The sequence below is a fragment of the Sporosarcina sp. P17b genome, from assembly GCF_002743115.1.
Taxonomy (GTDB): domain Bacteria; phylum Bacillota; class Bacilli; order Bacillales_A; family Planococcaceae; genus Sporosarcina; species Sporosarcina ureae_C.
This window is the reverse complement of sequence record NZ_PDYP01000003.1, coordinates 286,914-344,584: the sequence shown is the minus strand read 5'-3', so window position 1 is coordinate 344,584 and position 57,671 is coordinate 286,914. Positions and strand designations below refer to the sequence as shown.

57 protein-coding genes (1 of these 57 only partly in view) are annotated in these 57,671 nt (G+C 40.4%); 45 read left to right on the top strand and 12 right to left on the bottom strand.

The genetic code is table 11. From position 1 onward, the window contains the following. From yidC to CSV76_RS05680, 9 genes are all read left to right on the top strand, one after another. A protein-coding gene (gene yidC / locus CSV76_RS05720; protein WP_199170428.1) for a membrane protein insertase YidC crosses the window boundary here: on the top strand, positions 1–39 show its final stretch. The gene continues 738 nt to the left of window position 1, outside the view; 39 of the gene's 777 nt are visible here — the last part of the coding sequence; the start codon falls outside the window, past its left edge; it ends in the stop codon at positions 37–39. After that, positions 36–848, top strand: a complete 813-nt coding sequence (jag, locus tag CSV76_RS05715) for an RNA-binding cell elongation regulator Jag/EloR (protein WP_085427698.1) — start codon at positions 36–38, stop codon at positions 846–848. The genes yidC and jag overlap by 4 nt, the downstream gene beginning before the upstream one ends. Positions 849–1,273: 425 nt before the next feature. Beyond that, the gene (gene mnmE, locus CSV76_RS05710; protein ID WP_085427697.1) at positions 1,274–2,659 is read left to right on the top strand and encodes a tRNA uridine-5-carboxymethylaminomethyl(34) synthesis GTPase MnmE; all 1,386 of its coding nucleotides are present in this window, start codon (positions 1,274–1,276) and stop codon (positions 2,657–2,659) included. Positions 2,660–2,689: 30 nt separating this feature from the next. Further along, on the top strand, positions 2,690–4,579 hold the full coding sequence (gene mnmG / locus CSV76_RS05705) for a tRNA uridine-5-carboxymethylaminomethyl(34) synthesis enzyme MnmG (protein WP_099624942.1): 1,890 nt from the start codon (positions 2,690–2,692) through the stop codon (positions 4,577–4,579). 51 nt (positions 4,580–4,630) lie between these two features. Beyond that, entirely contained in the window at positions 4,631–5,353 is a 723-nt protein-coding gene (gene rsmG, locus CSV76_RS05700) for a 16S rRNA (guanine(527)-N(7))-methyltransferase RsmG (RefSeq protein ID WP_085427695.1), read from the top strand. A gap of 76 nt (positions 5,354–5,429) precedes the next feature. Then, complete coding sequence (noc, locus tag CSV76_RS05695) at positions 5,430–6,302, top strand: nucleoid occlusion protein (RefSeq protein ID WP_085427694.1); 873 nt, start codon at positions 5,430–5,432, stop codon at positions 6,300–6,302. A gap of 194 nt (positions 6,303–6,496) precedes the next feature. Next, positions 6,497–7,258: a ParA family protein gene (locus CSV76_RS05690; RefSeq protein WP_085427693.1), complete on the top strand. Its 762-nt coding sequence runs from the start codon at positions 6,497–6,499 to the stop codon at positions 7,256–7,258. After that, entirely contained in the window at positions 7,251–8,087 is an 837-nt protein-coding gene (locus CSV76_RS05685; RefSeq protein WP_099624941.1) for a ParB/RepB/Spo0J family partition protein, read from the top strand. Before CSV76_RS05690 ends, CSV76_RS05685 begins: the two co-directional genes overlap by 8 nt. Before the next feature lie 68 nt (positions 8,088–8,155). Beyond that, the gene (locus CSV76_RS05680) at positions 8,156–8,860 is read left to right on the top strand and encodes a DUF554 domain-containing protein (RefSeq protein WP_099624940.1); all 705 of its coding nucleotides are present in this window, start codon (positions 8,156–8,158) and stop codon (positions 8,858–8,860) included. Here the strand turns inward: CSV76_RS05680 and yyaC are convergent. Then, the gene (gene yyaC / locus CSV76_RS05675; RefSeq protein ID WP_085427690.1) at positions 8,771–9,412 is read right to left on the bottom strand and encodes a spore protease YyaC; all 642 of its coding nucleotides are present in this window, start codon (positions 9,410–9,412) and stop codon (positions 8,771–8,773) included. The genes CSV76_RS05680 and yyaC overlap by 90 nt on opposite strands. A gap of 112 nt (positions 9,413–9,524) precedes the next feature. Between yyaC and CSV76_RS05670 the strand changes: the two genes are divergently transcribed. The 3 genes from CSV76_RS05670 (at position 9,525) to ychF (ending at position 11,833) form a co-directional block, all read left to right on the top strand. Beyond that, a complete protein-coding gene (locus CSV76_RS05670) occupies positions 9,525–10,460 on the top strand; it encodes a mechanosensitive ion channel family protein (protein WP_099624939.1) in 936 nt (311 codons plus the stop codon). Continuing rightward, positions 10,441–10,638, top strand: coding sequence for a DUF951 domain-containing protein (locus CSV76_RS05665; RefSeq protein ID WP_083034454.1), 198 nt, complete (start codon positions 10,441–10,443; stop codon positions 10,636–10,638). The genes CSV76_RS05670 and CSV76_RS05665 overlap by 20 nt, the downstream gene beginning before the upstream one ends. Before the next feature lie 94 nt (positions 10,639–10,732). After that, complete coding sequence (gene ychF, locus CSV76_RS05660) at positions 10,733–11,833, top strand: redox-regulated ATPase YchF (RefSeq protein ID WP_085427688.1); 1,101 nt, start codon at positions 10,733–10,735, stop codon at positions 11,831–11,833. Positions 11,834–12,023: 190 nt separating this feature from the next. Here the strand turns inward: ychF and CSV76_RS05655 are convergent, their stop codons facing one another. Continuing rightward, the gene (locus CSV76_RS05655) at positions 12,024–12,566 is read right to left on the bottom strand and encodes a DUF3267 domain-containing protein (RefSeq protein WP_099624938.1); all 543 of its coding nucleotides are present in this window, start codon (positions 12,564–12,566) and stop codon (positions 12,024–12,026) included. Positions 12,567–12,721: 155 nt separating this feature from the next. On the opposite strand from CSV76_RS05655, the gene rpsF reads away from it, so the two are divergent. The 15 genes from rpsF to CSV76_RS05580 all read left to right on the top strand — a co-directional run bounded on the left by rpsF (position 12,722) and on the right by CSV76_RS05580 (position 28,532). After that, positions 12,722–13,009 (top strand): 30S ribosomal protein S6, encoded by a 288-nt coding sequence (rpsF, locus tag CSV76_RS05650; RefSeq protein WP_085132250.1) that lies wholly within the window; start codon positions 12,722–12,724, stop codon positions 13,007–13,009. A 47-nt stretch (positions 13,010–13,056) separates the two neighbouring features. Then, entirely contained in the window at positions 13,057–13,578 is a 522-nt protein-coding gene (gene ssb / locus CSV76_RS05645; protein WP_085427687.1) for a single-stranded DNA-binding protein, read from the top strand. Between the two features lie 46 nt (positions 13,579–13,624). Beyond that, entirely contained in the window at positions 13,625–13,861 is a 237-nt protein-coding gene (gene rpsR / locus CSV76_RS05640; RefSeq protein WP_029054370.1) for a 30S ribosomal protein S18, read from the top strand. Between the two features lie 250 nt (positions 13,862–14,111). Next, on the top strand, positions 14,112–15,050 hold the full coding sequence (locus CSV76_RS05635) for a DUF2232 domain-containing protein (RefSeq protein WP_085427686.1): 939 nt from the start codon (positions 14,112–14,114) through the stop codon (positions 15,048–15,050). Positions 15,051–15,061: 11 nt separating this feature from the next. Then, the gene (locus CSV76_RS05630; RefSeq protein WP_085427685.1) at positions 15,062–17,035 is read left to right on the top strand and encodes a DHH family phosphoesterase; all 1,974 of its coding nucleotides are present in this window, start codon (positions 15,062–15,064) and stop codon (positions 17,033–17,035) included. Further along, positions 17,035–17,481 (top strand): 50S ribosomal protein L9, encoded by a 447-nt coding sequence (gene rplI, locus CSV76_RS05625; RefSeq protein ID WP_085132246.1) that lies wholly within the window; start codon positions 17,035–17,037, stop codon positions 17,479–17,481. The genes CSV76_RS05630 and rplI overlap by 1 nt, the downstream gene beginning before the upstream one ends. A 24-nt stretch (positions 17,482–17,505) precedes the next feature. After that, positions 17,506–18,855, top strand: coding sequence for a replicative DNA helicase (dnaB, locus tag CSV76_RS05620; protein ID WP_369823290.1), 1,350 nt, complete (start codon positions 17,506–17,508; stop codon positions 18,853–18,855). A 247-nt stretch (positions 18,856–19,102) separates the two neighbouring features. After that, positions 19,103–19,813: a response regulator YycF gene (yycF, locus tag CSV76_RS05615; RefSeq protein ID WP_085427683.1), complete on the top strand. Its 711-nt coding sequence runs from the start codon at positions 19,103–19,105 to the stop codon at positions 19,811–19,813. A gap of 6 nt (positions 19,814–19,819) precedes the next feature. Next, a complete protein-coding gene (gene walK / locus CSV76_RS05610) occupies positions 19,820–21,643 on the top strand; it encodes a cell wall metabolism sensor histidine kinase WalK (protein ID WP_085427682.1) in 1,824 nt (607 codons plus the stop codon). Further along, positions 21,634–22,965, top strand: a complete 1,332-nt coding sequence (locus tag CSV76_RS05605; RefSeq protein ID WP_099624937.1) for a YycH family regulatory protein — start codon at positions 21,634–21,636, stop codon at positions 22,963–22,965. Before walK ends, CSV76_RS05605 begins: the two co-directional genes overlap by 10 nt. Further along, entirely contained in the window at positions 22,952–23,764 is an 813-nt protein-coding gene (locus tag CSV76_RS05600; protein WP_099624936.1) for a two-component system regulatory protein YycI, read from the top strand. Before CSV76_RS05605 ends, CSV76_RS05600 begins: the two co-directional genes overlap by 14 nt. Positions 23,765–23,775: 11 nt before the next feature. Further along, positions 23,776–24,564 carry an MBL fold metallo-hydrolase gene (locus CSV76_RS05595; protein WP_085427679.1) on the top strand — a complete coding sequence of 263 codons (789 nt, stop codon included), beginning with the start codon at positions 23,776–23,778 and terminating at the stop codon, positions 24,562–24,564. 106 nt (positions 24,565–24,670) lie between these two features. Next, positions 24,671–25,915, top strand: coding sequence for a S1C family serine protease (locus tag CSV76_RS05590; RefSeq protein WP_085427678.1), 1,245 nt, complete (start codon positions 24,671–24,673; stop codon positions 25,913–25,915). Positions 25,916–26,326: 411 nt separating this feature from the next. Next, positions 26,327–26,806: a 23S rRNA (pseudouridine(1915)-N(3))-methyltransferase RlmH gene (gene rlmH / locus CSV76_RS05585; protein WP_085427677.1), complete on the top strand. Its 480-nt coding sequence runs from the start codon at positions 26,327–26,329 to the stop codon at positions 26,804–26,806. Positions 26,807–26,894: 88 nt separating this feature from the next. After that, the gene (locus CSV76_RS05580; protein ID WP_099624935.1) at positions 26,895–28,532 is read left to right on the top strand and encodes an RNA-binding domain-containing protein; all 1,638 of its coding nucleotides are present in this window, start codon (positions 26,895–26,897) and stop codon (positions 28,530–28,532) included. Positions 28,533–28,995: 463 nt separating this feature from the next. Here the strand turns inward: CSV76_RS05580 and CSV76_RS05575 are convergent, their stop codons facing one another. Both CSV76_RS05575 and CSV76_RS05570 read right to left on the bottom strand, forming a co-directional pair. Next, positions 28,996–29,895 (bottom strand): diacylglycerol/lipid kinase family protein, encoded by a 900-nt coding sequence (locus tag CSV76_RS05575; RefSeq protein ID WP_158232739.1) that lies wholly within the window; start codon positions 29,893–29,895, stop codon positions 28,996–28,998. A gap of 280 nt (positions 29,896–30,175) precedes the next feature. Beyond that, positions 30,176–31,051 (bottom strand): 5'-methylthioadenosine/S-adenosylhomocysteine nucleosidase, encoded by an 876-nt coding sequence (locus CSV76_RS05570; RefSeq protein ID WP_099624947.1) that lies wholly within the window; start codon positions 31,049–31,051, stop codon positions 30,176–30,178. 544 nt (positions 31,052–31,595) lie between these two features. Here CSV76_RS05570 and CSV76_RS05565 point away from each other — a divergent pair. Both CSV76_RS05565 and CSV76_RS05560 read left to right on the top strand, forming a co-directional pair. Continuing rightward, on the top strand, positions 31,596–32,480 hold the full coding sequence (locus CSV76_RS05565; protein ID WP_099624933.1) for a DMT family transporter: 885 nt from the start codon (positions 31,596–31,598) through the stop codon (positions 32,478–32,480). 85 nt (positions 32,481–32,565) lie between these two features. Next, a complete protein-coding gene (locus CSV76_RS05560) occupies positions 32,566–32,712 on the top strand; it encodes a hypothetical protein (RefSeq protein ID WP_232319505.1) in 147 nt (48 codons plus the stop codon). Positions 32,713–32,792: 80 nt separating this feature from the next. Here the strand turns inward: CSV76_RS05560 and CSV76_RS05555 are convergent, their stop codons facing one another. The 4 genes from CSV76_RS05555 to CSV76_RS05540 all read right to left on the bottom strand — a co-directional run bounded on the left by CSV76_RS05555 (position 32,793) and on the right by CSV76_RS05540 (position 39,162). Continuing rightward, the gene (locus CSV76_RS05555) at positions 32,793–34,517 is read right to left on the bottom strand and encodes an N-acetylglucosaminidase (protein WP_099624932.1); all 1,725 of its coding nucleotides are present in this window, start codon (positions 34,515–34,517) and stop codon (positions 32,793–32,795) included. A 201-nt stretch (positions 34,518–34,718) separates the two neighbouring features. Further along, positions 34,719–36,980, bottom strand: a complete 2,262-nt coding sequence (gene gshAB / locus CSV76_RS05550; RefSeq protein WP_099624931.1) for a bifunctional glutamate--cysteine ligase GshA/glutathione synthetase GshB — start codon at positions 36,978–36,980, stop codon at positions 34,719–34,721. 225 nt (positions 36,981–37,205) lie between these two features. Further along, positions 37,206–38,039, bottom strand: a complete 834-nt coding sequence (gene fghA / locus CSV76_RS05545) for an S-formylglutathione hydrolase (protein ID WP_099624930.1) — start codon at positions 38,037–38,039, stop codon at positions 37,206–37,208. Positions 38,040–38,043: 4 nt separating this feature from the next. Continuing rightward, complete coding sequence (locus CSV76_RS05540; protein ID WP_085427671.1) at positions 38,044–39,162, bottom strand: S-(hydroxymethyl)glutathione dehydrogenase/class III alcohol dehydrogenase; 1,119 nt, start codon at positions 39,160–39,162, stop codon at positions 38,044–38,046. A 125-nt stretch (positions 39,163–39,287) separates the two neighbouring features. Here CSV76_RS05540 and CSV76_RS05535 point away from each other — a divergent pair, with 125 nt between their 5' ends. The 3 genes from CSV76_RS05535 to CSV76_RS05525 all read left to right on the top strand — a co-directional run bounded on the left by CSV76_RS05535 (position 39,288) and on the right by CSV76_RS05525 (position 40,969). Further along, positions 39,288–39,644: a winged helix-turn-helix transcriptional regulator gene (locus tag CSV76_RS05535; protein WP_085427670.1), complete on the top strand. Its 357-nt coding sequence runs from the start codon at positions 39,288–39,290 to the stop codon at positions 39,642–39,644. A gap of 74 nt (positions 39,645–39,718) precedes the next feature. Next, positions 39,719–40,243 (top strand): YehS family protein, encoded by a 525-nt coding sequence (locus CSV76_RS05530; RefSeq protein WP_085427669.1) that lies wholly within the window; start codon positions 39,719–39,721, stop codon positions 40,241–40,243. Between the two features lie 42 nt (positions 40,244–40,285). Then, complete coding sequence (locus CSV76_RS05525; RefSeq protein ID WP_085427668.1) at positions 40,286–40,969, top strand: peptidylprolyl isomerase; 684 nt, start codon at positions 40,286–40,288, stop codon at positions 40,967–40,969. A gap of 117 nt (positions 40,970–41,086) precedes the next feature. On the opposite strand, the gene CSV76_RS05520 is transcribed toward CSV76_RS05525, so the two are convergent. After that, a complete protein-coding gene (locus tag CSV76_RS05520; RefSeq protein WP_085427667.1) occupies positions 41,087–41,875 on the bottom strand; it encodes a DUF817 domain-containing protein in 789 nt (262 codons plus the stop codon). Positions 41,876–41,996: 121 nt separating this feature from the next. Here CSV76_RS05520 and CSV76_RS05515 point away from each other — a divergent pair, with 121 nt between their 5' ends. Then, positions 41,997–42,773 carry a TatD family hydrolase gene (locus CSV76_RS05515; RefSeq protein ID WP_099624929.1) on the top strand — a complete coding sequence of 259 codons (777 nt, stop codon included), beginning with the start codon at positions 41,997–41,999 and terminating at the stop codon, positions 42,771–42,773. A gap of 51 nt (positions 42,774–42,824) precedes the next feature. Here the strand turns inward: CSV76_RS05515 and CSV76_RS05510 are convergent, their stop codons facing one another. Next, positions 42,825–43,313: a hypothetical protein gene (locus CSV76_RS05510; RefSeq protein ID WP_085427666.1), complete on the bottom strand. Its 489-nt coding sequence runs from the start codon at positions 43,311–43,313 to the stop codon at positions 42,825–42,827. A gap of 338 nt (positions 43,314–43,651) precedes the next feature. Here CSV76_RS05510 and isdC point away from each other — a divergent pair, with 338 nt between their 5' ends. The 9 genes from isdC (at position 43,652) to CSV76_RS05465 (ending at position 52,028) form a co-directional block, all read left to right on the top strand. Beyond that, entirely contained in the window at positions 43,652–44,305 is a 654-nt protein-coding gene (gene isdC / locus CSV76_RS05505) for a heme uptake protein IsdC (RefSeq protein ID WP_233204407.1), read from the top strand. Positions 44,306–44,307: 2 nt separating this feature from the next. After that, positions 44,308–45,738, top strand: a complete 1,431-nt coding sequence (locus CSV76_RS05500) for an NEAT domain-containing protein (RefSeq protein ID WP_099624926.1) — start codon at positions 44,308–44,310, stop codon at positions 45,736–45,738. Between the two features lie 90 nt (positions 45,739–45,828). Continuing rightward, entirely contained in the window at positions 45,829–47,040 is a 1,212-nt protein-coding gene (locus CSV76_RS05495; RefSeq protein ID WP_099624925.1) for an NEAT domain-containing protein, read from the top strand. A 48-nt stretch (positions 47,041–47,088) separates the two neighbouring features. Further along, positions 47,089–47,967 carry a heme ABC transporter substrate-binding protein IsdE gene (gene isdE, locus CSV76_RS05490; protein WP_085429039.1) on the top strand — a complete coding sequence of 293 codons (879 nt, stop codon included), beginning with the start codon at positions 47,089–47,091 and terminating at the stop codon, positions 47,965–47,967. A gap of 33 nt (positions 47,968–48,000) precedes the next feature. After that, positions 48,001–48,966: a FecCD family ABC transporter permease gene (locus CSV76_RS05485; RefSeq protein ID WP_099624923.1), complete on the top strand. Its 966-nt coding sequence runs from the start codon at positions 48,001–48,003 to the stop codon at positions 48,964–48,966. A gap of 6 nt (positions 48,967–48,972) precedes the next feature. Then, complete coding sequence (locus CSV76_RS05480) at positions 48,973–49,743, top strand: ABC transporter ATP-binding protein (protein WP_085427661.1); 771 nt, start codon at positions 48,973–48,975, stop codon at positions 49,741–49,743. Positions 49,744–49,754: 11 nt separating this feature from the next. Next, positions 49,755–50,531: a class B sortase gene (gene srtB / locus CSV76_RS05475; protein ID WP_085427660.1), complete on the top strand. Its 777-nt coding sequence runs from the start codon at positions 49,755–49,757 to the stop codon at positions 50,529–50,531. Positions 50,532–50,641: 110 nt separating this feature from the next. After that, positions 50,642–51,262 (top strand): NUDIX hydrolase, encoded by a 621-nt coding sequence (locus CSV76_RS05470; protein ID WP_099624922.1) that lies wholly within the window; start codon positions 50,642–50,644, stop codon positions 51,260–51,262. 19 nt (positions 51,263–51,281) lie between these two features. Continuing rightward, positions 51,282–52,028 (top strand): alpha/beta hydrolase, encoded by a 747-nt coding sequence (locus CSV76_RS05465; RefSeq protein ID WP_099624921.1) that lies wholly within the window; start codon positions 51,282–51,284, stop codon positions 52,026–52,028. 322 nt (positions 52,029–52,350) lie between these two features. On the opposite strand, the gene CSV76_RS05460 is transcribed toward CSV76_RS05465, so the two are convergent. Continuing rightward, positions 52,351–52,773, bottom strand: coding sequence for an organic hydroperoxide resistance protein (locus tag CSV76_RS05460; protein WP_085427657.1), 423 nt, complete (start codon positions 52,771–52,773; stop codon positions 52,351–52,353). Between the two features lie 162 nt (positions 52,774–52,935). Here CSV76_RS05460 and CSV76_RS05455 point away from each other — a divergent pair, with 162 nt between their 5' ends. Both CSV76_RS05455 and CSV76_RS05450 read left to right on the top strand, forming a co-directional pair. Further along, entirely contained in the window at positions 52,936–54,129 is a 1,194-nt protein-coding gene (locus tag CSV76_RS05455; protein WP_085427656.1) for a DUF4317 domain-containing protein, read from the top strand. Positions 54,130–54,377: 248 nt separating this feature from the next. Continuing rightward, positions 54,378–55,889 (top strand): malate:quinone oxidoreductase, encoded by a 1,512-nt coding sequence (locus CSV76_RS05450; RefSeq protein WP_099624920.1) that lies wholly within the window; start codon positions 54,378–54,380, stop codon positions 55,887–55,889. Between the two features lie 150 nt (positions 55,890–56,039). On the opposite strand, the gene CSV76_RS05445 is transcribed toward CSV76_RS05450, so the two are convergent. Then, complete coding sequence (locus tag CSV76_RS05445) at positions 56,040–56,576, bottom strand: ECF transporter S component (RefSeq protein WP_085427654.1); 537 nt, start codon at positions 56,574–56,576, stop codon at positions 56,040–56,042. A 175-nt stretch (positions 56,577–56,751) separates the two neighbouring features. Here CSV76_RS05445 and CSV76_RS05440 point away from each other — a divergent pair, with 175 nt between their 5' ends. Next, positions 56,752–57,462, top strand: coding sequence for a polysaccharide deacetylase family protein (locus CSV76_RS05440; protein WP_099624919.1), 711 nt, complete (start codon positions 56,752–56,754; stop codon positions 57,460–57,462). The last annotated feature ends 209 nt before the right edge of the window (positions 57,463–57,671 follow it).

Below are 57,671 nucleotides of genomic sequence, written 5' to 3'. Positions count from 1 at the left end.
AACGTCGAAGTAGAGAAAGCGGGAGGGAAAAAGAAATGAAACAACTTACACAAAGGGCAGCAACAGTTGAGCTAGCAATTGAATCAGCGTTACAAGACCTGGGTGTAACAAGAGATGAAGTAGAGGTACAGGTAGTGGAAAAGGGTAGAAAAGGATTTCTTGGTTTTGGCTCAAAACAAGCCGAAGTGCATGTAACTGTATTGAAGAAATCAAAGCCTGACCCTAAACCTGTAGTCACTCCGGTCACTGAACCGGCACAGACGCTAACGGATGACAGTAAAGAGCCATCACCTGTGACTGAGGCTCAAGAAGTTGTTCAACAGCCTGAGGTCAAAGCAGAGCCTGTGATGGATGAAGAAGCCAAACCAGCACAAGAAACTAAGACTTATAATGAAAAAGAAGCAATTGAAGAAACTAAGCGATACATCGAAGAGATGGCTGAAGGAATGGGTATTGAAGATTTAGTCATCACATATCAAACAAAAGGGAAGTACATTAACTTCCAGCTAGAGAGTGAAAAGGCAGCGTTCTTAATAGGCAAAAGAGGGCAAACGCTTAATGCAATCCAGCAATTAGCGCAGCTCGTCGCCAATAAAGTAACGAAGCAATTCAAGATTGTAAGAATTGATGTAGCGGATTACCGTGAGCGCCGTGAGCAGTCACTAGAACAGCTGGCGGATCGCATGGCAGACCGCGCAGTGCGCACTAAACGTCAAGTGGCACTGGAGCCAATGCCGTCCTACGAGAGAAAGGTCATCCATAACGCATTATCACTTAGACTCGATATCGAGACATTCTCTGAAGGAAAAGATCCATACCGACACATCGTCATCAAAGGAATCGAATAAAACGAACCCCGTGGAAGCTTCTACGGGGTTTTTTAGTGCGTATAAGTAGAGAATGACCTTTTGTGCGCTAGGAACTTTCACTTCTAGCCGGCGATCGTGTCCTGTCTGGAGCGTAAATTCCCTTCTCAATACACATGTAAGTCACTCAAATACTCTTTAGATTTCTTGCATACTTTCTTGCTCCTATATTATCTTTTCAGAAAGTTTCTACATGAGAAATCTTGAAACGACAGTGTTCTTTGTCGACTGCTAGCACATGATAAATTAACATGACGCTTGGTTCAAAATTCCTGAATTTATCCACACTTTTTTAAATTCGCGTGCTAGGAGATTCCGACGATTTATGATAATATAGGTTGTTAGAAAGTAGTATTCGCTATAAAAGATATGCACATGTGCACAACGAAGCCAGGAAGGTGAAAAACTTGCATTTTGATACGATAGCCGCCATTTCCACTCCCATGGGAGAAGGAGCGATTGCCATCGTTCGTCTGAGCGGCGATGACGCATGGAAGATTGCAGACCGTATATTCCAGTCACCAGCGGCGAAACCACTCTGCGAACAACCATCGCACACAATTCATTATGGACATTTGCACGATCCCGCCACTGAAGAATTAGTGGAGGAAGTCATGGTGTCGATCATGAAAGCACCAAAGACCTTCACGCGCGAAGACATTGTGGAGATCAACTGTCACGGAGGCATCACTTCAGTCAATAGAGTACTCCAATTGGTATTGACAGAGGGGGCTAGATTAGCAGAACCCGGCGAGTTTACTAAACGAGCATTTCTTAATGGCCGGATTGATTTATCCCAGGCCGAAGCAGTTATGGATTTGATCAGGGCCAAAACAGATAAAGCCATGAACGTTGCACTGAATCAGATGGAGGGGAAACTATCCCACTTGATCGGCGAATTGCGACAGGCATTACTCGAAACACTTGCACAAGTGGAAGTTAATATAGATTATCCGGAATACGATGATGTTGAAGAAGTGACAATTCCTTTGATGATTGAAAAAGGAACGTGGGTAATGAATGAGATTGATGAGTTATTGCGTACATCATCACAAGGGAAGATCTTGCGTGAAGGATTATCTACTGTAATTGTAGGACGTCCAAACGTTGGAAAATCATCGTTACTTAACAGCTTAGTGCAGGAAAACAAAGCGATTGTTACGGATGTTGCGGGCACTACCCGTGATATTATAGAAGAGTATGTCAATGTTCGTGGAGTTCCTTTGCGTCTTGTCGATACTGCAGGAATCCGGGAGACAGAGGATATTGTCGAGCGGATTGGTGTGGAACGTTCCAGGAAGGTACTGAAAGAGGCGGATCTCATTTTATTGATGGTGAATAGTTCTGAAGTGTTAACAGATGAAGATGAGCGATTATTTGAAGCTGTTGCCGGTATGGACATGCTCGTAATCGTCAATAAAACAGACTTGCCAGCAAAAATTGATCTGGATCGAGTCTATGAATTGGCAGGAAGAGACCGCGTGATTACTACTTCCATTCTGCAAGAGCAAGGTATTGATGAGTTGGAAGAAGCGATTGCTGCACTGTTCTTTGAAGGTTCATTGGAATCTAATGACTTAACGTATGTATCCAATGCCCGCCACATTTCGTTACTAAAGCAGGCGCGTAATACGATTGACGATGCAGTACAAGCAGCACAAGCAGGAGTTCCTATTGATATGATTCAAATAGACGTTACACGCACGTGGGAAATTCTCGGTGAAATCATCGGAGATACCGTTCAAGATAGTTTAATTAAAGAGTTGTTCTCAAAGTTCTGCCTCGGAAAATAATGATTTTATAAATGGGAAGGATGAACGAACATGCCACAATTTGAAGCAGGCACGTTCGATTGTATCGTCATTGGTGCTGGACACGCAGGCGCAGAAGCAGCCTACGCATCAGCCAAGATGGGCGCATCGACATTAGTTTTAACAATGAATTTAGACATGATTGCTTTCATGCCATGTAATCCCTCTTTGGGAGGGCCTGCAAAAGGGATTGTAGTGCGTGAAATAGACGCACTTGGCGGTGTGATGGCAAAAGTCATAGATAAGACGCATATTCAAATGCGTTTATTGAACACAGGGAAAGGTCCAGCAGTGCGTGCTTTACGTGCACAAGCAGACAAAGTATTGTATCAGCAAGAAATGAAGCGCATTCTGGAAGAGGAACCGAATATGACACTTCGCCAAGCAGTCGTCGAGCGATTAATCGTAGAAGATGATGAAATAAAAGGCGTTGTGACACAGATTGGCGCAATATTCCGTGCGAAGACCGTTATTATTACAACGGGTACATTTTTACGCGGGGAAGTCATCATCGGAGATCTCAAATACTCCAGTGGGCCGAATAACCAAATGCCGTCAATCAAACTGGCTGAACATTTACAGGAGCTTGGTTTGCAGACGGTTCGATTTAAAACGGGTACACCACCACGTATCAACAGCAATACAATTGATTACAGCAAGACAGAAATTCAGCCAGGAGACGATGTACCGCGTTCATTCAGCTATGAAACAACGGAATACATCATGGATCAATTGCCATGTTGGTTGACGTATACGACTCCTGAAACGCATGAAATTATCAATGATAATCTTCACTTATCCCCGATGTATTCGGGCGTAATTAAAGGAAAAGGACCAAGCTATTGTCCATCCATTGAAGATAAGATTGTGCGTTTTGCGGACAAGTCACGTCATCAGATTTTCCTCGAACCTGAAGGTCGTAATACTAGGGAAGTATATGTACAAGGATTGTCAACAAGTCTTCCCGAGCATATACAACATCGCTTGATCGCAAGTGTACCAGGACTTGAAAAGGCTGAAATGATGCGTGCAGGTTATGCAATTGAGTACGATTCCGTCATTGCTACACAATTATGGCCGACGCTAGAAACGAAAAAGATTAAAAACTTGTACACAGCTGGCCAAATCAACGGAACATCCGGATATGAGGAAGCTGCAGCACAAGGACTGATGGCGGGAATCAATGCAGCATGCAACGTACTTGGCAAGGAAGAAGTTGTGCTGGGTCGAAGTGATGCATACATTGGCGTACTCATCGACGACCTTGTCACTAAAGGTACAAGCGAACCGTATCGTCTATTGACGTCAAGGGCTGAATATCGTCTATTATTACGACATGACAATGCCGATATGCGTTTGACGGAGATAGGTTATCAAAATGGAATGATTAGTGAAGAGCGCCATACGAAGTTTTTGGCGAAGAAAGCACAAATCGATGCGGAGATTGAACATTTACGCAAGATATCAATTAAACCGACAGACGAAGTTCAAGCAATTATCGCTGAAGCAGGTGGAGCAGCACTTCGTGAACCAATGAAGGCAGCTGATTTATTAAAGCGACCTGAAATGAAGTACAGCGAATTATGCAAAGTGGTTCCGCCTCTTGAAGAAATTAGCGATGAAGTGGCAGAGCAAGTTGAGATCTTCATTAAGTATGAAGGGTACATTGAGAAGTCTATGCAACAAGTAGCAAGAATGAAGAAGATGGAGAATAAGCGGATTCCTGAAAATATTGATTATGATGCAATTTCAGGTATTGCCAAAGAAGCAAAGGCCAATCTTAAAGAAGTCCAGCCGTTGTCGATAGCACAGGCATCACGTATTTCGGGTGTCAATCCAGCAGATATCTCGATCTTACTTGTCTATATTGAACAAGGAAAGATTGCGAAAGTATCCGGGTGAGTATAGGACTGGCGCTTAGGTGCGTCAGTCTTCTTGAAAAGGAATGAGAACATGACGGAAGAACAGTTTTACGAAGCGCTACAAGAGAAAGGCTTTGAATTGTCCGATACGCAGAAACAACAGTTCAAACGTTACTTTGAAGTACTCGTTGAGTGGAATGAAAAGATGAACCTAACGGCTATTACGGATGCACCTTCTGTATATCTAAAACATTTTTATGATTCCATCACAAGTGCATTTTACGTAGACTTCACGAAGTATGAATCAATTTGTGATGTAGGAGCGGGCGCAGGTTTTCCGAGTATCCCGTTAAAGATTATCTATCCACATCTTCACGTAACGATTGTAGATTCCTTGAACAAACGTATTACATTTTTAAACCATTTAGCTAGTGAATTAAAGCTTGAAAAAGTGGCATTCGTCCATGCAAGAGCAGAGGAGTTCGGTCGTAATCCGAAGTATCGTGAACAGTTTGATGTAGTGACTGCGCGCGCAGTAGCACGTTTGTCGGTATTGTCGGAACTCTGTATTCCACTTGCCAAACAGGGGGGGCTCTTTGTTTCCATGAAAGGTGCAGACGCCTCCAACGAAATGGCAGATGCTACACGTGCTGTAAAACTACTAGGGGCAGTTTTACAGAATGAACATGCATTCCTTTTACCGGAAGAAAATAGTGAACGCCATATTTTTGTCTTTGAAAAGAAGAAGCAGACACCGAAGAAATACCCAAGAAAACCAGGTGTGCCTAATAAAACACCGATTACAGCAGACTGATTTAGGGGAATGTTTCACGTGAAACAATTGTATAGAAGAGATAAGAGGGAATAGTTCCGAAAAGGTGGTGCAGAGGTTGAAAAGTACTTTTTCGCGTTTTTTTGGTGGGGGAGAAAAGATGGCTACGATAGAAGAAGTTAGAGTTCAGCATCTGGAGAAGGTAGCACAGATAGGTATTGATACAATCATACCGAATCAATACCAGCCACGGGCAATTTTTAATGAAGAAAAGATTGAAGAACTTGCTAGAACGATTCATACACATGGCGTCATTCAACCAATTGTCATTCGTACAAAAGAGGACGGATCATACGAAATCATTGCTGGGGAACGAAGATATCGTGCGATGCGTAAGCTTGGCTGGACAGAAGTACCGGCAATTGTAAGGGACCTGGATGATAAAGAGACGGCCTCTATTGCTTTAATTGAGAACTTGCAACGCGAGGAACTGACGGCAATTGAGGAAGCACATGCTTATGAACGTTTACTGGAACTGCATGAATTGACACAGGAAGCATTGGCACAAAGACTTGGTAAGGGGCAGTCTACCATTGCGAATAAGATGCGCTTGTTGAAGTTGCCTGAACCAGTTCAAACAGCAATCTTGAAAAAAGAAATATCTGAACGTCATGCACGTGCATTATTACCTTTAAAGGAATCCGCACTTCAGATGGAAGTGTTGGAAGAGATCAAAACGAATCAATATAACGTTAAAGATCTGGAAGCTAGGATTAAAGAGATCTTGTACCCAACTGAATCAGTTGAGAAAGTGCAACCTGCAAGAAAGCGCGGACCTCGACAGAAAGCTGTTAGTAAGGATGTTCGTATCGCAGTAAATACGTTGCGCGAATCACTGGCACTAATGGCCAAGAGTGGGATTGAAGTAGAATCCGAAGAAGTAGATTCCGAAGAATACTACACAATCACGGTAAAGATATGTAAAAAGTGACGTATGAAAACTCTTGCTGACATACTAGCAAGAGTTTTCTTATATATCAATAGAGTTCGCACAGTGAAGATGATAAACTGAAATAGACCACATAGAACACATTTTTTGTCAGGTATTTTAAACATAAGAAGCAACTAGTAAAATTTTGGTGTACTATTAAGATAAATGAATTAGGAAAGAAAGCAGGTGCAAGAGTGGGTAAGATTATTGCTATAGCAAATCAAAAAGGAGGAGTCGGCAAAACGACGACTTCTGTAAACTTAAGCGCATGCCTTGCCCATTTAGGCAAAAAAGTGCTCTTAATTGACTCTGATCCACAAGGAAATGCAACGAGTGGAGTCGGTGTAAACAAAGGCGACGTGCAAGATTGTATTTATAATATTTTAATCGACGATGTACCGGTACGAGATGTTATTTTTCCAACGGATATCGAAAATCTTGAAATTGTTCCTGCGACCATTTCACTTGCAGGAGCTGAAATTGAGTTAGTATCCACTATTTCACGTGAAGTTCGCATGAAGCACGCAATTCAAGATATTAAAGATGATTACGACTATGTCATTATTGACTGTCCGCCATCACTTGGTCTCTTGACGTTGAATGCACTGACGGCTTCTGACTCCATCATCATTCCCGTGCAGTGTGAATATTATGCGCTCGAAGGACTTAGTCAGTTACTGAGCACAGTCCGTCTCGTTCAAAAACATTTGAATGAATCGCTCTATATCGATGGGGTATTATTGACGATGTTTGATGCACGTACGAATTTAGGTATTCAAGTTATTGAAGAAGTAAAGAAATACTTCCAAGATAAAGTGTACAAAACGATCATCCCACGTAACGTTCGTTTAAGCGAAGCGCCGAGCCATGGTAAGCCCATTATATTATATGATCCACGATCCAAAGGTGCGGAAGTATATTTAGAGCTGGCAAAGGAAGTGGTGGAGAATGAGTAAAGGTCTAGGTAAAGGTCTTAATGCATTATTTCCTCGAGAGTCATTGGAAAAGGTAGAACTTTTACGCCTGAAAAGTATTAAAGTCAATCCATACCAGCCACGTAAAGAATTCAATGAAGAGTCCTTGATTGAATTGAGCGAATCCATCAAGGAACATGGCGTTCTACAACCTATTATTGTACGAAGTGTAGGGACGCAGTATGAAATAGTAGTAGGGGAAAGAAGATTCCGAGCTTCTGAATTGGCAGGTAAAAAGGAAATTCCAGCCGTTGTACGTGATCTAACAGATGAGCAATCAATGGAAATGGCTATTCTTGAAAACTTGCAGCGTGAAGATTTATCACCAATAGAAGTGGCGGAAGCCTATCAAAACTTGATGGAAAGTCTAGAGTTAACACAAGAACAACTTGCCTTTAGACTAGGCAAAAGTAGACCACATATCGCCAACCATATCCGTTTACTGGCGTTACCCGAAAAGGTCTTGAAAGACATTTCCCAAGGAATACTATCTATGGGACATGGCCGTACGCTTCTTGGTTTGCGTAAAAAAGAACAAATCTTAGCCATTGCTGAAAAGATTAAGACGGAAGGGTTAAATGTCCGTCAATTAGAGAAACTAGTACAACGTTTAAATGAAGATGTTCCACGTGAAACAAAAAAGGAAAAGAAAAAAGATATATTTATTGAAGCCCAAGAAACTACATTGCGTGAGCAATTCGGTACGAATGTTAATATCAAAAAAACCAAGAAAAAAGGTAAAATTGAAATCGAGTTTCATTCGGATGAAGACTTCGAACGTATTCTTGAATTATTGAACGCAGAGCGATGATACAAAAACCTATTTTGCTTTCATTGCAAAATAGGTTTTATTCTTGAAGAGAACTTGGACGTGACATCATGATATTGTTTGGATCGCTGTTTAATGTATTTACGATTATAGTGGGTACATTAATTGGTAGGTTTTTATACGCAATACCAGAACGAATGAAAGAAACGATCATGTATGGAATTGGTATGGCTGTCGTAGCTATTGGATTGCAAATGACATTCGAAACAACACAAATTGTCATTGTCATTCTTAGTATAGTCATAGGTGCAATTCTTGGTGAAATAATTGATCTTGATCAAAAGGTTAATCAATTGGGGCATTGGATTGAAAGAAAGTTACCTACCAAAAAGGCTGGGCCGAGAATTGCTCAAGGTTTTGTAACGGCTACGTTGTTCTTTTGCGTAGGCTCCATGGCAATCATCGGTGCTATTGATAGTGGTCTGCGTAATGATCACAATGTATTGGTAATGAAAGGAATCTTGGATGGATTTACTTCCATTATCTTTAGTTCCACTTTAGGAATAGGTGTAGCTTTTGCAGCCGTACCTCTATTCATTTATCAAGGAAGTATAACTTTCCTAGCTACATTCCTCAGTCGGTTTGTCCCTGATGAGTTAATGGAGTTATTCATCTCTGAAATGACCGCTACAGGTGGCTTAATGATTGCGGCAATCGGATTAAATTTAATCGGCTTGACGAAAATCAGGGTAGCTAATTTCATCCCAGGGATTGGTGTAGTTGCGATCATCGTAACGATTGTATACGCCTTTTGATGGCTGACGATGATGTGCTAGTTGCAAGGCTCGACCAATCATACGACTCATTTCAAACGGTAGATGTAGCCGAGTGCTTTGTAAGACGGCTTGCTCCATGAATCCACCGATATTAACGATTCCTTTGATTGATACATCGCCAACAGGTGGTAGTTCCTTACCAACCGCTTTGCCAGGTGCAATAGGTCCGCTATGAAACAATAGATCACCAACTGCGTCCTTTTTACTTAGACATGCATCAATTGCGACTACGAATGCATCGGGATACATGGATTTTGTTAACTCGATACGTTGCTGCAGGTTAAGCGCGTGCAAAGGGTCTCGTAACGTGCCGACTACCTTGTAAGGGAATAGACTTAGTTCAGACAAGTAAGAGCCGGTCAACGGACCAAGCGAGTCGCCGGTAGAGCGATCCGTTCCAATACAATAAAATATGATTGGTTGCTGTTTGAAGGGTATATGTTGCGCGAAGTAAGAACTTAATTTCCACACGACACCGGTTTCTTTACTGGAAATTCGGTAATGATAGGAAGAGGATTCAGCTCTATACATAGGATGACACCAGTCCTTTGTGATTATTTACGCTGAAGAGTATTCTGCTCAGGTATTGCTGTGCAGTATATCCTTGGGCGAACTGGTTTATACGAAAGGAGGATTTCTTTCAATGGCAACAACTTCTGCTACAGAAGAAGCGAAAGAAAGCCTAAAAGGTTTAGAAGCAGCAATGCAAGAAGTAAAAGATACGATATTCAGTGCTGACTTTTGGCTCTCTACTGGAATTTTTGCTATTCGCATTCTCTTGATTATTGTGGTGGCAGGTGTAGTAGTAAAAGTAGGGCAAGTATTAATAAGGCGATTCTTCGCTATTAAGTTGAAAAGTCCGATGCGCAAAACAGAACGACGTGAAAAGACCATGATCAAACTTTTAGAAAACGCATTGAAATACATTGTCTATTTCGCCGCTATACTAGCCGTTCTGACAGAGTTCAAGATAGACGCAAAAGGTCTACTTGCAGGTGCAGGCGTGCTTGGTCTGGCTGTCGGCTTTGGTGCTCAAAGTTTAGTAAAGGATGTCATTTCAGGGTTTTTCATCATTTTCGAAGATCAATTTGGAGTAGGGGATTATGTACGTATTAACTCAGGTGAAGGAACGGTCATGGAAATTGGTCTCCGTACAACAAAGATTGCATTGTATGGTGGAGAGTTATATACCGTCCCGAATGGACAAATAGGTGAAGTTGTCAACTACTCTGTTACCAATTCCATGGTATTGCTTGATCTTGCGTTATCCTATGAAACGGATATTGATCGCGCAGAGGAATTAATCAAGGAATTCTTGAAACGATTGCCGAAAGATCGTTATTCAGAAGTGATTGGAGTTCCGGAAGTATTGGGCGTACAAAGTATGGAACCGTCCAGAATCCTTTTGCGTATAGCTGCAGAAACGGAGCCGGTAGCCAATTTCAGCGTAGGTCGCAAACTTCGTCAAGACTTGAAGAAGTTTATGGATGAGAATGGAATTAAAATTCCTTATCCAAAAATGGTGATCCGTGATGAACAAAAGGAAGGGGATTCATATGATGGCGGACAAAGAGTTTAATTTGCATGACGTGGTGGAGATGAAAAAACAACATCCATGTGGAACGAATGCATGGAAGATTATTCGGATGGGCGCGGATATTCGGATTAAATGTGAAGGATGCGGACACAGCGTCATGATACCGCGTAATGAATTCGCCAAAAAGATGAAAAAGGTTCTGCTAAAGAACGAGTCGTGACAGCACATGGACAATCTCACGCATTGTCCTTATAATGAAATGGTTGACTAACGAATAATGTAAGCTTTGGATAGATAAGAAAGGTGTGGGAATAATGGCGTTAACAGCTGGGATTGTAGGTCTTCCGAACGTTGGGAAATCCACTTTATTTAATGCAATAACAAAGGCAGGAGCAGAGGCAGCGAACTATCCGTTCTGTACGATTGATCCGAACGTAGGAATCGTTGAGGTGCCAGATGAGCGTTTGGATAAATTGACTGAGCTTGTCACACCAAAAAAGACGGTGCCGACTGCATTCGAATTTACGGATATTGCAGGAATCGTAGAAGGTGCAAGTAAAGGTGAAGGACTCGGTAACAAGTTCCTATCACATATTCGTGAAGTAGATGCAATTTGTCAGGTTGTCCGTTGTTTCGTGGATGAAAACATCACGCACGTATCAGGAAAAGTAAGTCCAATCGATGATATCGAAGTCATTAACCTAGAATTGATTCTAGCGGATATGGAAAGCGTAGATAAGCGTTTGGCGCGTGTTTCCAAAATGGCGAAGCAAAAAGACAAAGAAGCGATGGTAGAAGAGCCAATTCTACTGAAATTACGTGATGCATTTGAAAATGCAATGGCAGCTCGTTCCGTTGAATTAACTGATGATGAGCTTCAAGTCGTTAAAGGCATGCACTTGTTGACGATCAAACCGATGTTGTATGTTGCAAACGTTTCAGAAGATGAAATTGCAGATGCAGATAATAACCCATATGTACAACAAGTTCGTGACTTTGCAGAGAAGGACAATGCAGAAGTAATCGTAGTATGTGCGAAGATCGAAGAAGAGATGGCTGAGCTTGAAGATGACGAGAAGGAAATGTTCCTTGAAGAGTTAGGTATCAAGGAATCAGGTCTTGATCAGTTGATTAAAGCGACGTATAACTTACTTGGCTTTGCAACATACTTCACGGCAGGCGTGCAGGAAGTTCGTGCATGGACATTCCGCAAAGGCATGAAAGCACCACAGTGTGCTGGCGTAATCCATACCGACTTTGAACGCGGATTTATCCGTGCAGAGACGGTAGCATACGACGACTTAGTGGAGCACGGTTCCATGACAGCGGCTAAAGAAGCCGGCAAGGTTCGTTTGGAAGGTAAAGAATACATCGTTAAAGACGGCGACGTTATGCTGTTCCGCTTTAACGTATAATACAAAAAGGCTGATTCTCCCCGTGAGAATCAGCCTTTTTATTGGTTTGGAGTTAGCAAAGTTTAAGAATTACGGAGATAAGTAGTAGAAAGTTAATTAGTGAGTACGAGGGGATTGCAACACCAGCCAGCGTACGCTTTTCGGGGGCACAATCTTGGGCTGCTTCCCTCCTACTGCCAGCTTCTTCACTTTATTGAGCTGGATAAACATATAACTTAGGCAACTCGGGATCATCCTTCACTAGTGCATCATCCGGAAACTTCTTTAACTCCTTATACATAGCAAAATCTCCGGCAGCTCCGCCGATTAGCATCGCACCTAACAGCAACAGCACGCCATCATTAAAGTACAACGCCAGAACAGCAGGCAACACACCTGTCATCCAAAATGGTAATAATAACGCTTTGCGAATACCTTTATTGTCCATCAACTGATCTGCAGTAGCGTACGCAACACCCATCTTCAAATTGACACCATACGCCATGTTCTTCCATGGCACATTACAAAAAATACGGAAACCTAGCAAATGAAAAAACTCATGTATAATAATTAATAAAATATATCCAATCAAAGCATAGACAACATACCATACTGAAAATGTCAAAGAGACTTCACCTTGTAGCAGACTGCGAATTAATACTAGTCCTATGAGCGGTAGTAAAGTGAGCCAAAGACTTTGCTTCGCTATTTTCTGTAAATCGAGCTCGACAATCACAGGCTGTTGTTCTTCCATATGAAATCACTCCTTATTCCATTCAGTATAGTATATCGGGGGTTGATATTTCAATTACGTTGTGATAACATGTACTGATGTGAGTAATATTAAATTTACTTACTCCTTGCCCACTTGTAAAAGTAGGGCCCAAGTCCATAAGGAGGTGACTATTGATGAGAAAGTACGAAATTATGTACATTATGCGCCCAACTCTTGAAGAGGACGCGAAAAAAGCGTTGATTGAACGTTTTGATACTGTCCTAACTTCAAACGGAGCGGAAATCATCGAGTCGAAAGAGTGGGGCAAGCGTCGTCTTGCTTACGAAATCGACGACTTACGTGAAGGTTACTACCAATTAGTAACTGCTAACGCTGGTGCTGAAGCAATCGATGAATTTACACGTCTAGCGAACATCAACGAAGGTATCATTCGTCATATGACAATTCGTGTAGATGCGTAATCTGATATAAAATGTAAAAATCTATGATGAGGGAGGTTTGATTCTGAATGATAAACCGTGTCGTTTTAGTTGGTCGATTAACAAAAGATCCTGAGCTGAAGTATACACAGACTGGAATCGCTGTAACTCGTTTCACACTTGCAGTGAACCGTGCGTTCGCTAACGCGCAAGGAGAGCGAGAAGCCGATTTCATCACATGTGTTGCTTGGCGTAAACAGGCTGAAAATATCGCGAATTACTTACGAAAAGGAAGTCTAGCTGGAGTGGATGGCCGTATACAGACGGGCAGCTTCGAAGGTCAAGACGGTAAGCGCGTTTACACGACAGAAGTTGTTGCGGACAGTACTCAATTCCTGGAGCCGAAGAGTTCTAATACAGAACGGCAGCAGACACCATCTTATGGTGGTGGAGCACCTTCGTATAATGCACCTTCTCAAGACCAGGGACAAGGATACAATAACCAGCAATCCTACCAACCGAATCAGCAAAATATGACACGTGTCGATAATGATCCATTCCAACCAGGCGGCGGTCCGATTGAAGTAACAGATGACGACTTGCCATTCTGATAGAACGGTTCACTTGATAACGTAAATAGGAAGGAGGACAACAATTATGGCACCACGTCGTGGAGGTCGCAAACGCCGTAAGGTTTGCTACTTTACTTCTAACCACATCACACACATCGACTATAAAGATGTAGATTTGTTGAAGAAGTTTATCTCTGAGCGCGGAAAGATGTTGCCTCGTCGAGTTACTGGTACAAGCGCTAAATACCAACGTAAATTGACGGTAGCAATCAAACGTGCACGCATTATGGCACTTCTTCCGTTCGTATCTGAAGAGCGGTAATATATAAACCACCACTGACTGAGTTACTCAGTCAGTGGTGGTTTTTTATTTATACAAAATGCAATAGTAGATTATTCACTACATATCCAATTTGCTGGAAACGACAACTGCCTGTATTTTTGATTTCACATCGAATCGTGATACAATTAGAAGGATGAATGTAGCTTTATATGAATTAAGGAATGTAACACTTTGTCTCCTAATTACTGATTGGTGGCAAAAGAAGCAATGAATGAATTGAGGCGTAAATATGCAAGATCAAGCAAGTAGAATTACGTATGGTGCGATGATGGTAGCACTCTTCGCTATATTACTGGCAATGACTTTGTACGTGCCATTACTTGGGTTATTGACAATATTGCTAGTTCCATTGCCCATTACGATTTATCGTTTGCGTTATGACCGAGTCTCCACGCTGATGGTTGCTGTGTGTACATGGCTTATCACATTATTGATTGGCGGATTACTTTCCATTCCAGCAGCAATTGTATTGAGCGCAGTTGGATTCATAATTGGAGATACTGTACGGACAGGCAAGACAAAGCTTTATGTATTTATGGCAACAGGCGTCACGTTGCTCATCTCACTAAGCTTATTGTATCTCGGTACTGTCTGGTTCATGAAAATTAATCCGATTGAACAGTTGCTACAACAATTTGAAGCTATACAGCAAGAAGCGTTTGTAATACTCTCTGGAATGGGAAGTTCAACGAAGGATATGGAACGGACTGTGGCAGAGGCGTTTACGTATTATCAAACCATTGTGCCTTCGCTGTTTATTTTATCTACCTTCGTGGTGGCCTATATGTTTATCATGCCCATCTTAGCGGTAGCGAAACGCTTACGTTTTGAAGTTCCTAAATTTGCCTCTTTCCTTAACATGCGCCTACCATTTGCAACGGTAGTAGCCTATCTAGTGTTGCTATTGGTTTCCATCTTATCGCAACCGGAACAAGGGACGACATTTTATCTAATGGAGGCAAATGCCATTCTCATCTTTAGATTCTTATTCTTCTTACAAGGTTTGGCGCTGATTTATTATGCATTGCGCAAGATGAAGCTTCCATTGATCGTCAATGTGCTAGCTACATTATTTGCCATGTTCCTCAGTCCCTTCACCGTTATGCTAGGTGTTTTGGATATCGCCATTAACATTCGTACATGGATAGATAAAGACAAGAGAGCGTAGGAGATGAGACAGTGAATATATTTTATAAAAAACGAGCGATACGGATCCCACTAGCCATCTTATCACTGCTTGGGGGAGTAGGTTCTGTACTCCTGATGCTATTGAACTTTTGGGTTGGCCTATTTTTTGCGCTCGCCTATGCGCTCGCACTTGGAGTTGCCTGGAAAGTAGAGAATGATAGCTATCTGGAAACCGAGAAGTATATAGAGACCCTATCCTATCGAATGAAAAAGGTAGGGGAAGAAGCGTTACTGGAATTACCCATTGGGATTATCTTGCTCAATGATAAGCAATTAATTGAATGGGTCAACCCATTTATAAACTCTATCTATCCAGACAAAACTTGGATTGGATCACAACTTTACGAGATGAACGAATCATTCCGTCAAGTAATTAAAGAAGACAGTGAGCAAGACGTTATCGTATTAAATGATCGCTCATATCGTGTGTACTTTAAGCCCGAAGAAAAGTTACTCTATCTATTTGACGTAACGGAGCGCGTGAAGATTCAATCCCTTTATTATGCTGATAGAACGACAATTGGAATTCTATTGGTTGATAACTATGATGAACTATCTCAGACGATGGATGATCAAACACGAAGCCAGATGAATTCCCTTGTTACGTCTTTAGTTAACCAATGGGCGGATGAGTATGGAGTATTTGTTAAACGAATATCATCTGAACGCTTTTTAGCAGTGTTTAACGAAGGGACGCTTGAACAATTAGAAAGAACCAAGTTTGCATTGCTTGATACGATTCGTGAGAACACGTCTAAACATAGCGTACCTCTTACGATGAGTATTGGGGTAGGTACAGGAACAACGTCGCTTACAGAGCTTGGTGAGCTGGCACAGTCGAGTCTTGACTTGGTTCTAGGACGTGGCGGAGACCAAGTAGCAATTAAGCACCATGACGGAAAACTGAAATTCTATGGGGGTAAAACAAACCCAGTAGAAAAACGTACGCGTGTGCGTGCACGCGTTATCTCACATGCTTTACGTGATTTAATCCAGGATAGTGACCGCGTCTTTGTTATGGGTCATAAAATGCCGGACATGGATGCCATTGGTGCATCGATTGGTGTACGTAAGATGGCGCGTATGAACGGTGTAGAAGGATACGTTGTTGTTAATTTTGACCAGCTCGATGCTAGCGTCAGTCGTCTGATGGATGAGGTACAGCAAGATGAGGAACTATATGATCATATGTTAATGCCTGAAGAAGCATTGGAATTGATGACAGAGCGTTCGTTAGTCGTTATAGTCGATACGCATAAGCCAAGCATGGTTATTGAAGAACGTGTACTGGAGAAGGCGCAGAAAGTCGTATTGATCGACCATCATCGACGCGGTGAAGAGTTTATCAATAATACTGTGCTCGTCTATATGGAGCCGTACGCGTCTTCTACGGCAGAACTTGTGACTGAATTGCTCGAGTATCAGCCGAAAAATGAAAAATTGACGATGCTGGAATCCACTGCCATGCTTGCAGGGATTGTGGTGGATACGAAAAGCTTCACACTTAGAACAGGTGCTAGGACATTCGAAGCTGCTTCCTATTTGCGAACGCATGGCGCAGACACGATACTAGTGCAACGTCTATTGAAAGAAGATATCACGACATATATTGAACGTTCAAAACTGATTGAGACTGTTGAATTTGCAGGGAATGGAGATATTGCGATTGCGAAAGGGCAAGAGGACGTTGTGCATAGTTCCGTATTGATTGCTCAAACGGCAGATATCCTCCTAACGATGCAAGGCATCTCAGCATCCTTTGTTGTCGCGAAGCGTGATGACGGGAAAATTGGTATCAGTGCCCGCTCATTAGGTGAGTTGAATGTTCAAGTCATAATGGAAGACATGGGTGGTGGCGGTCACTTAACAAACGCGGCCTGCCAATTAGGTGTAGAGACAATAGATGAAGCCATAATTCTGTTAAAGAATACACTAGATCAATACGTAGAGAGGGGAAATGAATGATGAAAGTTATTTTTTTGAAGGACGTTAAAGGAAAAGGTAAAAAAGGTGAAGTGAAAGAGGTTTCAACAGGCTACGCACAAAACTTTTTATTGAAAAATAATGTAGCGGTTGAAGCAACGCCAGGTAATTTAAGTAAGTTGCAAGGCCAGAAGGAACGTCAGAAGAAAGATGCAGCTGCAGAGTTGGCAGAAGCTAAAGAATTAAAAGAGCAAGTTGAAAAGCTGACTGTAGAGCTACAGGCAAAAACTGGCGAAGACGGTCGTCTATTTGGTTCTATTACGTCCAAACAAATTGGACAAGCGTTGGAAAAGCAAAACAAAATTAAAGTTGACCGCCGTAAGATGGAATTACCTGAGCCAATCCGTGCACTTGGCTTTACAAATGTTCCGATCAAATTGCACCCTGATGTAACAGCTACACTTAAAGTGCATGTTACAGAAGAATGATAAGGAGATAATAGCTTGAACCAGATGATCGAGCGCACACCTCCGCATAACAACGAAGCAGAGCAGTCGGTTCTTGGGGCAATATTTTTAGAGCCACAGGCACTGATTACCGCATCTGAAATATTGTTGCCGGAAGACTTTTATCGGATCGCGCATAAAAAGATTTTCGAAACCATGCTTGTATTGAACGACAGAGGTCAACCAGTCGATTTGGTGACAATCGCCGAAGAGCTCAAAGTGAAAAATGAGCTCGAAGACGTCGGGGGCATTTCATATATTACAGAGCTTGCCAACGCGGTTCCGACTGCAGCAAACATTGTCTATTATGCAAACATTGTGGAAGAAAAAGCTTTGTTGCGCAGATTGATTCGCGTTGCAACTGATATTGTGGAAGATGGCTACACCCGGGAAGACGAAGTAGAAGCCTTACTTGGTGAAGCCGAGAAGAAAATGATGGAAGTATCCAATCGAAAAAACGCAGGTGACTTCCGTCATATTAAAGATGTACTAGTAGAGACGTATGACAATATTGAATTATTGCATACACGTAAAGGTGATGTAACGGGTATTCCAACCGGATTCCGTGACTTGGATAAGATTACAGCAGGCTTCCAACGTAATGACTTGATCATCGTGGCGGCTCGTCCTTCCGTCGGTAAGACTGCGTTTGCGTTGAACGTGGCGCAAAACGTGGCAACCAAGACAGATGAAAATGTTGCGATTTTTAGTCTCGAGATGGGAGCGGAACAGCTCGTTATGCGTATGCTCTGTGCAGAAGGAAACATAGATGCGCAAGTGCTTCGTACGGGGAATCTTGAAGCCGATGACTGGCGCAAGCTGACTATGGCGATGGGATCGTTATCCAATGCAGGAATTTTCATTGATGACAGCCCAGGTATCCGTATCAATGAAATACGTTCAAAATGCAGACGACTTCAACAAGAACACGGTCTAGGTATGATCATGATCGACTACTTGCAGCTGATCATGGGAAGCGGACGTGGCAGTGATAACCGTCAGCAAGAAGTATCTGAGATCTCCCGTTCACTGAAAGCCTTGGCGCGGGAATTGAAAATTCCAGTCATCGCACTATCTCAGCTATCACGGGGAGTAGAGCAACGCCAAGATAAGCGCCCTATGATGTCCGATCTTCGGGAATCTGGAAGTATTGAGCAAGATGCCGATATCGTCTCCTTCCTCTACCGGGAAGACTACTATGACAAAGAAACTGAAATGCAAAACATGATTGAAATCATTATTGCCAAGCAACGTAACGGCCCAACTGGTACTGTTACCTTGGCATTTGCAAAGGAATACAATAAATTTCTTAATATTGACTGGAGTCAGCATGAATCACCTCCGTCTTACGAATAAAACAGCACGCTCTTCTTCTACGACTGTAGAAAGAGCGTGCTGTTTTTTCATCGTTCCAAGCTAGCCACCCCTATCTGAAAAAGTGCGAATTCACACAAATCATGATAGAGTTAAAGGATATGGAATGATATATTTCAGCTTTAGAATAAGGTTGTACCCATAGAAAAGATCGTTAAGTGTTCGTTGTGCCGTATAAGTGTACAACGTCTAAAATTCATTGCCAATTATGGCTAGAAAGGAAAAATTCATGCAAAATAAAACAATATTTATCGTAGACGATGAAAAACCCATCGCAGACATCATAGAATTCAATCTGAAAAAGGAGGGCTTCAACGTCTTTTGTGCATATGACGGTGAGGATGCCATTAATCGCGTAGAAGAAATCCAGCCAGACCTTATGCTTCTAGATATCATGCTGCCTAAACGCGACGGCATGGAGGTGTGTAGAGAAGTACGGAAAAAACATGATTTCCCTATCATCATGCTGACTGCAAAGGACTCGGAAATTGATAAGGTTTTAGGGCTTGAGTTAGGCGCAGACGATTATGTAACCAAGCCGTTCGGAACAAGAGAATTAATTGCTCGTGTTAAGGCTAATTTGCGTCGTCATGCAAGAACGATCGCAGAGGACCAGGAAGAAGAAACGAATGATATCACTGTAGGACAACTGGTCATCCAACCGGACGCATACTTCGTTCAAAAGCGTGGTACTACAATTGAACTAACGCATCGTGAATTTGAATTACTGTATTACTTGGCAAAACATATCGGTCAGGTAATGACACGTGAACACTTACTACAAACTGTATGGGGCTATGATTACTTCGGTGATGTACGAACCGTTGATGTAACGATTCGACGCCTTCGTGAAAAGATTGAAGATACACCAAGCCATCCAAGCTGGATTGTTACAAGACGCGGTGTAGGCTATTACTTACGCGACCCGGAACAGGAGTAAACCACTATGCATAAGGTAGGTTTTTTTCGATCGATTCAAGTCAAATTTGTCTTGATCTACGTCTTGCTTATTCTTGTGTCTATGCAGATTATTGGGTTATATTTTGCTCGTGAACTGGAACAAACACTAAAAGATAATTTTACAAATTCGATTGTAGACCGGATGAATTTAGTCGAGTTCAGTGTAAAAGAAGAACTCATAAAAAAGCGGAATGATAACGATGTCACACTTGAACAAAGTTTAAAAGATGTGTTAGTCGAATTCACTTCAGACGATATTATTGAAATACGTGTCATCAACTCCAAATATCGAATTTTAGCTACAACTGCATACGAAAATCAGATGAAAGTTGGCCAACATTCAACGAATGATAATGTGCGTAAGTCCATTACATCAGGGAGTATAAAAGACATCATCACGCTTGATCCCAAGTCACATAATCGTGTACTTTCGTTAGCCCAACCGATTGAAAATGGCAATGAAATTATAGGATCACTCTATGTAGAAGCCAATATCGAATCAGTCTTCAAGCAAATTGAAGAAATCAATCGAATATTGGCGGGATCAGCAGCCGTTTCTCTCATCATTACGATTATAGTAGGGATCTTCATTGCAAGAGCATTCACCCGACCTATTTCAGATATGCGGCGACAAGCACAGGCAATGGCGAAAGGGAACTTCACCCGAAAGGTTAAAGTGTATGGAACGGATGAGATGGGTCAGCTGGCCATCGCATTTAATCACTTAACTAACCAGCTGCAAGAATCGCAATCCACCACTGAGAGCGAAAGGCGGAAGTTGGCATCTGTTCTGGAGAATATGACAGACGGAGTCATTTCAACCGATCGTAAAGGACGGGTGAGCCTGATTAACGACTCTGCCCTTCAAATGCTTGGTGTGACGAACGATCTTGTGATTAATCGACCAATCGCCAGTATTCTAGGTATTGATGAGGAATATACATTTGAAGAATTAATTCAAATGAAAGAATCCATTCCACTCGACTTCAGTACAGAAGACCAAGCGTATATTTTGCGTGCGACAATCTCCGTCACGCAGCGTGAAACAGGGTTCGTCAACGGCTTGATCATTGTATTGCATGACAATACAGAGCAAGAAAAGATTGATATGGAACGTCGTGAATTTGTATCGAACGTTTCTCATGAATTACGCACACCGCTCACAACCATGCGAAGTTATCTGGACGCATTAGCGGAAGGTGCTTGGCGCAACGAAGAAATTGCGCCGAACTTCTTACGTGTCACGCAAAATGAAACGGAGCGAATGATCCGTCTCGTCAATGACTTGTTGAAACTATCACGTATGGATAGTAAAGAATACGAATTGAATAAAGAGTGGGTAGAATTTAACCGATTCTTTAATGCGGTTATAGAGCGTTTTGAATTCTCGAAGTCGCAAAATGTCCGATTCACACGAAATCTGTATTCAAGTAGTTTATTTGTGGAGATTGATACAGATAAATTAACACAAGTATTAGACAACATTATTTCTAATGCCTTGAAATATTCACCAGATGGCGGCGAAGTACGCTTCGGTGTAACCGTCTCGGGCGATTATATTAAAGTGATGATTTCAGATGATGGAATGGGTATTCCAAAATCTAATGTCAATCGAATTTTTGACCGATTTTATCGTGCCGATCGTGCGCGATCACGTGCACTTGGCGGAACCGGTCTCGGTCTTGCAATCGCTAAGGAAATGATTGTAGCGCATAAAGGAGAGATTTGGGCGCAGAGTGAAGAAGGGAAAGGGACAACCATCTTCTTCAAGCTTCCATTTGAACAACAAGAGGATGGTGAGTGGGATTGAAGTATATTGAACCAATTAAATCCATTGTATTACTGTTGCTCGTCTCGCTGAGCGTGTTGTTCACTATTGCAGTCTGGAATTATTCGCCGAATTATGAACCGATGGAACAAGTGCAGACTGTTGATATTTCCATTTCCGAAAAGAAAACGATTGATGAGATTATTAAACCGTATAAAATGATTACCAATTTAAAAGATCAGGTATTGGGCTCTGTGGACGTAGAAAATATGGATACCATTCTGAATGAAATTAATTCATGGGAATTGTCTGAACTACAATTGGTAAGTCAAAAAATGAATAAGTTTGAGATTGCACAAATCCTTCGTCAACCTAGTCAAATGACACTTTACTTTCCAGGTGAAGTACCCATGCTCGTCTATGACAATGTATTGCTAGTTGATGACGCCAATATCCCTGAAGCCACCTTTAATCGTCTAGTGGTCGACTGGAGTCAATCTACGCAAGCGCCAGTCGTTCACTTGTTAAGTGAGGTAAGTGGTCTGCATTATAAGATACAAGTGACGCTGCCGAATAAAACAAACTTTCTACGTAATGTAATAGATGTAGGCCAATCATTTGATGAATATGCAGAAATTGACCGTGGCAATGCACCATTTCTAGCTGTACCGAATGATCCTGTGACGATTGCGCGCAATACGTATATTCAGGAAGAAATCAATCCAAATAAATTCCGCGATGCTTTGTTCAGTGAATCTAATAATGCAGTTCGGCGTAATCAAGTCGATGCAACTCATGAAGAGTATGGAGATGATCATGCATTCTTGAATATCGACACTGAAATTAAAAGATTGAATTATGTCATGCCTGCTGTAGAAAGTCAGGAAATTGCGATACCATCTGAATTGCTATTGAATACAATAGATTTCATTAATGAGCATGGTGGTTGGACGGATGAATTTCGATATGCCTATATGAATCCGATATCTCGTTACGTCCGGTTCCAGCTATATGTCGATGGCTTACCTGTTTTTAGCGATCAATCCGGCACAAATGAAATTACGGAAACATGGGGAAATGGCCGTGTGTTCAAATATATCCGACCTTATTACAAATTGGACTTGAAAATCGAGTCGAAACAGAACGAATTGCCTTCAGGAGTGGAAGTAGCGGAAGCATTGCGTGAATCGCAAGAGGTAGATTTTGACCTAATTGAAGAAATCACACCGGGCTATTATATGATCCAAGACGTCGAGCAAGAATTGATTGTTTTAGAACCTTGCTGGTATTACCTGATTAAAGATAACTGGTTACGCTTCGCTCCGGAAGAATCGCAAGGGGGTGGCATGATTGGATTGGAATAGAACTAAAACCATTTTTATCATTGTCTTTTCCATTCTGAACGTCTTCTTGTATTGGCTCTATCTAGATCGGCAATTAGATGTGGGAAATATGCAGGTTCTCAGTAAAACTTCCGTCGAAGATACTTTGAGGTTGGAAAATATTACGTACGAACCAATCCCATTTACTAAAAAAGAAGTATCGTATCTATCTGCGCATGTCGTAACATTCTCAAATGATGATTTGAAGAAATTAACGAATCAATCGATCGTCTTAGTCGAAGAATCGCGGTTACTGTCCCATATGAAAAAGTCTGTTAAGGTGATCGATGACAAAGGCGAATATGGATTTGAGGAGTTCTTGGCGAAGTACGTGCTCAAAGGTGAAGATTACGTGCTCTGGGATATAGATGAAGAAGATCAGAATGCTGTATTCTTCCAACAAGTCAAGAATGAAACGATCTTTTACAGTCCCAACGCCATGCTCATCATGCACTGGGACAAGGATGGCAAAGTTACACATTACGAACAGCGCATGCTCGACGAGTTCTCAAGTTTTAATCAGAAAAAGGATTTACTATCACAAGATGATGCGGTTTCTTCGCTTGTTACACGTAGTTTATTGAAGCCAGATTCCACTGTTATGCAAGTCAAGTCAGGTTATTCGACACTTGTTCAGCTCACGGAAACGCAAGTATTTGCACCAACGTGGAATGTTCAGGTAAAATTGAAGGATGGAACTATTGAACAGCACTTCGTCAATGCGATTGAAGGAAAAGTCATCGAGTTCCAATCGGATATGTTAGAAGAACAAATAGAATAGGAGTTTTCTACATGCGATTTAGCATTTTGGCGAGTGGCAGTACAGGCAACTCGTTATATATAGAGACAGATGAGCACGCTTTTCTCGTAGATGCCGGCATGAGCGGTAAGAAAATTGAAGGTTTGCTCGGATCGATCAATCGCTCGATGAAACATATTGACGGCATTTTCGTCACACATGAACACAGTGATCATATTAAAGGAATTGGCGTACTTGCCCGGAAGTATAAAACACCCATCTATGCCAACGCAAAAACATGGCAGGCGATGGACGGACTAGTAGGAGAGATTCCTGTTGATCAGCGTTTCCATTTCGACATGGAAACGGTGAAAACATTTGGTTCACTGGATATCCAGTCATTTGCTGTATCCCATGACGCAGCAGACCCGATGTTCTATACGTTCAATGAAGGCGATCGTAAACTGGCAATCATCACCGACACAGGCTACGTTAGCGATCGTATGAAAGGCCACATCCAAGGCGCTGACAGCTTTGTATTCGAAAGCAATCACGATGTCAGTATGCTACAGATGGGACGTTACCCATGGTCGATCAAGCGTCGTATTTTAAGTGACGTGGGCCACGTATCAAATGAAGATGCAGCCGTTGCAATGAGTGAAGTGGTTGCTCAAAAAGAAGCGCATATTTATTTAGCCCATCTTAGCTTGGATAACAATATGAAAGACTTGGCGCGCATGAGCGTAGCACAGACCCTTGAAGACTGCGGCATTCGTGCAGGGGAATTTGTCCACTTGCATGATACGGATGCATCAGAATCCACGGAACTCGTGCTAGTCTAATGAAAATGCGAAAAGCCTTGCTAAATTAGTGAGGCTTTTTGCATTTTCAGATAGTCATTGGGGTACAGTACGTGTAGGAATACTTTCTGATAAGGAGGAAATGCGAATGGACGATGAAAGAAGAGAAGAAGGAAGAGAAGAAATGGAACGGCAACAGCCTATTCCACCGGTTGAAACGAAACGCGAACCAAAACGTAGAGGCAGTTTTTGGCCAGCTTTACTCGGTGCCTTATTGGGTGGAGTCATCGTATTTTCGGTCATGATGTACGCAACTGACTCATCAAGTACTAGTGATGTTGCTACGTCTAAAACAACGGAAGTCAAAAGCAACTCGGAACACGCCCAAGTATCAATGGACATCTCAAGCGAAGTTACGGATGTTGTAGGTGACGTTGCAAATGCTGTCGTTGGTATTACAAATATCCAGACGGTCCAAGACTTCTGGTCTTCCACAACGTCTACTCAAGAAGCTGGATCGGGTTCTGGTGTGCTGTATAAAAAAGAAGGTGACAAAGCATATATCGTCACCAATCACCACGTCGTAGAGAATTCCGAACAACTCGAAATTAGTTTTGATGACGGGACAAAGGTTGAAGGAAAGTTAATTGGCAGTGATCTGTGGACAGATTTAGCGGTTGTCGAAATTGATGCAGAACATGTTGATACAGTAATAGAATTCGGTGATTCCGATGCGTTAAAACGTGGGGAATCAGTTATTGCGATCGGTAATCCATTAGGACTTGGCTTTGCGGGATCCGTCACGGTTGGCGTAATTTCTGGTAAAGATCGATCCATTCCAATGGATCTCAACAAGGATGGAAACGTTGATTGGCAAGCAGACGTCTTGCAGACAGATGCAGCGATCAACCCAGGGAACTCGGGTGGCGCTTTAATTAATATGGCAGGTCAATTGATCGGGATTAACTCCATGAAAATCTCTGAGGCAACAGTAGAGGGAATCGGACTGGCTATTCCAATCAATATTGCATTACCGATTATCGAACACTTAGAAGAAACAGGACAAGTAAATCGACCGACAATGGGCGTATCGTTACTTGATCTTCAACAAATTCCTATTCAGCAACAGCAACAAACATTGAACTTACCTGAAAAGGTAACGGAAGGTGTCGTCGTAACAGATGTCATGCCGAATTCATCGGCAATACAAGCCGGAGTGAAGAAGTATGATACAATCGTTCAGCTGGATGAAGAGAAAGTGACGGATATGGTCAGTCTACGTAAGTATTTGTATAATAAAAAAGAAATTGGTGATCCATTGAAGATTACAGTTTATCGAGATGGAAAGAAACTGGACTTGGAAATGGTATTGAAAGACGGAAATACGTTCTAAGAGAATATACATTGTCCACATAGTGAACAACTTCTCGTCCACATCAGGCATCTAGCGAAAAAGCGCTACGATGCCTGATTTTTTTATGAAGTTATCCAATTGTGGATAAAATCAAAATAATGTGCATAATATTGTGTAAAATAAAATGTGTAATAAATAGTAAATAAATTTGAAGTGACAAGTGTTAAAGCCTTACAGAACAGTAGGTTAGAGCATTCGCATATTTGAAATGAAAAGTATTTTTCTATTCAAAACAAATAATGGTTGAAAAGTTATCCACAAAGTTGTGGTATACTAATTAAAGAATTTCACATGTAGTAGGGAACAAATAATCGAACACAATATGTAGACTAACCTGTGGATATGTGCATAAGTATTGTGGGTAACTTTTAGAGAGTGAGTGGATAAACTGTGAATATATCAATTGTCACCGTGGGTAAGTTAAAAGAGAAGTATTTGAAACAAGGAATAGAAGAGTATACAAAACGCCTAAATAGCTATGCAAAAATGCAATTAATTGAAGTGGCGGACGAAAAAGCACCAGAAACACTAAGTGATGCTGACATGGAAATTGTCAAAAAGAAAGAAGCTGATCGAATTTTGGCGAAGATTGCACCTGACGCACACGTCATTGCACTAGCAATCGACGGTAAAATGAAAACTTCTGAAGAATTCGCAGCTAGTCTTGATTCGTTGATGACATATGGTAAAAGCAAGATTGTCTTTGTTATTGGAGGATCACTGGGTTTACATAGTAGTGTGTTGCAACGCTCGAACGAGAAGTTATCGTTTTCTAAGATGACATTTCCGCATCAGTTAATGAAGTTGGTGTTGGTGGAGCAGATTTATCGAGGGTTTCGGATTATTAAGGGGGAGCCTTATCATAAGTAAATTAGGTTTTTATTAGGCACACTTAAGTGTTTCCTTTTTACCTTCTAATCTTGGTATAATAGTCATATCAAGTTAGGAGGTGTATTCAATGGATATATTTGAAATAATCCAACAGGGTGAATCTAAGCATGTAGAGTTTAAAAGTTGGGTTAAAGCAAACAAGAAAGAACTTATGAATATTTTAACAAATGAATCTGTAGGGTTTGCCAATACTGACGGTGGTATCATCTTAGTCGGGGTAGAAGACGATGGAGAAGTAACCGGATGTTTTGATTACGATGAACAAAATATTATTGAAAGCATTTATGACAAGACTATACCTAAGCTTTTTACTGATATTGATGTAATAAAGATTGATGGCAAAGAAATTTTAAAAATAAAAATTGAAAAGTCTCCAGAAATTGTAGCCACTTCAAAAGGTATTGTATATAAAAGATTAGGGAAAAATACAAAACCATTTTATCCATCAGAATATACCTCTAATAAAATTAAAGGATTTAAAGGCGACTACTCTGCAAAAATTATCGAACCGACGACTAAAGATGATATAGACTTTACGGAAGTAGAGCGATTGAAACTAAAAATACAATCTCGTGATAAAGAGTCTACTTTATATCAATCAGATAATATCACCTTTCTAAAGGATTTACGCTTAGTAGATGTTGTTGATAATGAAATTCAGTTAACTGTAGCGGGGGTGTTATTTATTGGTACAAAAGAAGCGATTGCTAAATATATGCCACAAGCGGAAATAATAATTCTTACTTATAGCGATGGGCAAACGGAATATAATAAGCGTTTAGAGCTAAAAATCCCTTTAATTCAAATTGTAGATAGAATTCAACAATTTTTCGAAGACAGGAACGGAATTAAAAATATACAGATGGGCCTATTTAAATTAGAAGTCCAAGATTATCCTATCAATGTATTTCAAGAAGCCCTTCTTAATGCTATCTCACATCGTGATTATGAGAGTAATTCGTCAATTTTTATTAAATTTTTTCCTAACGAAATTATTATTGAAAACCCTGGCGCGTTTCCGTCTGGAGTTGACAGTACTAATATTATTACACATCCTTCATCGCCGAGAAACAAATTGATTGCAGAAACACTTCAAAAGCTAAAATACGTTCAACGTTCTGGTCAAGGTGTAGATATAATTTTTAAGGATATGCTTTCCTTAGGAAAATCAGCCCCTGAATATAATTTGTATTCTGAGGCAGTAAGTTTAACGTTAAGAAGTAGCTTAGAAGATATAGAATTTTTGAAGTTTATTACTAAAGAGCAAGAAAATAATGGGGAGTTTTCAGTTTCAGAAATTTGCATCTTAAAATACATTAAATCTAATAAAACGATAACTCTAAATAAGGCTGCAGAAGTGGCTCAAATTACAATTCAATCAGCATCAAATGTTTTAAGTAAACTTTGTCAAAAAAGAAACATTCTACAAAGAGAAGCAAGAAATAAATATATGTTTACCCATCGAGTGTATGAAAGTTTAGATGATAATATTGAGTATACAAAAGACAAAGATTTTGATGAAATACAAGCTAAAACAATGATTATTGAATATTTGAATAAAAATGGTTCGATTACTCGTCCTGATGTCGAAAGATTGTGTGGCTTTTCATCTACAAGTAGTAAACGTATTTTACAACGTTTAAGGGATGAGAAAGTTATTGTTTTAGAAGGTAGAGCAAGGGCAAGTTTTTATAGATTAAAATGATATTTAGCAGATTGTTAGTGAACAAATGAACCGATTCTGGACTGATACTATAAAATTTGGACCGATTCTGGACCGATACTACAAAGCTTGGACCAATTCCGGACCAATTCTGGACCGATAAATGACTGATTGTTATCCAATACAATAAGGTTGAAGTTCGATATAAAATGGAATAAAAATCTCACTTATATATCTCACGGCGAGCCTTACCATAAATAGATGAGGTTTTTAATTAGCTGGAAGTGTATTGCAGATAATTTTAAACATAGGTTTTCTATAAGTTCGATAGTGAAAAGAAAAGTTAATGTATAGCTACAACTAACTCTTATTGCACCGAAACGCACGATAAAGGTATTGCGAATGGGTTTGACCCAGTTGTACTAGAATCATAAGAGATTATAACAATTAAAAAAGATTCTAGATGAAGAAACCTGGAATCTTTTTTGGTAATTTTAAGTTTGATTTAAGCTTTGTTCGAAATGATAGTTATATGTTGTTGCAGAACTTTTAAAGTGAGTGGTAAATTCGGTCCTTGTTCACCATCTATATCACTTTCTTGTGTCTCACCGGCAGAAGTCGTTATGTTGACTTGTCGTGTTTTAAAGTATTGAACGTTTTCTGATTCCTTTAATTTGCCCATTATGATTGAAGGGGTCATTTTCGCAAGCTCAGTCAAGTTAAGGTGTTTAAACGCGAAGATATGGAAGTTTCCGTCTCCGTTTTCAACTTCGTTTACAATTGTTTTAATACCACCAAGCGAGTCGATGAGGGATATTAAGACAACCGATACGTCACCTTCCCATGTATGTTCTTCCATCTCAAACTTAATTGGAAAAGTGTGGTCATCCATTATTTCTTTCCCAATCGCTTTCAAGTAGGCAATGGGTCCGATTTTAGATTTTTCTGCACTGTCGACATGATGAATTGCTTTCGCAGCACTTCCAATTCCTAAAATGTTTGTAAAATAAATATCATCGTTAGCCATTCCAATGTCAATTTTTGTTTCAATACCTGAGACAAGCAATTTAATCGCATCAACAGGTTTCATTGGAATGTTTAATGAACGAGCAAGATCATTCACTGTGCCCATTGGAATGATTCCGAGTTTTGGAGGGTTATTAAATGGAGCGAGTCCATTGACAGTTTCATTCACACTTCCGTCTCCACCGAGTGAAACAACGAAGTCATAGTTATTTTCTGCAGCCTCTTTTGCAAAGCGTGTCGCATCACCTTCGCCCTCCGTATATTTCACAGTGATTTCACTGTACGCATCTTGAAGTGTTTCTCTAATTTGCTCTTCATACTCTGTTGCTTGTTCTTTTCCAGAGGAAGGATTAATAATGACTAATGCTGATTTTTTCAAATGGCTCACTCCTTTTATTTTCGTTGTTTACAATCTATTACCTATTTGTATCTATTTCAATCATTTTTCATAAAGCCATTCCAGCGCTATGTAGGAGTTTTTTAAAAACAAAGTCTCGCCCAGGGACCTTTTATTTCATATATGGAACGTAGATGCAAGCATGTACACTTCTCAGACTTTTTGAATAGGCTGCCTGATGCTTTTAAACGCTAAAAACTAGAAGAGAAAGGTTTATGGAACAAACCTTTCTCTTCTAGTTTTATTTACGAGTTAAAGTCACTTATTTTAAATTGGAGATATATTCTTTTAAAACAAGATAAACATAGTCTTGATTGGCTGAAGCAGTTTCTGGATTATATTGTCCATTATTAGTTTTGTTATTTGAAAGAATGCGTATACCTAAAAAAGGAACGTTGTAACTATCAGAAATCTGTGCTGCGGCAGCACCTTCCATTTCCTCAACAGAAGTACCGTACTTTTCATGGAACCAGTTTATGCGGTCTACTTCGTTATTCCAAAGATCTGCAGATCCAATAGTACCTTCAACAACTTTACCTAGTTCATATTGATCTTTAACCGCATTTGCTGCTGCTAATAATTCATCGTCGCCATCAAAGTAGCGAATCTTCTCTGCATCAGGATCTTCTCCGGCACTGCCTTCAGAAGCCATAAGGTCCATAGGCTTCCATAGTGATGGATCCATTCCTTCGTTTTCTTCAGCAGACTCAGTCTTCATAGAACCAATATTGACAGTTCGTTTTCCTAACACTATGTCAAATACATGTAAGTCCGGGTCGTGTCCGCCTGAAGTTCCCTGGTTAATAATAGCGATAGGGTTATACTTCTCAATTGCTAATGCAGTAGCGGCTGCAGTGTTTTCCATCCCTTTACTAGTTTTCGTAACAATTACAGGATAGTCATCGATAGTACCTTTATAAAAAACAAAGTTTCCCGATTCCTCAACTTCTGCATCGCTTAATTTCTCAGCAAACTTTTCAGCTTCAATAGGCATGGGTCCTTGAACAATAATCGGACGTAGTTCAGTTTCAGCTGTATTCTTAGTAGTTGAGTTACAGCCCGAAACGATCGTTGCTAGAATAACCATACATACAATAAAGCCAACTAATTTCATGTTCTTCAAAGATAATCTCCTCATTCCTGAATAATTCCAATCGAATAGTATCCCTAGCAAATTACTTTTCCTAGTGCATTATAAATTTCATTTGGCTAATCAGTACGTATCGTTAAAGTATAGTATGACGGCGCTTAAAATTTACTAAGTGTTAAGAGATTCCTATTACTCACTATTTTTATGCAGAATTTAGTAAAAGGCACTATTGCAATGAATACGTTATGATTATAGCAGAGGCTTTTTATGGTTTCAACCCAAAACACGAACGTTTATTTAGTAAATAATTACATTGTACGTTATATGGTGTAGATAATATTTAAATACTTGAATGTACTGAAAGAAACAATCTAAATAACGAACGATGCAAGCAAGCTCAATGCTATTAGGATGTAATGAATAGTAAAATAACGATGTAGATAAAAATATTACTATTACTGTGTTTTAATCCTGTATACATTGCCATGCTGTATGTCAGTAAGTGGATATATCTAAACAGAAATGTGTACGAAAAGTATAAGTAAGTATAGAATAGGCCAGTTGGCATTTCGTTGTAGGAAGGGTGATAAATTTGTTTAAAGCATACGCTTGGCTGACACTTTGTGTAATGGTGTGGGGCAGTAATTTTGTTTTTGGAAAGATGTTGGTCCAGGACTTTTCCCCGGCTCTTCTCACTTCGCTCAGACTATTGTTTATAGTACTTTTTCTGATTGGATTATCTTCATATAAATTACATGTGAAACGACTGAATAAATACGATTTACTAGCAGTAATTTTTCTAGGTGTTTTTGGCGTTTTTATTAACCAGTGGTCTTTTTTCGCTGGATTAGAAACGGCTGATTCAACAGCGTCTGCATTAATCTTGGCAACTACGCCCATTTTAACCGGCGTTTTAGCTGGCGTTTTTTTAAAAGAAAAATTAACAATTCGTATGTTACTAGGATCTATTGTTGCGATCATAGGTATTTTCTTTGTCGTAGCAAAAGGAAATATATCCTCTATACATATCGATAAAGGTTTATGGTGGATTGTAGTTACGATGATTACTTTCGCTATGCTAATTATCGTGACGAGACTCCTTTCCAGTAGAGTGGATCCGCTTGCAATTACTTTATATTCAAATGTTGTCGGACTAGCTGTGTCGGTTCCTTTTATTTTTTTACTTGATACGCCCATACGAATGAGTGTAAAGGTCTCCGATTGGTCATTTCTGATTGTTACAGCTGTTGTGGTACACGGTATCGCCATGTTGATTTGGAACTACAATATTAGATATGTTGATGCTTCGAAGGCCTCCATATTATCTAATTTGGAACCTTTTGTAGCGATGATAATGGGTTTGATCTTGTTGTATAAACCAATAACGGGGTCAGAAATTGTCGGTTCACTGTTTATAGTGGGAGGAGTAGTGCTGTCAACTTATCAGCGAAAAAGGCTATCAAGAGGTTTAAGATAACCACTTAGATAAATTCTTGAGCATTTATATGAAGTAGTCGGTTTTACGAATTGTGGAGTACAGGGTTACACAATTCATGTTTTTTATGAACTTGATTTTAATCTTCCCGCTGAATGATGACTCTAAAATGATTCAATCGGAAGATAGTGCAGAAGTTATTGTAAATCAATTAAAATTAAATCCACGTGTTTATGTGAAAACGGCAAGTTTCATTGCGACTAATCCATTTTAATATATTTCATCAATAATGTACGAACAGGCCTATCCAGATAAACTGGATAGGCCTGTTTTATAGTTTCACTTAGATAGTTATTAATGTGTGGTCACCGTGTTAACATTTGGAGTTATTGTATACAAGTCTGATCCGTCTTTCGGTAATTCAGAAATAACACGTAACCAACCATTTGTTTCTGAAGGTGTGGCTGATAGAGTAATCGGCATTTGACATAGAAGTTTAATTGTCCAATCCAGTTTATACTGATATGCACGGTTATGGTCTACGATGGGACCCGTTCGAATGCTGACGTTTGAACTTGCCGTAAAGCCAAGCTCATGCCTTTTATAGTCTTTGCCACCAAGCTCTTGATCTATGTTATACATATGACCTGCTGTTTTTGCTCCCCAGTAAGGGTCTGTAGCATAGCGTACGTTCATCCCAATCAATTTATTGCCGAGTGCAACGCCATTGTACTGGTATTCATGCATATTCAAGGGGTTTAAGTAATAGGTATTTAATTCATTCGCCAGCGATGTGATATTATCCTCAATAGTTGCAAAGTATTTAGAAGAGGAGGTATCGACATGTGTTGAACATTGAGTGTTAGTATCCGTTACAGTTAACCCGAATAAATTATTGTAGTTTTGTGCGTGACAACTCATGCCGTAATCACTTTCGTGAATAGCGAGTGCTAAAATGAACAATGCATTTATGCGATGCTCTTTTTCAATGGATTTTAATGTAGCACCGAGATCCTTTAGTGGACTTTTTACTGTAGCATTTGTATATCCGCCACCTGTCAGTTCTTTCGCTGCAAGTTGACTGTTGATATACGTATCTAACTCTGTCGCGCTATAGTTTGTTGGAACACGTGGTGATAGATATTGGAAGTAGGCATAATTTTCACCTACAACTTCGCCATTTCTATTAATAAATTTTGCTCCGTCGTCACTATAATACTTTATACCTTCGTTTAGAAACTCAGGTCTTTTACCGACTACATACGCACCGTCGTATTTTCCACTATGATGGTGATAAACATAATGCCATAAGCCTTGTTGATTCGCTTTATAATATGATTGACCTTTCGCTGTAGCAGTAGGAATGAGTGTGACATCTTCGTGTTTGACGTACATGTCTTGTTCACCTATATTCACCTTAACGTAGTCTGCTGTAGCGTCTGCATACGCAAGTTCTGTATCAGTAGCGACACCTGCATATTCATACTTTTGTGTAAAGGTTGGCTCTTTGTAAATAATTGTGACGGTTTGAGCATTGGTTGCTACAAAGCCGGATGGAATTTTGACATATTGTTCATTTAGCATGATGCCTTGTCCCTCTTGTAAGCTGGCATTTGCTTTGTCAAAAGTAGGGTGGCTTGAGGTAACTGAATAAGTTCCATTTTCACGAATGTCGACAACAGTATAGACATCTGTTGTGATCGTAAAAGGTTTTGTAATGGGTTGTTTTAAAGTTTTAGTTTCATTGCCGACTTGTCCCAAAGTATCCGCTGTAATATGTAAAGTATACGTTTGACCCGCTTCGTACCCTACCTCAGGTGCAGTAACGTTAACGACACGATCAAGAACAGAGATTGTAACATCTTGTATTTCATTTTTACTGTTCATAACGTAAATAGTGTCAGATAAATTGGGGGATTCAACAACAGGGTGATTGAACGTAATGGTCCATTCTTTATCAGCCGGTATGTCAGTTGCTTCATCGGTTAATGCAGCTGCATTTGCTGTTGATAGTGGGGCCAGTAGTAGTAGAGTTATGAGTAAACATAACATATACCATTTTTTAAATAAGAATCTCATTTTCCTCTCTCCTTATGGGTGGTAGTCTCATAGTATTAATCATACACTGAACGTAAGAGGAATAGGTAGAAATACTAGTTAATAGCGCTGAATGAATTTGGTTCTATGTAAAATTAATTAGTCATATATCGAAAAAAGAACAGGCCTACTCAGTTTATCTGAAAGGCCTGTTCTTTAAGGATTTTATACGCACATATGATCTTATGATAACTCAGGGAACAAATAATGCAGGATATCCGTCGTCACTCGACGAGATTCCCCTTTATAAGGGTAGATATGCATATACATCGAAGGATTAAAGTTCGCTTCAATAATGCCATACGCACCTGGATTTGCTGCTGGTACATCGAGGTCTTCAATAATGAAATCAATTCCGCTAATTTTTGCGCCTAGAGCAGCTACTGCCTCTACTGCAATCTTCTTATAATCATCGGAAAACTGATCGGTTACATCAATTGAGTCTCCGCCAGTACTGACGTTAGAGTTTTCACGTAAGTAGACAATTTCACCGTCTTTAGGGATTGAATCCAGTTGATAGCCTTGACCTTTCAGCATGAGAACTTCTAGTTCGCCCAACTGGATAAGTTCTAATGGCGTACGGTGGTCTGTACCTCTCAGTGGATCTTGGTTCTTTTCTTCAACCAGTTCCTTAATCGTGTGTGTGCCGTCTCCTGTGACGTTTGCAGGTACGCGTAGCATAATGGCAAGTACTTTATCGTGTAGCACGAACAAACGGTACTCTGTGCCATTCAGGAACTCTTCTACCAAGACAGACGAGTCTTCATTGAATGCAAGTGTGATGGCTTGCTTGTAGTCCTCGTAACTGGCACCATCTTTAAAGATAGATATGCCGATTCCGTAGTTCGTTGTTTTGGGTTTGACAACGAAAGGCGTCTTAGCGAACATCTCAAAGGCACGTAATGCATCCTCTATATTGTTGAACTCGTCACCACCAGGTACACAAAAACCCTCTTGATGAAGAATTTTTTTCGTAACCGTTTTATTTTCCATTATCAAAGTCGAGACATACGTATCTTTGCTAGTCATGTTACCGTTCTTGACGAATTCTACATGATCTCGTAATTTCAGCTTCAAGAATTGATCTTGACGATCCAAAATCTCTACTTCGATACCATGTTGAAATGCATCAAACATGAGGATTTGTGTAGACAATTCCATATCCGTAAAGCCCGTTAACTCATAAGGTTTTTCCCATAGATTGGCGTAGGTTTCTCTTGCCATTTCCAAAGCCACTTGATGTTGACTACTTTTTTGGCTTTCCGTATACAATCTGCCGGCTAGTGTCTTCGAAGGATCTTCTAGCATGGCTCTCAAATTGCTAAATAACGAGTCGGAAACAGGGAAGCCCAATTCTTTAGTCATTTTTTCCATACCATCAACTAGCTCATGCGCTTCTGTTTCAAATGTCGTATGTGACAAAGGATGCTCAAGTGCGACTACGTCATTTCGCGCATCGCCTACTTTTCCATACTCGTCACTTTCTGGATGTTCGTCTTTCTGCAGAAGATATAGAGAGAAAATATGAAGAAATTCCGCTTGTTCATAGCTAATTCCATTCGTTTCAAATGGATTCAAATCAATATTTCGTAGCTCTACATAACGAACACCTTCAGTCAAGAACTCCTCTACACGCTCGCTTCCACGTAAGCGCATCGCGGTATAGAATTCTTTTTCTTCTACGAGCAAACCTCTATTTACTACGCAAGATAAATCGTCAATATACTTCTCTATCGAGCTAAATGAAACTTTCACATCATCGTGATTGACATAGCCGAATCTGCTGCTTCTAATGCTTCTAACCGGTTCATTTGGCTGATCATCGCAACCGTAGAAATTCTCATCACTAGTAGGGGAGGCACCATAAAAGTACGTCACAAGCCAGCGGTAGTATAAGTAATTTCTAGTGAGTTTTAAATAAATATTTGTTTTGAAGTATTGATAATTATCGGTTTCGGACTGCAAATCAAATAATTTCCCGAGCAATTCATCACTGAATTCAAAATTAAAATGGATCCCGCAAATCATTTGTTTTCGGCGACCGTATGAATTAGCCAACGAGCGTCGGTAGAGAACATTTTCGAAGTTTTCCAATTTTGCAATCTTGATATCTTCCTCTTTTTTGGGAAGCGCAGGTGGCATGCTTAATGGCCATAACATTTCATCTTTTCCTATGGAGCGGTATGCCACGTCATGGATAGCTGATAGATAATCAAATAATTCGTCTCGTGTGTTCAGGACAGGGGTGATCAATTCCATTTGCGTTTCCGAGAAGTCGCGCTGAATATACGGATGTTCATCTGCCATTCCAACGCTTGCGGGGTGATCCGTCGTCGCTAAATTCCCCTCCAAATCTACGCGTTGTCCTTCCTTTTCAATACCGTACCGGGCTTTCAGAACATACGGCTTCACACGTTCATCGGCTAACATTTTCTTTAGATCCATCGTAACAGTCCCTCCTATGTAATAGATTTTAATACGTTCCTTCTATCTTAGTTCATATGCTCTTAAAAACAAAAACATCCACATCAGAAATAATGTGGACATTCGGAATGTAGCTGAATGCAATAGGAAGATGAACCGTTGATAGACAGTGCAAGGGGACGCATTCCCGTTGGCCAATTGGAAGCGCCCCCTTATATATTCTTCAACTATCTACATGTATTCAAATTATCCCAAGTTCTTCATATGGAAATCAAAGTGTTCCTCCAGGAAAGAAGAGATGAAGAAATAGCTATGATCATAGCCGTCTACTTTGTTATATTCCACTGCTTGATTATGCTGCTTCGCATTTTCAAGGAACGGTTTCTCATTCAACTGCTCCGGATAAAAGCCATCTGCAGTACCTTGCGTAATAAGTATGGGAGGAATACCTGCTTCCTTCACTAACTCGGCAGTGTCCCACTCTTTCCACGTCGCTTTGTCTTCACCTAGGTATGTCGTAAATGCTTTGATTCCCCAAGGAACATCGCTTGGACTTGAAATGGGGGAGAACGCGGAAATCGCTTTGAAACGGTCTGCATTCTTCATTCCGATCATCAAGGCACCATAACCGCCCATCGAGTGACCCATAATACTTTCGTTACCTGAGAAGTTAGGCACAAGAGTAGCAGCCAGTTCACTTAGCTCCTGTGTTATATAAGAATACATCTGATAATGCGTTGCCCATGGCTCTTCTGTTGCGTTTAGATAAAAGCTCGCACCTTGTCCAAGGTCGAATGCCTCATCGTCCGCTACGTCTTCTCCACGTGGTGATGTATCTGGAATAATTACTGCCGCTTGATGTTTTTCAGCCAAGCTTTGGAAACCACTTTTTTGACTGAAGTTATCATCCGTACATGTTAATCCCGATAAAAACCAAATGAGAGGTATTTCTTTTTGCTCTGTATTTGACGGTAAGAAGATACTAAATGTCATATCACACTTGAGGACTTCTGAATAATGGTTGTACTTGTTTTGTTCCCCACCAAAAGATCGTCTTTGCTCAACGCGTTCTACATTCATGATCTCACTCTCCATATGTTAGTATTGATCGAATTGATTCACCTTTATGCAGTAAATCAAATGCTTCATTGATATCGGTAAAGTTTAGTTGGTGCGTAATGAACGAATCTAAATCAATTTCACCGTCCATGTAGTCATCAATCATCCCTGGCAATTCAGTTCTTCCTTTTACTCCGCCAAATGCAGATCCACGCCATACGCGACCTGTAACTAGTTGGAATGGACGTGTATGAATTTCTTTACCAGCACCTGCGACACCAATGATGATGCTCTCGCCCCAACCTTTATGGCAGCATTCAAGAGCAGCTTTCATGACTTCGACATTACCGATACACTCGAAGCTGTAATCTACACCGCCGTCGGTCATGTCTACAATGACTTCTTGAATTGGCTTGTCGAATTTAGAAGGGTTGATGAAATCGGTTGCTCCCATCTTCTTCGCTAGTTCAAACTTATCTTCATTGAGATCGATTGCGATGATTCGGCTTGCTTTCGCTTGCTTTAGTCCTTGAATAACGGCTAAACCAATAGCTCCTAGACCGAAGACTGCTGTAACAGCACCTTCTTCTACTTTCGCTGTCTTATGAACAGCTCCGATACCTGTAGTGACGCCGCAACCAAATAGACATACTTTATCAAGTGGTACGTTATGATCTTCTACTTTAACTAGGGAGATTTCAGACACGACAGTATACTCACTGAAAGTACTTGTTCCCATGTAGTGATAGATGGGTTCACCGTTGTAAGAGAAGCGTGTAGTACCGTCAGGCATTAATCCTTTACCTTGTGTTTCGCGAATTGCGCCGCATAGGTTAGTTTTACCGGATAGACAGAACTTACATTTTCCACATTCAGGTGTGTACAGTGGAATCACGTGATCGCCAGGTTTGACGGAAGTAACTCCTTCACCTATTGAAACTACGACACCAGCACCTTCATGACCTAAAACGGCAGGGAATACTCCTTCCGCGTCATCGCCCGATAGTGTATATGCGTCTGTGTGACAGACAGAAGTGTAAAGAATTTTGACTAATACCTCATTAGCTTTTGGTTCTTCTACATCGATTTCTACAATTTTAAGTGGTTCTCCAGGTTTGAATGCTACAGCTGCTCTACTTTTCAAATGAAGCCCTTCTTTCTTTTGCTTTATAGTGTTTACATTTCTATCATTACATATTATAATTCACCATGCAATACTGACTCTTTTGTCACTATGAACATGAATAGTATAGAAAGAAGTGAAGCAATATGGTCATTCATTATAAAGATAAACAATATTTCACTAGTAAGGATTTAGCTTTATCCGTCATTGGCGGGCGTTGGAAAATTGCGATTATCTGGTGCTTGCTACACGAATCGCCATTACGACTAAGCGAGATGCAGAAAAAGCTTCCTGACGCCAATCAACGCATGTTAATCAGACAGTTGCGTGAGTTGGAAGAGGATAATATTGTGACACGCTACGTTTATCCTGTTGTACCACCTAAAGTGGAATATCAATTAAGTGAAACGGGTCTGCTATTAGAACCAGTCGTGACATCGATTTGTAATTTCGGAGACCAGTTTTTACAAACGATAGAAGCAGATCAAACAACAGTCGACTGAATGAGGACATTCTATAACCAAACAGGCTATACTAAGAATCACAGCAATATACTAGAGAAGGAACAGGTGATCACATGAATAATAATGACATTTTAAGTAGACTGCGTTATGCACTGGATTTGAAAGACTCGGCAGTTGTTGAAATGTTTGCGCTAGGCGGACTGAAAACAAACAGAGCGGAAGTTAAAGAAATGCTAACAAAAACGAATGAGGATAGCACGGATGAAATGCAAATGAATGAATATGCCAAAGAAATTGACAACATTACGTTAGAGTCATTTCTTAATGGACTCATCATTTCAAAAAGAGGAGTACCTGAGAACACAGGAAATGCTCCCCAACCATTTTTAATGTCTGAAGAGGGCCATCGTAATGTAAATAATATTTTGCTGAAAAAAGTAAAAATTGCGTTAGCGCTCACAAGTGAAGATATGCTTGATATTCTAGAAAGTGTCGGTGTGACGATTTCTAAAAATGAATTAAGTGCTGTTCTTCGTAAAGAAGGGCACCGCAATTACAAACCATGTGGAGATCGATATGCACGTAACTTTTTAAAAGGGTTAGCGATTCGTTATCGCGATACAGACACCGAGAATTAATAGGATATAATGAAAGATAAAAGTTAGGAGTGTTGGGAAAATATGTTCAAGCGTAACAAAGCATTGTACTTTATGATGAGTATACTGGCGTTGGCCATTCTTTTAGTAGGTTGTGGAAAAGCGACTGAAGAAGAACCAGCAGAAACGACTACCGAGACACCGAAAGAAGAACCTAAAGAACAAGCGGTAGATTACTCAGCAGATGTAAAAGAGAATCCAGTTGTAACCATTACAATGGAAAATGACGAACAAATCGTTTTAGAATTAGAGCCGACTGTTGCACCGAATTCAGTAGCAAACTTCATTTCGTTAATTGAAGACGGCTACTATGACGGGTTGATTTTCCATCGCGTCATTCCAGGCTTTATGATCCAAGGTGGCGACTCCTCGGGTGACGGGACAGGCGGACCTGGTTACTCTATTGATGGAGAATTCTCTTCAAACGGTTTTGAAAACAATATGAAGCATGAGCGTGGTGTCTTGTCGATGGCACGTGCACAGGATCCGAATTCCGCTGGTTCACAATTCTTCATCATGACAGATGAAACGGCTTCTCTGGATGGCGAGTATGCAGCTTTCGGTAAAGTGATTGAAGGCATGGAAACAGTAGATGCTATCGTGGCTAATGAAACAGACGCTATGGATAAGCCTGTTGAAGAGCAAAAGATGAAGACGGTTGAAGTAGATACGAAAGGCTTCGATTATCCTAAACCAACTACACATTAATACGGAATGAAAAACGCAATAGCCCATCATATAGGGCTATTGCGTTTTTACTAGTTACGACGTCTATATTTCCTGGGAAATCAGTATGATATATGATTCGCAGTACAAAAAAATGAGCTACTCTTTTTTAATTTGCTTTAACGTAGCGACGATAAGAAAACTAACAATGACCAGTAACAACCAAGAACTTAATTTTCCGATTCCGACTAGGTGCCATGTCTCACTCTGGTTTGGATAGGTCCATGCACCAAAGAAAGTAGCAATGTTTTCAGCAATCCAAACAAAAAAACCTATAAGAACAAATGAAAGGGCTAACGGCATTCGATACGATACATCGTTTACCTGATAGCGTACCGACGCACGCCAGAAAACGATTAGAACGAGTACAGACAACCACCAACGCATATCAATCCAATAGTGGTGAGTGAAGAAATTTCCGTAGATGGCAATGGATAGCGGAACGACTATGTAGAAGGAAGGCCATTGAATGAGTTGTACATCAAGTCGACGCCAGGCCTGACACAAATAGCTTGCTACACTCGCATACATAAAGCCACTGTATAAGGGGACACCTAAAATTTTGAAATACCCTTCCTCAGGGTAAGACCATGAACCCATATGTACTTTGAAGATCTCCAAAGTAAGACCGATCATATGAAAGAGCGTAATTACTTTTAGTTCGTCCCGTGTTTCAAGACCCGAGCGTACCATCCACCACTGAGTTGCTACAAAAATTAGAAGCAACCAATCATACCTTGGCAGAAATGGCAGAGTGATAATTTGTGTTAGTGCAAGCGAAGCGAAAATTATGACAGGGAAGATACAAGAAAGTGCTTGTTGCCAGCCAAACGTACCAAGTTGTTTTATAGCATGTACGACTCTTGTTTGTATGCGGTGCGAATTCATAAACCACCACCTGCTTTTCCTAATGTAAATTAGTAGGACGCAGATATAATAGACAAGGTTCATTTACGGGTAGACGTTTCACGTGGAACATAGTAAATCAAAGCGGGGGGAGTAATGGGTCTTGAGAAGATATGTAATCGATGCACATATTCATATGGATATGTATGAAATAGATCAACGTAGTAAGATTTTGAATGAATTGGAGCAAAATGATGTAACTGCACTAGTTTCGGTCTCGAATAATCTTGAGTCTTCTGTAAGACAACTAAACCTTGCAAAAACAGATGATAGAATCAAACCAGCAATTGGTTACCACCCCGAACAAGTTTTGCCGACAGAACAAGAAGCATTATCTATTTTAAGACTAATTGATGATCATGCAGAAAGTCTAACGGCTATTGGAGAAGTGGGGTTGCCTTATTATTTGAGACGAGAACGGCCCGGCCTGGATTTAGCTCCTTATGTACATTTGTTAGAGTGTTTTATCCGAAAGGCTGGACAACTTGATTTACCAATCGCTTTACATGCGGTGTACGAAGATGCGGAAATAGTGTGTGAGTTACTGGAAAAGTATTCAGTTTCTCGCGCCCACTTCCACTGGTTTAAAGGAGAAGATCGTGTTTTGCATCGAATTATTTCAAATGGCTATATGATTTCAGTAACGCCTGAAGTGGTATATAGGCCAAAGATCCAACAATTAGTAGAAAGTGTTCCACTCAGTCAACTAATGGTAGAAACCGATGGGCCTTGGCCCTTTGAGGAGATGTTCAAAGGTAAGTTAACGCACCCCTCTATGGTCCATGAGAGTATGAAGAGCATAGCAGTCATCAAAGGGATTGATCTAGAAGAAGTCTATGAAGAGATATATACTAGAACACAAGAATTTTATCGACTATAAAACAGGGATACGTCATAGCGACGTATCCCTGTTTTCTAATAGTTATAATCTTCATGTACAAATTACAATGATTTTATGTGGCGTAGTCTGCGCGGGAATGCTTCTTGTTGCCGAACCGTACAGCACAATCAAATTCCGGTCTGCTATATTTCCTGTAAAATACTGACCATTTGTAGACAGTATTTCAGTTTGTGGAGATAGATTTAGCTGAAGCGTTCCATCGCTACTTTGTAAGCGACGATTGAAGGAGTCCACTTTGATATTTTCGCTTTTAGAATCCTTTGACATAACAATGGCTCTAAATTGAGGAGGATAGATCATAGGAGTGGCGGCGTCCGCATCATAAAATCCTGTAACGTGATCGCCAACATGAATTTTCACTTGATGGACGAAATAAGTTGTTGGTTCTACTACAAAGTTAACAACGTTTCCGCGACCATTATCGACTGTCATTAGCATGTAGCAACCTGAGTCGTTGTTTTGCCCGGTGTAAAAATCATTTATCACCATTACGACACCGCTAAAAGATTCAAGATTCATTATAAAACTCCTTTCATTCTTAACTCGTATCTATCTAGACTATGCAAAGCCCCTTAGTTCGTGACTAACTAAAAAGCATGAAATATAAATTGAAATAATTTTCCAAAATATGATTGACATAATGGCCAATAAAAGATATATTAAATGATAACTGTTCTCATTTATCTCTTAAAATCGTCACATAGTCGTCATAAAAAAATAGACGTTTGAGTGCCTTCCTTTCATGTATGGGGCTATTTATGAGATACTTTAGAAGTAGAAGTCTATCCGACAATTGGCAATCAATTATTGGATTTATGTAGCATGAAAAATGACAAGTGAGAGGAGATTATGTACAAGTGAAAAAAACATTTTTGTACTTTTTAGTTGTAAGTTTTTTCGTGCTGACAGTTGGCTTGCCACAAGCGTCCGCTAAAATAGCGGATGGTACTCAGCAATTAAACTATCAAGTAAACCAGCCAGATAGCTCTAATGCATCTATTGCTAATGATTACTTTCAAAAGCCAGCACTCGTCACCGTAACGAATGGTTCTGCCATCGTACAGCTTACTCTTAAGAACAGCTCTTGGATTACGAAGTTTGAGCCAGCGGGCGGAGCAGAAGTAGTCAATGAAGATCTTAAAGCCGATACAAGAGTGGTAGAGTTTAGTGTAAGTGACATTTCTAAACCAGTGAAGATTCCTATGAAAGTTGATGTCGAGGATATCAATTATCACCACGAGTATACAGTTGACTTGGTGTTTGAAGAAAAAGCTGCCGTTACACCACCAGCTGTAAAACCACCTGCAACGAATACTACTCCACCAAGTGCTAACACGAACACGAATACCAATACGAGCACAGGTACTATAACGAAAAAGCCTACTACCCAAAAGCCAGTAAAGAATCCGCAAACTAGTGATTCAACGCCGTACCTATTAATCTTTGTATTAGCAGGTTCTGCATTTTTATTGTATAGAACTAGATTCCAAAAAAAACAGGGGGAACAATAATTATGACGAAAAAAACATCATCTCGCGCAACAAAAGTAGTACTTGCTTCACTATTAGCAGCTTCTATCGCTATTCCAACAGCAGCATCCGCTAACCCGATCAGCACAAGTGATCAAGCAGTGTCAGCTTTGAAACAGACGATTGCTGTGGATCAAGTAGTTGACTTTCATGTTTATAAATCAGGTACAACTACACCAGAACCTGCAATCAGTAGCCACCTCATTCCACAAGGTACGTTGGTAGAAAAAGATGGAGTAACATATGCGAAGGTAACGGTTGCAGTTAAATCAGCTCCTATGATTGCAGGCTTTCAAACGAAACAAGGAGAAGAGTTTGCTGATGCAACGGAAGTTAAAAATACGGACGGCACAACGACTTATACTTTCCCAGTAGTAGCGGATGAAATACATTCAGGCAAAATCCATGTTGTATATGCACCTGCTAACATGGATAAGTGGTATCCATTCGATTTCAAAGCAACGGTCGCTAAAGCAGACACAGATGCAGAAACAATTAGTAAAGTAAACGTAAAAGTTTACAAAGATGGAACAAAAGAAGAGTCGATCATGAAGGATTACATGTCATCGACAGCTTCAGTAAAGAAAGTAACCGATGGTAATGAAGTAACTCTTACTTTCCCTAAAGGCGGTTACATCCACGGCTTCAAAATTGCTGGCAAGGAAATCCCAATTGCAACAGATGACAAATCAACAGGGGCACGCACATACACATTTAAAGTAGCAGACCTAACAAAGTTAGTGAATGCTGACCTTCACGTTATTGTAAATGAAGGACCTGTTAAGTATGATGCAAACCATAAAGTACAACTGGACTTCACTAATGAAGTGAAACCAAACCCTACACCAGTCGTAAATCCATTTAAAGATATTGACAAAGACGGCAACAAAGAAGCGATCCTTGCGTTGCTTGATAAAGGGATTGTAAAAAGCGCGGATAAGTTCAATCCACGCAACAACATTACACGTTCACAGTTTGCATTAATGGTAGCACGTGCGTTAAATCTCGACACAACTAAAGATGTTGGATTTAAAGACTTAGGTAAAATCACAGATAAAGAACGGATCAGCGCAATCAATGCTCTAGCGGAAGCAGGCATTGTACAAACGAATGAAAAGTTCAACCCGAATAACACGTTGACTCGTCAGCAAGGTGCTTTGATGTTGTACCGTGCAATTCAATTTGCAGAAGGTAAAGAAATCAAAAAAGGAGATACAACTCTTCCGTTCTATGCAGATGGAAAAGTCATTACAGATCCTGAAGCGAAGCAAGCATTTGCATTGTTATACGCTGAAAAAATCATGACAGGCGCAAAACAGCCGAATGGCAAAGTCTTGATCAACTCTGGCGATTCCCTACAACGTACACAAATGGCTAAAATTCTAAACGGTTCATTGAACTTCATGAAAAAATAAGAGTAAATACAGATACTTCCTTTCGCTTTTTTACATGCGGAAGGAAGTTCCTGTCGTTTTACACGATATGTAAAGGAGTGTACGTTTGAAATGAAAAGAATTGTGTGGTTGCCTCTACTTTTGCTACTCATCTCAGCGTGGCTTCCTTTTCATTCTGTAAATGCAAATGAAAGCAAAACTAACGCAACGGATGACTATCAAGTTGAACTAAATTTTCTATCACATGAAGCAGAGGATACAGATGTTTTATTTATTAAGCAGGCTACGTTAACTGTTAAGGAAGATCGCTATACGTTATCGATTTCAGCGAAAAATGATCACATCCTAACGCATATCACTGCCATGCAGCAAGGGAACAAAATGAGTACCCGGCTGAATAGAGCAGAAAATTTAGTTCAGTTTGATATTAAGGATGTACAACAAAAGATTGAATTAGCAGGAACGTATAGATTAGCGACAGAACATGCACAGCAAACATTTTCTTCTGAGCTCCTCATCGAGCAACAGTCATTGCCAGCGTTTGATCAAAAACCGACACAGTCAATTCAGGCAGGTGATGATACGATACACTATCAACTGCTGTTAGCTGGAAAATTGTCTGCCATGAATGACTATGTCAATCCAGTAATTCGTGTTATTGAACGTGATCATCGATTCTATGCACAGTTGGAAATACTTCATCCTAGCAAGGTCAAGGGATTTACTGTAGAGCAGCAAGGAAATTTAGTGGAACCTAAATTAGTATCGCAAACCGATACGCGTATTGTGCAGTTTGAAGTAGAAGACTTCCAGAAGGGGATAGGCGTTTGGATGAAAGCGGAGAACCCTGTGAGTTCACATGTAGAAGAAGAGTTTTTGCAAATTGTTTTCAACCAGCAACAAACGGCGAAGTTTCTACGTAAGGAAGCTTCAAATAGTAAAGCTGTTTCTTCATTGACTAAGCGAGTAGAGCAACCTGCAAAATCTACTACTGCAGAGAAACCATCTACCGTTACGAAAAAAGATGAAAAATTGGATAAGTCATCCGAAGAAAAGCAGCCAGTACAGACAGACGTACCTCCTCTTCTGACGGAAGAAAAACTGGAGTTTGATCGTACAGTGGACGATGCAAAGAAACAACCAGATCAAGTCGTTGCACAAGTAGCAAGTGAACCTGAAGAGGTGGCAATGAACGAGGAGACCGATCAGACAATACCGTTTGATGTGTTGAGAATCGGTGTATTATTATCATTATGTATGCTGTCGGGTATTTTATTTTTACGCAGGCTGACAAAGAAAAACAGCATGATAAGTGATAAATAACGAGTGGAGGATTACATTGTGCAAAAAAAGTGGAAATATATACTGCTGATGTTGGCAATCATGACAGCAGCGATTATCGCAGGATGCGGTAATGATAAAGAAGAAAAGGCTGTTTCAGCAGATGACGCAGTGAAGAGTGAAACAGATACAACAAGTGATCAGCGAATTATTGCCGGTACTGTCGTTATTGCAGAAATTCTCGATAAGTTAGATATAGATGCTATCGCTATTCCTGAATCTGAAAAACAAATGGCAAGCCGTTTCGACGGACTTCCTACTATTGGTAATGCCATGACGCCCGATATGGAAATCGTGAAATCCTTGGACACGACAGATTTCTTATCTGTTTCTACATTGGAATATGATCTTGAAGGTGGGTTTGAGCAATTGAATATACCCGCGACATTTTTGAACTTTCAAAGTATCGATTCGATGATGGAGGAAATCCAAGGTCTTGGAGTGCGTTATGATCGTACAGCACAAGCAGATAAATTAGTAGGGGATCTACAGAAGAAAATTGAAGCAGCGGAAGTTGTGGCTGCGAACCGTAAAGGGCCAAGCGTTTTGATCTTACTCGGTATTCCAGGCAGTTATTTAGTAGCTACAGAAAATTCCTACGCAGGTGACCTAGTGAAACGTGCAGGGGGAACGAATGTAATGGAAGGGCAGGATCCTGAATACTTATCATCCAATACGGAGTATCTTCATAATAGTAATCCAGACATTATCTTGCGTCTATCACATGGCATGCCGGATGAGGTCGTGGAAATGTTCAACGAAGAGTTTCAAACAAATGATGTATGGAAACATTTCGATGCTGTAAAAAACGGTAAAGTATATGATTTAGAAGAAGAGTTATTCGGTACAACGGCTTCTTTGCAAGTACCTGAGGCATTAAGTGAGCTAATGAAGATATTCTATCGATAACTCGATGAATTTCGTTTGAAAAGGAAGTCCGTCATGAGAAAAAGAATAACTAGTTATATAATCGTATCCCTGTTGCTTGTCGTAACTATCGTGTATTCAGCTACGACAGGCAGCATCAAAATGGGATTCTTTGAATTTTTTGGTGCACTCTTTGAACAAGGTAACAGTCAGATGGAAGCGATTCGTGATTTGCGCTTTCCGCGCATGATTGTCGCAATATTTGCAGGTGCGGCATTATCGGTATCGGGTGTCTTGCTACAGTCTGTCATGCGTAACCCATTGGCCGATGCAGGGATTATCGGAATATCTTCCGGTGCGGCGTTTGTACAGTTATTCATTATCTCATTCTTCCCGGCGCTCTTTTTCATGACGCCTTTATTTGCATTTATGGGCGGTGCATTCGCTTGTTTTCTAGTGTTTGCACTATCGTGGAAATCGGGTCTTAGCCCGTTAAAATTAATTCTTGTTGGAATCGCGATCAATGCTATGTTCACGGGACTCACTGAAGCTTTCATCAGCTTTGGTGGTTCATTAAATGTCTCAGCTTCCAGTATCATCGGTTCAAATTTGACGATGCGTACATGGAGTGATGTCTCGACGATTGCGACGTACGGAACGATCGGATTGGTGTTAGCTTTTGCATTATACAGCTGGTGTAACTTATTGGTGTTGCAAGATAAGACAGCAAAAAGTATTGGCTTCCATGTTGCACGTGCCCGTTTAATTATAGCGGCAGTAGCAGTGTTGTTGGCAGCGATATCGGTTGTAGTGGCGGGTGTGATTTCGTTTGTTGGATTGCTTGTGCCACACATTGCCCGTAGGTTAGTAGGGTATGATCACAAGGTGCTCATACCATTCACTGCACTTTTAGGGGCGTTGATTATTCTACTTGCGGATACACTGGGGCGTACAATAGTAGCGCCGCTTGAAATACCAGCCTCAACGCTGATGGCGATTATTGGCGGACCGTTCTTAATATTCTTACTGCGAAAAGAGTGACTTGTTATGGAAATGAAGCGCATTATTGTATCACACGATAATATAACGAATCATTTGGATGACGTTTCTACGTCTATTTCTAAAGGGAAAGTTACAACGATTATCGGCCCGAATGGTTGTGGGAAATCGACATTACTCAGCGTTCTATCGAGAAGCAATATGCCAAAGTCGGGCACAACTTCACTCGAGAATCGTGACTTGGTGATGTTTAAGCCGAAAGAATTCGCAAAAAAACTAGCTATTGTGTATCAGCAGAATGAAGTGCCAAAAGACTTGACGATTGAAAAATTGGTCAGCTTTGGCCGGTTGCCTCATAAAACATTATTGCAGCGAAATCAGCAAGAAGATCAAAAGGCTATAGATTGGGCATTGTCCGTCACGAATCTGACAGACAAGCGGCATAAAGACTTAGAGGCATTATCTGGCGGAGAGCGTCAACGTGTATGGATTGCCATGGCACTTGCACAGCAATCGGAAATACTATGCTTGGATGAGCCGACCACCTATTTGGATATTTATTATCAGATTGAATTATTGGAGCTCGTAAAGTCACTAAATGAAGACTATGGATTGACGATCATCATGGTATTGCATGATATCAATCAGGCAATTCGATATAGCGATGAAATTATAATGATGAAGAATGGTCGCATTATTGCAGAAGGTCCACCGCGTGAGGTCATTACAAAGGATGTCATTAAAGAAGTGTATGGAGTCAATGCCGTATTCAAGGAAGATGACGAATTAGGCCTTTACATGATGTCCCTTGGCATTTAGGGGGGAAGCTGATGAAAAAACGTCTGTCGAAACTGTTGCCTTTCGTTTATCTGGCAGTCTTTCTCTACTCAGGCTATTTACTCGTACAGTATTTGTACACTTACGTGGAATCAGCCAGTTCGTTAAAAGATACGCAACAAATATATGAGACAGCTCTTGAAGATACGAAGCAACTAGCTGTAGCGGAAGAAACGTCGCAAGAACATTCGTTAGGTGAGTATTCAATGCGTAGGCAATTTGAAAAATTGCATAAAGTGAATGAGGATATTGTCGGATGGGTGTCTGTGGAAGGTACCAAGTTACATAATCCCATACTGCAAGCTGAAGACAATGACTATTACTTAAATCGAAACTTTACTCGAGAAAGTAGCCGTGCGGGAAGTGTCTTTATGGATTTTCGTAATGATATCCAAGACATGAGTCAAAACACGGTTCTCTATGGCCATGCAATGAGAAATGATACGATGTTCGGTAGTTTGAAAAAATTTGGTGAACAAGACTATGCAGACGCACACCCTATTATTTATGTCGATACGTTATATGATGGCTATGATATTGAAGTATTCGCAGCCTATGAAACGACGATTGATTTTTATTATATTGAAACAGACTTTCAGACGAATGAAGAATTCAGTGAGTTTTTAGGAGAAGTTGAAGCACGGTCGCTAATCGATATGCCTGTTGAAGTCGGACCTGAAGATCGAATTGTCACGCTGTCTACGTGTAATAACTCTGTGAATAGTAAAGATAAACGATATGTAGTGCAAGGGAAACTCGTGAAGCGCTGACATATATTGATAATATGGAGAGTTGCTCTTTACGAGTAGCTCTTTTTAATTTCTTTAAGGATTCGTCTGGTAATGATACGATAGATGAAAACAATGAGGTGGGGGACTTCATGGACTTAGAGCAACTACAAAATAAATTATTCGATAACAAATCCTTATTTATTGGGGAAGAGACAGCATTCCGTTCAGCCGTTATTATTCCGTTAGTAGAAGCGGATGGAGAATGGCATGTACTATTTGAAGTGCGTTCTTTCACGATGAGAAAGCAACCGGGTGATATTAGCTTTCCGGGTGGCAAAATAGATATAACAGACGCATCACCGATGGAAGCTGCTTTACGAGAGACACAGGAAGAGCTTGGAGTTAATCCGAAGACGGTGCAAGTACTAGGAGAGTTAAGTCCATATATAGCATCGCCTTCATTCGTTGTCTATCCGTTTGTGGCAGTCGTTGATTACAATGAAATTATTCGTAGCTATAATAAAGACGAAGTGGAAGAAGTGTTTGCGATTCCACTGGACTGGTTGATAGAACATGAGCCCTATATGCATACCGTAGCAGTCGAAACAGCACTACCGGATAATTTCCCATTCGAAAAGATTATGAACGGGAATCAATATAAATTTAGAAGCCATTCACTTGAAGAATGGTTTTATGAATATGGCAATTATACCGTTTGGGGTTTGACGGCTAGAGTGTTAAAGCATTTCATCGAGATCATGAAGAAATAAACTGGAATGAGGATCGAGTATGAAACAAAAGAAGTCGTGGAAGTTTAAGTTATTTATTGGACTCGCTATTTTCCTATTGATCATCGCGGTTGGTTTCTTCGTATTTGCTAGCTTTTATTATAAAGCGCAGTCTTACGCAGAAGATCATTTGCAATCAGATTCGGAAGTAACAGTTGAAAATGAAAAAGAGTTGGTGTTTGAACCGACTTCGAATAAAAAGAATATCGGTTTTATTTTTTATCAAGGTGCAAAAGTAGAGGCGGAAGCCTACGCCCCGATGGCAAAAGAGCTGGCAAAAGAAGGTTATACTGTGGTCATTCCTCACTTGCCGTTGAAGATGGCTATCTTTTCACCTGATCGAGCGGATAAAGTCATACGCAAGCATCCTGAAATTACTACATGGGCGATTGGTGGGCATTCTTTAGGCGGTATCACGGCGTCTGATTATGCATTACGTCACGATGAGATTGCTGGGCTAGTGTTGTTGGCCTCTTATCCTGGGAGTCACACTGATTTGAGTGAAACGTCGGTGGATGTGTTGTCGATTTGGGCGAGTCGTGATGAAGTGGCAGATGCGAAGGCTATTAAAGCGGCGAAGGCTAGTATGCCTAGTGATGCGAAGTTCTTGGAGATAAAGGGCGGTAATCATGCGGGGTTTGGTGATTACGGCGAGCAGAAGGGTGACGGCAAGGCTACTATATCGAATGAAGAGCAGATGACTCAGACGACTACTGCTATTTTGGAGTTACTTGATAGATTGAAATAAGTTAGTAGGGCATATTCAGTAGAATTAGTGAGGTGGGGGCACCGTTGATCGACACTCCAGGCGAACGCTTTCCCATGGGCGTGGCTTGAGCCGCTGATCCATCGGGGAGTCACCGCCTTCCACTTACGATCAACTAGTTTATTTCTCTATTACTAGCGATAGGTAAAGACTTAGTTGTTTAATACTTACTAAACGAGAGCTATTTGCTAGCGCTGAAGTAGGTTCAACGACGTTACATCCTATACTATGTTAAAAAGCTGTCCCGGAAATCGTCATAACGAATTCGGGGACAGCTCTATCTTGTGTTCGTACGATTTTGTAATCAGGCTACTGTTAATGTAACGGCAATATTATCTCTTGTAGCTTTAGAGTAAGGGCAGACTTGGTGTGCTTTTTCTACTAGTTCTTCTAGTTGTGCTTTTTCAATGTCTGTACCTTTTACTTGTAGTTCTACTTCTAGCTTGAAGCCACCGTCCGATTCGTCTTTACACAGGCTGACGTTTGCTGTGACTTCGGAAGAGAATTTAACGCGTTCTTTGCTTGCGACGAGTTGAAGTGCGCTGTCAAAACAAGCCGCGTAACCCGCAGCGAATAATTGCTCGGGGTTAGTAGAGCGCTCTAATTCTTTCGCTCGTTTTGTTCCAGGCATTGCCGTATCGAATTCAACTACTTGATCGGAAGACGCAACATGACCTTCTCTTCCCCCGTTAGCAGTTGCTGTGGCTGTAAATAGTTTTTCTGACATGAAATCACTACTCCTTGTATACATTTTTTAGTCTCACTCCATTGTGTACCCGTTTTTTCGTTTTTTATGTACAATTTATTTAATTTTTTCCAGATAAGTGTGATAACATCATCCAACGTGTTGAATCAATTCATTTAAATCAGTTAGGAAGTGGGAACGAAAATGAATAAGAACGATATTGCAGATATTCGTAAACGATTTAAATTAGATACAGATCTTCTAACAATCACTGATATTTACCATGTGTATATTAGACAGGAAAGCAGTGAGATTTATCATGAGGAAAGTCAGGCCTTTGCTTTGCTGGACCGTGAACAACAGGAATTATTCATGACGAACTTCAAGAAAGTACTTGGCGGTAAGCTAGGTATGAAGTTATTTGAAGTGAAGTTCGAACGTCAGGAAGAAGAGCCTAATGAGGAACACACACAAAAGTTATTGTATGAAGGTTTGCAGGCAGAAGAAGTAGATGATTGGAAAACTGAGATGCAGCATTTGGCATTGAAGATGGTGAAAGATGTCCAATATGAAAAAGATCTTGTCATCACATTTGTTCGTGGGAACTACTTTAAAAAGACCAAACGTAACAGTGAAGAGACAGAAATCGATATGCGTGATGAAGTGTTTACGACACCGTTTATTCTATGCAGTATGAATCACACCGACTTGCCGAAGCGCTCTATCGTATTTGATTTTCAAGAGCGTGAATTTAAATCGAATACGATGCTTGATCCTATCATTAATCTAGCATCACCCATCGGCGGCTTTCTCTTCCCTTGCTTTACAGACAATTCGGCTGATGTAAACCATGTCTTGTATGCAGCCGGTAAAGCGAATAAGCCCGATTATGCGTTTATAGAGAATGTCTTGAATGGAGAAGAAGTAGTTACTGCTGCTGACGATAAAGCTGTTTTCGAGGAGATCGTTAAACAAGTAGTGGGTGGCGAAGTAGATACGGAAACGCTAGGCAATGTCTATGAGGCAATCTACAGGTTGACTGTAGTGGATGAAGAAGAGGAAGAACCGGAAGAGCCACCAGTAATTGATGCGAAGCAAGTAGAACGTGTCTTGAAAATGAGCGGTGTCGACTACGTCAATACAGAAGCGGTAGAAACGGCTTTCCAAACTATAGTCGATGACACATCTTATGAAATGAAGGCGGCTCACATTGTCCCTAGCTATACATCGAAGTCAATCAAAATTGAAACCAAAGTGGCCAATATTTCAATCAGTCCACAAGACTTGAAATATGTGAAGCAGGTCAACTATGATGGCAAGCAATGTATTTTGATTGAAGTAGAAGAAGATACGATTATTGAAGGATTTAAAGTGATTTCAGAAGATCTATTAACATGAAATTTCTCAATGCTAAAATAAAAAGAAAATATAACAGAATTCTGACACTTTATTGTGATTATCTTCACAAACAAACAGACAAGTCTCTTTAAACCTCGTTATATTTGATGTATACTAGAAAAGATGGTAGTAGTTGTATGGTCAAACCAAGACAGAATAAAGTGCTCCTAGTACGCGCCATGTATGCTGTGACGCCTTATTTAGGAACATTTACGTTTCTGTAAATTTCACATATAAGGAAGGTCAAAATGAGTAATAGACAAACTAAATCAGATGTTATTTTAATTGGTGCCGGAATTATGAGTGCGACACTAGGAACGATGCTAAAGGAATTAGCGCCAGACTGGAACATCTCCTTGTTCGAGAAACTGGATAGAGCAGGTGAAGAAAGCTCGCATGAGATGAATAATGCAGGAACAGGTCACGCAGCATTGTGTGAACTGAATTACACTTCTGAAAGACCGGATGGTACTGTAGATATTGCGAAAGCGGTTAAAGTAAACGAGCAATTCCAGCTTTCTATGCAGTTTTGGTCACATCTAGTCGAGAAAGAATTAATTAAAGATCCTGAGCAATTTATAATGCCACTGCCACACATGAGTCTTGTACAAGGTGAAGACAATGTGAAGTATTTGAAGAAGCGCTTTGAAGCGATGACAGCAAATCCACTATTCCAAGGAATGGAGTTTTCCGAAGATCCGGAGAAGTTGAAAGAGTGGATTCCGTTAATCATGAAAGACCGTACTGTCAATGAAGCAATTGCTGCAACAAAAATTGATACAGGTACGGACGTAAACTTTGGTGCGTTGACTCGTATGTTAATCGAGCACATGCAAAAAGTGGACGTTGAAGTGAACTACGGTCATCAAGTAGAAGATATCAAGCGTACAAGTGATGGCGAATGGGAATTAAAAATAAAGAATAATAAAGATGGAAAGCTTGAATTCCATAAAACTAAATTTGTTTTCATTGGTGGCGGGGGCGGAAGTCTTCCATTGCTTCAGAAAACAGGTATTCCTGAAAGTAAGCACATTGGTGGATTCCCAATTAGCGGTGTATTCATGGTTTGTAAAAACCCAGATGTCATTGCAAAGCATCATGCAAAAGTATATGGTAAAGCTAAAGTCGGTGCACCGCCAATGTCCGTTCCACACTTGGACACTCGCTATATAGACGGCGAAAAATCCTTGCTGTTTGGACCATTTGCAGGCTTCACACCGAAGTTCTTAAAAGAAGGATCTATGATGGATCTAATTGGTTCTGTAAAACCTAATAACTTAACGACTATGCTAGCATGTGGTGCAAAGAATATGTCGTTGACTAAGTATTTGGTAGAACAAGTAGTACAAACAAAAGAACAACGTATCAATGAACTGCGTGAATTTATTCCAGATGCGAAGAGCGAAGATTGGGATTTATGGACGGCGGGACAGCGTGTACAAGTTATCAAAGATACTCCAGATAGCAAAGGTACGCTACAATTTGGTACGGAACTTGTAACAGATAAGGATGGCTCAATCGCAGCATTGCTAGGAGCTTCTCCGGGAGCATCTACTGCAGTAGCAGTTATGCTGGACCTTATTAACAAGTGCTTCCCTGAGCAAGTAAGCGACTGGGAGCCGAAGTTGAAGGAGATGATTCCTTCCTTTGGTAAAGCATTAGCAGAGCATCCTGAATTATTGAAGGACATGCATGCATCTACTTCCAAAACATTAAAACTGACAGAGAATGAGCTGGAGAAAGAAGTAGTTCATAACTAATTGTTAGAATCATAAAACTCTACTACGATGTGATTCGTAGTAGAGTTTTTTTAATGAATTCACTTTTATATACACTTAACTCGTTTAGTTCTAGAAAATGAATAGTACATATAAATAAACACTACCCACTGCTTTTGCAGTGGGTAGTGTTTATTTAAACATGGAAACCTTTTTCAACATCGCACAAACCGGAATAGCAATCGCTATTCCCACTGCACATTGCACTAGATCACCTGGTATGGAAGCAAGCGGGATGATTAAACTGTTGTAGAGTATACTTTCCCCTACGTAGTAGCCTGCAACAGTGAGTGGTATCGAAATCAGCATGGCGAGTAGGTTAAATTTGAAGCTTGTTCCTTTACGGCCGTTTGACCATGCAACTTTACCAACAATATACCCTTGCAAGCCACGTGTCAGGATAGTGATAGGTGCCCACAACGCCCAGCCACTGACGAGGTCGAATAAGCCCATTCCGATAGCTCCTGCGATCATCCCTTTTTTAGGTCCGAATAAAATAGAGACAATGAACAACATGGCAGTACCGAGGTGAATCAGTCCACCGTTTCCAAGAGGCAGCTTAATATTAAGTAAAAGTGTAGCGACGAACACGAGTGATGCAAGCATGGACGTCAGTATTAAATCAAATGTCTTTGTTCGTTGCGTAGGATAACTTTGTGTTTTCTGCATGGTCTGTACCATCCTCACGTATAAAAGTATTAGATTTAGAATAAAGGGAATCTGATACTTTAAAAAGAGTCAATACAGGATAAAGTTTAGTGGTCAGAATAGAATGGATACATAGTTATGATTTTGAATTACGAATAAATACACTTTATACTAAAGAAAAAGGAAGTGAGTTAGTATGAAAAAACAAAACATTGCCTGGATTGCAGGAGCAGCTGCACTTCTTCCTTTTGCCTATGGCATGGGAGCTACCGCCTTGATCGGGTCAACAGGGTACCGAGTCATGAAACGTCTGCCAGAACGAAGAGGCATTGCTTTAACGTTTGACGATGGACCCAATCCCGTTTACACAATGCAACTGCTCGATTTACTTAAGCAACATCAAATCAAAGCAACATTCTTCGTAGTGGGTCAACATGTTCGTGACTATCCTGAGGTTGTCGAACGTATGCACAAAGAAGGTCATCAAATCGGTATTCATCACGACAACCATACATCTAGCTGGTTGCTAACGCCTTCTATGTTGTCACGAGAAATTAAGGAAACCCATCGTGCCATCTTCGATATTTCAGGGGAATCACCAACAGTATACAGACCGCCATGGGGTTTTATGAACGCAGCAACACTATTCGTCACCAGACCGTATCAAATCGTCCTCTGGTCACACGTCTTCAAAGACTGGAAAATAAATAGTTGCGAGCAAGGACTACTAGAAGGCTTGCGTAACGTCCCAGCTGACGGTTCAATTATTTTACTACACGACGACGGCACTAACCGAGGTGCCGATGACCGTGCACCAGCTCATATGTTGGACAAGCTCTCTATTTACTTAGATGAAGCTGTAGTAAAGGGTATAGAATTTGTTTCTGTTAATAAGAGTAACTTGTAGTTTTTCTGTATAAATCTACAATAGATTACATGAAAAAGCCCCTAATCTTGCTATGAGATTAGGGGCTTTTTCACGTAATTTTAAAAATGCTAACTCTACTACTTGTGAAAAATCTTATAATAGTGTATAACCATTGTATAAGGTTTTATTGCGAAACTTGTAATTATTCCATTGATTATACAACTCTGTACAATGTTTGTTTCACACTA

What these genes read in the sequence shown, in the direction of transcription:
- jag (WP_085427698.1), top strand. Translation starts at nt 36, where the DNA reads ATGAAACAACTTACACAAAGGGCAGCAACAGTTGAGCTAGCAATTGAA.
- mnmG (WP_099624942.1), top strand. Translation starts at nt 2,690, where the DNA reads ATGCCACAATTTGAAGCAGGCACGTTCGATTGTATCGTCATTGGTGCT.
- rsmG (WP_085427695.1), top strand. Translation starts at nt 4,631, where the DNA reads ATGACGGAAGAACAGTTTTACGAAGCGCTACAAGAGAAAGGCTTTGAA.
- CSV76_RS05685 (WP_099624941.1), top strand. Translation starts at nt 7,251, where the DNA reads ATGAGTAAAGGTCTAGGTAAAGGTCTTAATGCATTATTTCCTCGAGAG.
- CSV76_RS05680 (WP_099624940.1), top strand. Translation starts at nt 8,156, where the DNA reads ATGATATTGTTTGGATCGCTGTTTAATGTATTTACGATTATAGTGGGT.
- yyaC (WP_085427690.1), bottom strand. Translation starts at nt 9,412, where the DNA reads ATGTATAGAGCTGAATCCTCTTCCTATCATTACCGAATTTCCAGTAAA.
- CSV76_RS05670 (WP_099624939.1), top strand. Translation starts at nt 9,525, where the DNA reads ATGGCAACAACTTCTGCTACAGAAGAAGCGAAAGAAAGCCTAAAAGGT.
- CSV76_RS05665 (WP_083034454.1), top strand. Translation starts at nt 10,441, where the DNA reads ATGGCGGACAAAGAGTTTAATTTGCATGACGTGGTGGAGATGAAAAAA.
- ychF (WP_085427688.1), top strand. Translation starts at nt 10,733, where the DNA reads ATGGCGTTAACAGCTGGGATTGTAGGTCTTCCGAACGTTGGGAAATCC.
- CSV76_RS05655 (WP_099624938.1), bottom strand. Translation starts at nt 12,566, where the DNA reads ATGGAAGAACAACAGCCTGTGATTGTCGAGCTCGATTTACAGAAAATA.
- rpsF (WP_085132250.1), top strand. Translation starts at nt 12,722, where the DNA reads ATGAGAAAGTACGAAATTATGTACATTATGCGCCCAACTCTTGAAGAG.
- ssb (WP_085427687.1), top strand. Translation starts at nt 13,057, where the DNA reads ATGATAAACCGTGTCGTTTTAGTTGGTCGATTAACAAAAGATCCTGAG.
- rpsR (WP_029054370.1), top strand. Translation starts at nt 13,625, where the DNA reads ATGGCACCACGTCGTGGAGGTCGCAAACGCCGTAAGGTTTGCTACTTT.
- CSV76_RS05635 (WP_085427686.1), top strand. Translation starts at nt 14,112, where the DNA reads ATGCAAGATCAAGCAAGTAGAATTACGTATGGTGCGATGATGGTAGCA.
- rplI (WP_085132246.1), top strand. Translation starts at nt 17,035, where the DNA reads ATGAAAGTTATTTTTTTGAAGGACGTTAAAGGAAAAGGTAAAAAAGGT.
- dnaB (WP_369823290.1), top strand. Translation starts at nt 17,506, where the DNA reads ATGATCGAGCGCACACCTCCGCATAACAACGAAGCAGAGCAGTCGGTT.
- yycF (WP_085427683.1), top strand. Translation starts at nt 19,103, where the DNA reads ATGCAAAATAAAACAATATTTATCGTAGACGATGAAAAACCCATCGCA.
- walK (WP_085427682.1), top strand. Translation starts at nt 19,820, where the DNA reads ATGCATAAGGTAGGTTTTTTTCGATCGATTCAAGTCAAATTTGTCTTG.
- CSV76_RS05595 (WP_085427679.1), top strand. Translation starts at nt 23,776, where the DNA reads ATGCGATTTAGCATTTTGGCGAGTGGCAGTACAGGCAACTCGTTATAT.
- CSV76_RS05590 (WP_085427678.1), top strand. Translation starts at nt 24,671, where the DNA reads ATGGACGATGAAAGAAGAGAAGAAGGAAGAGAAGAAATGGAACGGCAA.
- CSV76_RS05580 (WP_099624935.1), top strand. Translation starts at nt 26,895, where the DNA reads ATGGATATATTTGAAATAATCCAACAGGGTGAATCTAAGCATGTAGAG.
- CSV76_RS05570 (WP_099624947.1), bottom strand. Translation starts at nt 31,051, where the DNA reads ATGAGGAGATTATCTTTGAAGAACATGAAATTAGTTGGCTTTATTGTA.
- CSV76_RS05560 (WP_232319505.1), top strand. Translation starts at nt 32,566, where the DNA reads ATGAACTTGATTTTAATCTTCCCGCTGAATGATGACTCTAAAATGATT.
- CSV76_RS05555 (WP_099624932.1), bottom strand. Translation starts at nt 34,517, where the DNA reads ATGAGATTCTTATTTAAAAAATGGTATATGTTATGTTTACTCATAACT.
- gshAB (WP_099624931.1), bottom strand. Translation starts at nt 36,980, where the DNA reads ATGGATCTAAAGAAAATGTTAGCCGATGAACGTGTGAAGCCGTATGTT.
- fghA (WP_099624930.1), bottom strand. Translation starts at nt 38,039, where the DNA reads ATGAATGTAGAACGCGTTGAGCAAAGACGATCTTTTGGTGGGGAACAA.
- CSV76_RS05535 (WP_085427670.1), top strand. Translation starts at nt 39,288, where the DNA reads ATGGTCATTCATTATAAAGATAAACAATATTTCACTAGTAAGGATTTA.
- CSV76_RS05530 (WP_085427669.1), top strand. Translation starts at nt 39,719, where the DNA reads ATGAATAATAATGACATTTTAAGTAGACTGCGTTATGCACTGGATTTG.
- CSV76_RS05525 (WP_085427668.1), top strand. Translation starts at nt 40,286, where the DNA reads ATGTTCAAGCGTAACAAAGCATTGTACTTTATGATGAGTATACTGGCG.
- CSV76_RS05520 (WP_085427667.1), bottom strand. Translation starts at nt 41,875, where the DNA reads ATGAATTCGCACCGCATACAAACAAGAGTCGTACATGCTATAAAACAA.
- CSV76_RS05510 (WP_085427666.1), bottom strand. Translation starts at nt 43,313, where the DNA reads ATGAATCTTGAATCTTTTAGCGGTGTCGTAATGGTGATAAATGATTTT.
- CSV76_RS05500 (WP_099624926.1), top strand. Translation starts at nt 44,308, where the DNA reads ATGACGAAAAAAACATCATCTCGCGCAACAAAAGTAGTACTTGCTTCA.
- CSV76_RS05495 (WP_099624925.1), top strand. Translation starts at nt 45,829, where the DNA reads ATGAAAAGAATTGTGTGGTTGCCTCTACTTTTGCTACTCATCTCAGCG.
- isdE (WP_085429039.1), top strand. Translation starts at nt 47,089, where the DNA reads ATGTTGGCAATCATGACAGCAGCGATTATCGCAGGATGCGGTAATGAT.
- CSV76_RS05485 (WP_099624923.1), top strand. Translation starts at nt 48,001, where the DNA reads ATGAGAAAAAGAATAACTAGTTATATAATCGTATCCCTGTTGCTTGTC.
- CSV76_RS05480 (WP_085427661.1), top strand. Translation starts at nt 48,973, where the DNA reads ATGGAAATGAAGCGCATTATTGTATCACACGATAATATAACGAATCAT.
- srtB (WP_085427660.1), top strand. Translation starts at nt 49,755, where the DNA reads ATGAAAAAACGTCTGTCGAAACTGTTGCCTTTCGTTTATCTGGCAGTC.
- CSV76_RS05470 (WP_099624922.1), top strand. Translation starts at nt 50,642, where the DNA reads ATGGACTTAGAGCAACTACAAAATAAATTATTCGATAACAAATCCTTA.
- CSV76_RS05465 (WP_099624921.1), top strand. Translation starts at nt 51,282, where the DNA reads ATGAAACAAAAGAAGTCGTGGAAGTTTAAGTTATTTATTGGACTCGCT.
- CSV76_RS05460 (WP_085427657.1), bottom strand. Translation starts at nt 52,773, where the DNA reads ATGTCAGAAAAACTATTTACAGCCACAGCAACTGCTAACGGGGGAAGA.
- CSV76_RS05455 (WP_085427656.1), top strand. Translation starts at nt 52,936, where the DNA reads ATGAATAAGAACGATATTGCAGATATTCGTAAACGATTTAAATTAGAT.
- CSV76_RS05450 (WP_099624920.1), top strand. Translation starts at nt 54,378, where the DNA reads ATGAGTAATAGACAAACTAAATCAGATGTTATTTTAATTGGTGCCGGA.
- CSV76_RS05445 (WP_085427654.1), bottom strand. Translation starts at nt 56,576, where the DNA reads ATGCAGAAAACACAAAGTTATCCTACGCAACGAACAAAGACATTTGAT.
- CSV76_RS05440 (WP_099624919.1), top strand. Translation starts at nt 56,752, where the DNA reads ATGAAAAAACAAAACATTGCCTGGATTGCAGGAGCAGCTGCACTTCTT.